The sequence below is a fragment of the Streptomyces sp. NPDC002838 genome (assembly GCF_040295365.1).
Lineage (GTDB): Bacteria > Actinomycetota > Actinomycetes > Streptomycetales > Streptomycetaceae > Streptomyces.
The window spans coordinates 1-57671 of record NZ_JBEOVF010000037.1 but is presented as its reverse complement, the minus strand read 5'-3'; the positions used below and the strand labels follow the sequence as shown (position 1 = coordinate 57671).

The window sequence follows — 57671 nt, the reverse complement described above, 5'->3', positions numbered from 1 at the left end:
GGGAGGCGCGCAGGAGCCGGCCCGGCCGCCCGCCACGGACCCGTTCGGCGGCGCGCGGCCCGACGGCAGTTATCTGCTCGCGTCCGCCCTGCGAGGCGCCCTGGCGTACGCCCCGCAGGGCGCGGAGCACACCCTCTTCAGCGGCGAGTTGCTGCGCCTGCTGCGGGAGGGCGACGCGGGCGGCCCGAAGTGGCTGACGCTGGGCAGCCTCTACCGCCTGCTCGACCAGCGGCTCCAGGGCAGCGCGGCGCGTCCCTACGGCGGCGGCACCGCGCGCATGGGGGAGCTGACCCTCGCCGTCAACCACCGGTACACCCCGGTGACGGCCGACGGCCCGACCGAGGCCGACGCCCCGGACACGGACGCCGTCTGTCCCTATCCCGGCATCCTCCCGTTCCTGCCCGAACAGCACCATCTCTTCTTCGGCCGGGAGGAGTTGACCGAAGAACTGCTCCAGCGGGTCGAGCAGGCGCGGCCCGGTGAGCCGGTGGTCCTGGTGGGGCCGTCGGGCGTCGGGAAGTCCTCGCTGCTGCGGGCGGGGCTGAGCGTGGCCGCGCCGCGGGCGGGGCTCGGGCCCGTGCGGATGGTGCCCGCGCCGGGTGAGCGGCCGTTCCGGGCGCTGGCCGGGGCGTGGGCGGCGGCGGTGGGCAGGGCGCCTGCCGACGTCGTACGGGACCTGGAGCAGGGGCGCTTCAGCCGCCCCACGCCCACGGCCGGGCGGGCGCCGCGCGTCCTCGTCGTCGACCAGCTCGAGGAGTACTTCACGCTCTGCTCGGACGACGCCGAAAGGGAGCGTTTCGCCGCCGCGCTCACCGCGGCGGGAGCAGACGACGCGGACGGCCCGCGGCTCGTCCTGGCCCTGCGCGCCGACTACTACGGCGACGCCCTGAGCGATCCCCGCCTGGCGCCCTTTGTGCGCAAGGGCCACTTCGCCGTGCCCGCGCTGAGCGACGTGGAGGTCGAGGCCGCGATCGTGGGCCCGGCCGAGTACGCGGGCCTGCGGTGGGAGGAAGGCGTACCGCAGCTCCTGCGGCGTGACGTGAACGAGGAGCGGCACACCGGAGGTGACGCCGCCGCGCTGCCCTTCCTGGCCTACGCCCTGCGGGAGATCTGGCTGCGACGGCGGGGGACGACGCTCACGTACGCCGGATACCGCGACGCCGGAGGCATACGGGACGCGGTGGCCCGGGCCGCCGACGAGATCTACGCCGGTCTCGACGAGACCGGCCGCAGGGACCTGCGGAGCCTGCTGCTCGCGATGGTCCATGTGGCCGACGGCGAGGGACGGCTGATGCGCCGCCGCGTGCCGCCGGAGGAACTGGCGGGCGGCGAGGAGCTGCTGCGCAGGCTCGCGGACGCCCGGCTGGTCGTCGTGGACGAGGAGGGCGGGGCACGGCTCGGCCACGACTCGCTGCTGCACGCGTGGCGGAGGCTGAGCGGATGGATCGACGAGGTACGTGACGACCTGCTCCGGCTGCGACGGCTGACCGCGGCGGCGGAGGGCTGGGACGAGGCCGGACGCGAGCCGAGCGGTCTCTACGAGGGCACGGCCCTTGAGGAGGCGAAGAAGCTCACGGCGGACCACGGCCAGGCGACTCGGGCGGCCCATGGGGCTCTGGTGACGCAGGTGGCCGAAGCGGCCCAGTCAGAAGCGGCCCGGGCGGCCCAGGTATCCCATGGGACTCCGGCGACCCAGGGTGCCAGGCCGACTCAGGGGGCCGAAGCAGCCGAAAGGGCCCAGGGGCCCCATGTAGTCCATGAGGCTCCGGCGGTGCAGGCGGTGCAGGCGGTACAGGCGGTCCACGTGGCCCAGGCGGCCCATATGGCTCAGGTGGCCCAGACAGCCTCGGGGACCGGGCCGGCGGTCGCGGCCGGGGTGCCCGTCCCCGGGGCAGTCGTCGCTGCCGGGGCGGCGGTCGTACGTGTTCCCGTCCGTCAGGTGGTACGGGATTTCGTCGCCGCGAGCGATCGGGCGCAGCGGCGCAGACGCTTCGTCACCCGGGCGTGGATCGCCGGGCTTTTGGCTTTGTTTCTGGTGGCCGCCTCGCTCTTCGGCTGGGCGTCCTACGAGAACCGGCAGGCGGCGAGCCGCGAAGCCAGCCTGATCGCCAGGGAGCTGGCCAACCAGGCCGACACCATGCGCGAACGCGACCCGCAGACCGCCCTCCGCCTCAGCCTGGCCGCGTACCGCACCGCCGCGACACCGGAGAGCCGCTCCAGCCTGTACACGGCGGCGACGACCATCGCGCCGATCCACCTCGTCCCGGCGAAGCCGCACCGAAAGCCGGTGCTCAACCTCGCCTACAGCCCCGACGGCGAGGTCCTGGCAGTCAGCCATCGGGGTGGCCGGGTCCAGCTGTGGGACATGTCCGAGCCGGCCGTTCCGGTGGAGGCGGGCCGGTTCACGCTGCGGAGCGGCTTCGGGGCCATCGCCTACCACCCGCGCTCGCGTCTGCTGGCCGCGCAGTCGGAGGACGAACTGACGCTGTGGGACACCGCGGACCCGAAGAACCCGAAGCGGCTGTCGCGGCTGCGCATCGACGGAGGCACGACGTTCACCCTGGCGTTCAGCGGGGATGGCAGGACGCTCGCGGCGGGCAGCAAGAAGGGACGGCTGCGGCTGTGGGACGTGAGCGACCCCGCGCACCCTTCACTGCGGGCGCAGCGGACGGTGGCGGAGGTGGAGCTGATCTCCCTGGCGTTCACCCGGGACGGGCGACACCTGATCACGGGCAACGGCAACGAAGAGCCGGGGAGCGGTAGCGCACAGGTGCGGCTGTGGGACGTGAGCGATCCGGGCCGGCCCGTGCTGCGGGACACGGAACGCGCCGACACGGTCATGGCGGTCGCGGCTCATCCCCGGCGCGACCTGGTCGTCGCGGTCGGCGGGGAGGGGAAGATCGCCTGGTGGGAGATGAAGGGCGGCCGGGAACTGCGTCGTGTGGTGGCGGAGGAGTACCGGGACTACTGGGGCGACGGCGGCGACGGTATTCCGTCGCTCGTCTTCAGCAGAGACGGCAGATTCCTTGCGGGAGCGGACAGGGAGCACGGCGTTCAGCGGTCCGGGATGCCCGCGAAGGTGTCGGATCTGGTGGACGGCGGCATGCTCGGCAATGACGTTCTGCCGTCGGGCGAACCGGCTCAGTCGGTCGCCTACAGCCCGGACGGCCGGTACCTGGCGGCCGGTGAGGTAGGCGGAGAGGTGCGGCTGTGGCCCGAGCGGCCCTGGGCGCCCATGATCGAGGGCAGCGTGCCCACCGGGTACGAGGCGGGTACCGGCTCGTTCAGCGCCGACGGCAGATTCGTCATCGCCAGGCATGGCAACGAGGAAGGCGAGGTCACGACACGGGTGTGGGACGTCAGCGACCTCCACAGACCGAAGGTCCGGTACACCCTGCCGAAGGGATGGGAGGCCAGGTACTTCCTGACCAGGCGCAAGACGCCGGTGCTCCTGGCGCACAACTGGACCGGAGGGCTGGGCCACACCTTCCAGCTCTGGGAGTTCGACTCCGACGGGCCGCCGAAGAAAGGCGGCAGCATCCCGCTCACCGCCGATGTCCCGCACGCCGTGGTGAGTCCCGACGGCCGTCTCCTCGCGGTGGGCTCGCGGGAAGAGCCCGCCATCGCCCTGTGGGACATCCGGGATCCGGCGAAACCCGTCCACCGGGGCACGGTCCCGGCACGGGCGAGCGGCGGCCTTTTCGATACGGGGAGCCTGTGGTTCGCCGGTTCGCAGACCTTGGCGACGGTGGAGGCGGGACAGGACATCAGGTTCTGGGACGTCTCCGACCCCGCCCGGCCCCGCAAGGGCGGGCAGATCGACTGGGCGGCGGCGATGGAGGGTGCGGCGTACGTGGACTCGTCCCAGCTGCTGATGACCGAGGAAGTGGGGGACATCACGCGGCTATGGGACCTCTCCCGGCCCGCACAGCCCGCCGAGGGCAAACCGCTCCCGGCCGCACCCGGCGGCTATCACCCCACGAGAAAAGGCGAGTTGGCGACGGCACTCAAGGACGGAACCGTCGAGTTCTGGGACGTCACCCACCCCTCCCGTCCCCGGAAGAAGCACGACGTCCTACGGCTCGACGGCGAGATCACGTCGATCGACACCACCGCCGACGGCCGCTACGCGGTGACGAGTGAGCCCCACCGCGTCTGGTCCGTCGGGCAGGACGGGCAATGGCGCACTCCCGAACTCGCCACCCTGGAGAACGCGGGCACCGTAACCGTGCCACCGGCAGCCTCACCGCAGGACCGCCGCTGGCTGGCCGTCACCGTCGACGACACACGGACCGCGCTGCCGGGGCCGCGGACCTTCGTACTCGACCTCGACACCGACCGCCTCTACGAGGACCTGTGTGACTCTCTCCCCCTGAGCGTCTCCGGAGACCAGTGGAAACGCATGTTCCCGCACCTGGCCTACCGCACGTCCTGCGGCTGACACGGGGGCGGGCAGGCCGACGAGGCGCGCAGGCAGAGGTGTACGGCCGTACTCAAGCGGGCGTCGATCGTGGCGCGTCCCTTCGGATCCGAGGAGTCCGCGGGCGGAGTGAGGGCGTAGGGGAGTGCCGTGGTGAGGACGGCCATGGTGGTGCTGTCCCGCTCCGCGCCCGCTGCGAGATGGGCCGTCACGTGGCCGCACAGCCAGGACCATGCCATCGCGTGCCACTCGGTGACCGGTCGCAGGATCGCGGCGTGCACCGTCTCCGGGGCGGTGCGGGCCATGGTCCCGACGACCGGGTGCTCTCGCACCAGACGCGCCGCACGCACCACGAAGCGCGCCTCGAGACACCGGGGTGGCAAGGGATCCGCCACCTCGCGGGCCAGGAACAGCAGTCGCTTCAGCTCCAGCCGCGTGGCCTCTCGGACCAGCGCCTCGCGGCTCGCCCAGTTGCGGTAGAGAAAGGGGCGGTTGGTAGCGGCGAGACGCGCGATCTGCGTCATTCCGGCCCGCCGAGGCCCGTACTGCGCCAGCGCCTCCAGGGTTGCCCGGTACACGGTGCCCGTCCCGGGCGGCGCCTTGGCGTTGAGGAATCCACTCATGCCGATCAGCGTCGCGCAGCGGCGGTGGGGATTCCGGGAAGTCCGTCGCAGATCACCCGGTGCGGGGGCGTTGTGGCAGAAAGATGTGACGGTTTTGGGGGAAGTGGCACATCTTTTGGGGTTAGGGGGCGTGGGGGAGGGCGAGGAAGGCGGCCCAGGCTTCGCCGGAGACGGTGAGGTGCGGGCCGTCGGGGTTCTTCTTGGAGTCGCGGATGTGGATGGCGTCCACGTCGGAGGCGGCTTCGAGGCATTCGCCGCCGGCGCTGCTGCTGTAGCTGGACTTGAACCACTGCAGATTGCTGGTCATTGGCGCTCTCCTGCCAACTGCTCGACGAGGCCCAGAGATTCGTGTGGGCCGAGGGCCTGTGAGCGGATCTTCGCATAACGCTGGGAGTATGTCGCCACCTTTCCAGGGTCGCTCACCAGGAGGCTTTCGTCCTGCGCCTCCAGGTAAACGAGGTGCTCGTGGTCGAGGATCTCCACAAGTGCCATGTCGCCGCGATCCCCGAAGTGCGCGCCGCTGAGACCGCAGTCCATCGGCAACACCTGGAAGGTGACGTTCCGGAGCCGGGCGCGCTCGGCGAGGTGCAGCATCTGCTCGTGCATGATTTCGCGGCTCCCGATGACTCGGCGCAGCGCGGACTCCTCGACGATCAACTCGATCAGTGCGGTGGGCTCGCGATCGAAGAGTGCTCGCCGGGCCAGTCGCGCCTCGACCAGTTCCTCCACGCGCTCGTCTTTGAGGGGCGGATACCCGCCACCGATCAGAGCACGAGCGTACGCCTCGGTTTGGAAGAGTCCGTGGACCACAAAGGTCGAGTACGACGACAACGTCAACGCCCGCTGCTCCAAGCGCATGTAGCCCTTGAACTGAGGCGGATACCTGTCCAGCCGAATCAACTCGCGCGCCCTCTCGAACACGCCCAATCCCGCCCCCAACGTCTCCTCCAACCGCACCAGCATCTGATCACTCGCCGGCTGCGCACACGTCTCCATCGCGCTCACCGCCGACCCGGTGTAGCCGATCTTCCGTCCCAACTCCTCCTGAGACAGCTGCTGTTGCTCACGCAGTGCCTTCGCCAGCGCGGCAACCAGATGTGCCGTTCCGTTCGCCTCGACCTTGTTCTCCGCCCGCGCCATCGCGGTCACCCCCGAACTCAACCGAACTCAACCGGTCACCAGTGATCCCTGCCGATTCCCGACCGTTGCCGATGGTCGACGCAGAGTTATGGATGGCGGTAGCTCCGCCTGCGGAAACTGGCCCCATGAACACGCAAAGTGACCTGAAGTGGATCCCCCTCACCGGCATCCAACTCCGCAAGGCAGGCGTTCAGTTCGACGCGGTCCGGGTGGACGGCGACGAGGGCCGCGCCCTCGCCGACCGCCTCGCCCACATGACCGGCGGCGCCCCCGGCCCGGTCGTCGAGGAGGCGACCGGACGTCGCGGGGTCTACTTCCTGGTCACGGTCGGCAGTACGGCCTACCGCTCCTGGCCACCCGGCGTCACCCGCCTCACCGCGGGCCCGCACCACATCTCGTACATCCCGGTCCCGGCCCTCAACGGCCTCACCTGGCCGCTGACTTGGCGTTACCGCCCCACGAGCCCGGACGACCGAGTCCACACGCTCCTGCTGCGAGCCGCCCTTCACTCGCCCGAGTGAAGAACGCGAACTTCCGCCTGGAAAACCCCGGTTCCGGCTTGCGCTCGTCGCTCTGCGTGCCCATAGAGTCACGCCAACAGAAACGCCCCCGCGGTGCGCCAACACCCGGGGGCTCGACAGCAGGAGCAAGCCCTCCCGATGCGCATTCATCGTACGACGCCCACGCGCGCCTTTTCCGTCTTCTCCAACGCTCTCCTCCGCGACCGGAGCATCTCCTGGTGCGCGGTCGGCGTACTGACGTACCTATTGAGCCTCCCGAACGAGGCCCGCGTCACCATCCGCACGCTCGCTGATCAGCGCAAGGAGGGGCGGGCCCGGATCGCCGCCGCCCTGCATGAGCTGGAGGAATCGCGGTATCTGCGGCGAGTGGTGCACAAGAGCCGGGAGACGGGCCAACTCTTCACGGTCTACGAGGTGTTCGACACTCCGTACGAGGACGAGCCACCCACGGGTGAATCGCAAGAAGCCCAGAACCTGGCCTCCGGCGAGTCGGAGGTCGCCCCGTCGGGCGATCTCCCTTCGGGAGAAAAGACCGGGGAACAAGAACCTCCCTCCCCGCCGCCCGAGCCCGCGCCCAGCGAGCGCACCGCGCTCGCCGCCAAGCTCCTCGGCTCGCTCGGCCGTACCGAGCCCCGGCTCACCCTCGGCGCCGCCGAGGCGTTGCGGCTCGCGCCGCTGGTGGAGGAGTGGTGGGAGGCGGGCGCCAGCAGCGCCCAGATCCGGGCGGCCCTGACCGACGGCCTGCCACGCCGCCTGTACTCGGCCGCCGCCATCGTCGAGAACCGCCTGCGCCGCAAGCGCCCGGCCGGGCCGAGCGCGACCGAACCGGTCACGACCGTCGAGGTCGAGCTCCGCAAGCCCGGCGCCTCCGCGTACCGCGAGGCCGCGCGGCGGGGCGGCGCGATCGCCCGTGCCCTGCTGAGGGGGCAGGCGGCGCCCGCGTAGGCCTGCACAGACTCCCGGCCGCACTCGCTCGCCGGGTCCTTCGAGAGAAACGGAGTGTCGATGACTGTCACACTCGAACGCCCTGAGGTGGTATACCACCGGTATACTGTGCTCATGGCTGACACCACGATCAAGGTCGACCCCGCTGTCCGAGACCGCCTTCAGGAGCTGGCCCGGGAGCGTGGGATCACCATGCGGGACCTCGTGGCGGAGCTGGCCGGGGCCACGCCCACCAAGGAAGAGCTGCGCAAGCGGTACGAGGAGACCAAGGCGTACGTCGAGGAACACTTCCTCGGCAGGCCGTACACGGAGGAGGACGAGAAGGCCGGCGAGAAGCTGTGGGCCGACCTGGAGGCCGGGCGCATCGGGGAGGTCCAGTGACGGAGAAGGAGCCGTATCCGCTGCCGCGTGCCGTCATCTTCGACGACACGGCCGCGCTGGCGCTCGGGGCGGGGAACAGCATGGCGTCCCGGCTCGTCGTCGAGGCGGAGAAGGACCCCGCCCTGCGGGTCTACATCCCCGCGCTCAGCCTCGCCGCCGCGGAGTGCGAGCGGGCAGGGGTCGCCGAGCACCTCGGCGCGCTGCCGTCCGTGAACATCGAAGGGCTCGACTTCGCGGCGGCGGCAGCCGTGGGCAAGCGTCTGCGGACGGCGGTCGCCGGGGACGAGCAGGGGGACGGCAAGGGGGAGGCCGACTGGAGCGGCGCCCACGTACTGCACCTGGCCCTGCCCACCGTCGAGTGGCCGCGCGGCCGACCTGTCCTGACCAGGACACCCACCCGGTACCGGGGCACCGGAATCCGTACGATCCGCATCGTCGAGCAGAGCTGACACGACTCGACATGGAGGGCGCCCACTCGGAGGGCGCCCTCCGCCGTCGGATGTCCCGTCAGCTGAAGATGATCATCGACCCCTGCGCCAGACTCCGCGTAGCCGCCGCGTGCAGCCCCAGCCACACATGCCGCTCGCGGGAGAAGGGGCTGGGGTCGTAGGGAGCGGGTACGGCAGGCTCCTCCAACTCCGTGGGGCCCTGCGGAGCATCCGGCGGCGCCGGGGGGTTGGCCGGGTCGATGCCGAGCGAGGGGGCCACGAACTCCAGTTCCCGCAACAGCGTCTGGGACGAGCCCAACGGGCCGCCGCCCGCGAGGAGTTCGTCGTTGGAGAGGGGGTGCGGGAAGTCGACGGGGACGTACGCGCCCGCGTGGTCGTAGTGCCAGACGAGATGCGACTGCTGGGCCGTCGCCTCGAACATCTCCAGCAACTGCTCGTAGTCGCCGCCCAGTTCGTCCACCGGCGTCACCGGCAGCCCGCACACCTGGAGCAGATAGGCACGGCGCAGGAAGTGCAGCGCGTCGTAGTCGAAGCCCGCCACCGGGGCGACCTCGCCGGACAGTCCCGGCATGTACTGGTACACCGGCACCGGCGGGAGCCCGGCCTCGGTGAGCGCCTTGTTGTACTGCGCGAGTTCCTCGGCGAACGGATTGTCCGGGGTGTGGCACAACACGTCCACAAGCGGCACCAGCCACAGGTCACAGGCCAAAAGTCAGCTCCTCGGATACTCGCGGCGCGCGGTCGTTGTCACACAGTGGTCAGGGCAGGGTAATCGGTACGGCGCGCAGTGCGCTGCGGTCGTGCACAGTGCGAGTGCGCTGCTGTCGTGCAGGTCCCATACCCGACCCCGCCCCGCTCACCCGGCGGCGAGCCCTTCGATCAGTGCCAGGGCATGGGCGTTGTACTCGGCCACGATCGACCGGGCGCTCGCGGTGTCGCGGCACGCGAGGGCGTCCACCAGCTCCGTGTACCCGGACCACAGCCGGCCGCGCAGCTCGGTCAGCCGACGCAGGTGCTGCACGGTGCACACCCAGGTCTGTACGCGCAGCCGCTGCAGGAAGTCGGCGAGGTAGGGATTGCCGAACAGGCTGCTCAGCTCGCGCCAGAAGCGCAGGTCGTAGCCGATCAGGACGGTGAGATCACCGGCGGCGGCCGCGCGCTGTGCCTCCTCGCCGCGTCGGCGCACTCCCGCGACGGCGGCGGCCGTGCGGGGGTCGTCGAGGTCCCGGTAGGCCTTGTGGCCGTGGTCCAGCGCCAGGAACATCCCCTCGGTGACCAGGCTGCGGGCCTCGAGCATGCCCCGGAAGTCCTCGACCGAGTACTCGTGTACACGGAAGCCCCGGTGCTGGTCGGCCTCCAGCAGCCCTTGCGCGGACAGATCGACCAGGGCCTCGCGCACGGGCGTCGCCGAGACCCCGTACTGCTCGGCGATCTCCTTCACCGTGAACTCCTGCCCCGGTTGCAGCCGCCCGGCCAGCACCTCGTCGCGAAGCGCGTCGGCGATCTGCTGGCGCAGGGTGCTGCGGGTCACAGCGGCGTTGCCGCTGGTGCCGGGCATGGTCGGGGCGTCTCCCTCGTCGCGATCGGGTGGCGTACACGTATATGTCTACGAGCACGCCACCTTACGCGTTCGAGTCGCCCCGGTACCTGCTACTTACGCCCGGCCGGTCCGGCGCAGCTCCGCCCGGGCATCGTGCCGCCTACTCCGTGTACTCGTCCGCCACGGACAGCGCCGCGTCCAGCGCCGCCAGGCCTTCCTTCAGCTCCGCCTCGCTCACGTTGCACGGCGGCACGACGTGGGTCCGGTTCATGTTGATGAACGGCCACAGCCCCTGCTTCTTGGCGGCCGCCCCGAAGGCGGCCATCGCGGCATTCGCCTCGCCGGCCGCGTTGTACGGCACCAGCGGCTCCCGCGTCTGCTGGTTCTTCACCAGTTCGACGGCCCAGAACATGCCGACGCCCCGCACCTCGCCCACCGAAGGATGCCGCTCGGCCAGCTCCCGCAGCGCCGGCTCGACGACGGAGGTGCCGAGGTTCGCCGCGTTCTCGACGACGCCCTCCTCGGCCATGACGTTGATCGTCGCGACGGCCGCCGCGCACGCCAGCGGATGCCCCGAGTACGTCAGCCCGCCCGGGTACGGCCGCTTGCCGAAGGTCTCCGCGATCGCCGGGGAGATGGCGACACCGCCGAGCGGCACGTACCCGGAGTTCACGCCCTTGGCGAAGGTCAGCAGGTCCGGTACGACGTCGAAGAGATCCGCCGCGAACCACTCACCGGTGCGTCCGAACCCGGCCATGACCTCGTCCAGGACGAAGACGATCCCGTACTTGTCGCAGATCTCGCGGACCCCGGCGAGGTAACCCGGCGGCGGGACCATGATCCCCGCCGTGCCCGGAATCGTCTCCAGGACGATCGCGGCGACCGTCCCCGGCCCCTCGAAGGCGATCGTCGTCTCGAGGTGCTCGAGGGCTCGCGCGCACTCCTGCTCCTCGGTCTCCGCGTAGAAGCGGGAGCGGTAGAGGAAGGGCGCCCAGAAGTGCACGACACCGGCCGCGGCACCGTCGGAGGCCCAGCGGCGGGGGTCACCGGTGAGGTTGATCGCCTGCTGCGTACCGCCGTGGTACGAGCGGTACGCCGACAGCACCTTCGGCCGTCCGGTGTGCAGCCGTGCCATCCGCACCGCGTGCTCCACGGCGTCGGCACCGCCGTTGGTGAAGAAGATCTTGTCCAGGTCGCCGGGCGTCCGCTCGGCGATCAGCCGCGCGGCCTCCGACCGGGCCTCGATCGCGAAGGCGGGCGCGAAGGTGGACAGGGTCGCGGCCTGCTCCTGTATCGCGGCGACGACCTTCGGGTGCTGGTAGCCGATGTTGGTGTAGACGAGCCCGCTGGTGAAGTCGAGGTACCGCTTGCCGTCGTAGTCCCAGAAGTACGACCCCTCCGCGCCGGCGACGGCGAGCGGGTCGATGAGCTCCTGCGCGGACCAGGAGTGGAAGACGTGCGCACGGTCCGCGGCCTTCACGGCGGCGCCGACCTCGGGGTTTGGCTGAGGGGTCATGCGCCCGAGCGTAAATGTCCGGGATGCGGACGCGGTATGGGCGTCCTGTCTGTGGACGGTGGGTTTCCGCGACAGGTTGTCGAAGGTTCGTTGCTTGACAGTGTACTGTCGAAATGACAGCATGTTGTCATCTAATCAAGTGGGAATGGCCCGAGGAGGCAGCCATGAACCGCAAGCCCGTGTATCTCGCCGTGTACGACACGCTCGCCGACTGGGAGACGGGGCACGCGACGGCGTATCTCGCCCGCGCCGGGTACGAGATCCGGACGGTCGGCCCGACCCGCGAACCGGTGACCTCCGTCGGCGGTCTGCGCATCCAGCCGGACCTGGCCCTGGACGACGTACGGCCGGAGGACAGCTCCCTGCTGATCCTCCCGGGCGCCGATCTGTGGGACACGAGTGACGACCTCGCCCCCTTCGCCCGCAAGGCCCGCGCCTTCCTGGACGTCGGCGTGCCCGTCGCCGCCATCTGCGGGGCCACCGCCGGGCTCGCGCGCGAGGGCCTGCTCGACGACCGGGACCACACCAGCGCGGTCTCCTTCTACCTGGCCGCGACGGGCTACGGAGGCGGCGAGCGGTACGTCGACGCGGACGCCGTGACCGACCGGGGCCTGATCACCGCCGGACCCACCGAACCCGTCGCCTTCGCCCGGGAGATCTTCGGGCTCCTCGGGGTGTACGAGGGTGAGGTGCTGGACGCCTGGTACCGGCTGTTCCACGACTCCGACGCCGAGGCGTACGCCGTACTGGAGAAGGCGGGGGCGCGGCAGTGAGCCGGGAACGACAGGACCTGTTCAGCCGCAGTGCGATCGGGGTCTTCCGGCTGAACGGCCAATTCCTGGCAGTGGCGGAGGAGTTGGCGCGCCCGGCGGGTCTGACCGCCGCCTGGTGGCAGGTGCTGGGCGCGGTGCTCGGCGAGCCGCTGCCCGTGTCCGGCATCGCCCGCGCCATGGGCATCACGCGGCAGAGCGTGCAGCGTATAGCCGACCTGCTGGTGGACAAGGGGCTCGCCGAGTACCGCCCCAACCCGGCCCACCGCCGCGCGAAGCTCCTGGCGCCGACGGAGCAGGGTCGGGCGGCGGTGTCCCGGATCAACCCCGGGCACGCGGCGTTCGCCGACCGGCTGGTGGAGGCGTACGGGGACGAGGCCGAACTGGCGGACGCCGTACGGGTCCTGGAACGGTTGTCGAAGGTGCTGGACGAGATGGGTCTGCCTGTTACGGAACCGATCGAGCCCGTTACGGAACCGTAGACGACGCCCAGCTCACGGCGCAGTGGGCCCGCACTATCCTCGGGCTGTTGCTGACGTGTGGGGGAAGGCGGCGCGGCCATGGAGAAACTGGGGCCGGGGGATCCGCAGCGCATCGGTTCGTACCGGCTGCTGGCGCGGCTCGGGGCCGGCGGGATGGGGCAGGTGTACGTGGCCCGGTCGGACCGGGGTCGTACGGTCGCCGTCAAGCTGGTGCGGGAGGAACTGGCCGCGCAGGACGAGTTCCGGGCGCGGTTCCGGCAGGAGGTGCGGGCCGCGCGGCGGGTCGGCGGGTACTGGACGGCGCCGGTGCTGGACGCGGACACGGAGGCGGCGGTGCCGTGGGTCGCCACGGGGTACGTCGCCGGGCCCAGCCTCCAGCAGGTCGTCGGCCACGACCACGGGGCGCTGCCGGAGCGCTCGGTACGCATCCTGGCGGCGGGGCTGGCCCACGCGCTGGGGGACATCCACGCGGCCGGGATCGTCCACCGGGACCTCAAGCCGTCCAACGTGCTGGTGACCATCGACGGCCCCCGGGTCATCGACTTCGGTATCGCGCGGGCGCTGGAGACGGTGACGGACGGCGGCCTCACCCGCACCGGCGCGCTCGTCGGTTCGCCCGGGTTCATGGCGCCGGAACAGGTGCGGGGCGACCGCATCACACCGGCCTGCGACATCTTCTGCCTCGGCTCGGTCCTCGCCTACGCCGCCACCGGCAAACTCCCCTTCGGCACGGCCAACAGCGGCGTCCACGCCCTGATGTTCCGCATCGCCCAGGAGGAACCGGACCTGGAGGGCGTCCCCGAGGGCATCGCCGACCTGGTACGCGCCTGCCTGAGGAAGGACCCGACGGCAAGACCGTCCCTGCACCACATCCTGGACCGCACGGGCGCGGAGGACACGGTGGCCGGGGGCCGCTCCCGGGACCCGTGGCTGCCGAGCGTGCTGGTGGCGCAGTTGGGGCGGCATGCGGTGCGGTTGCTGGATGCGGAGGATCCGGAGGGGGAGGGGGCCTCGGCGGCATCTGCGGAGGAGGGTGCGTCGGGGCCGCCGGACGATGGTGCCGTTCCTGCCGAAGGGCCGGACTCCGCCGGGCCGGGAAGCGGCCCCGGCTCCGCCGCACCACCCAGTGTCCCTGCCCCCGCCTCCGCCCCCTCGCCCGAACACGGTCCCGCCGACGACGACTCCACCCCGGCCGCTTCCCCGGGCCCGCCCGCCCCTGGCCGGCCCGGTGGCGGTACGCGGCTGGATCACCTGCCCACCCTCGTCACCGGGCCGGGCGGTCCGACGTCCCAGTCCGGCCCGGGCGCCCCGCCCGCACCCGGTGCCCCCGCTCACCCCGCGTACGGCTACCCCCAACAGCACCCGCAGCCCTCCGCGTACGGCCACCCGCAGCAGCCCGGCACCGCCGCCCCCTGGACGGCGACGCCCGGAACCTCCGGCGCCCCCTCGTCGTACGCCCCCCACGGCAGCCTCGGCTCCACCCCTCCTTACGGCCCTCCACCCCTCGGCCCGATCCCGCCCTACGGGCCCGCCGCCCCCCAGGAGCCACCCCACAGAAACGCCCGTTCCACCGCCCTGCTCGTCCTCATCGCCCTGGTCGTCGCGCTCGCCGCCGGTGGTTCGGTCTACGCGTTGATGAGCGGCGGCGGTGACAAGCAGGCCGGTGGCGACCCCTCCACCAGCGCCCCCGCGACCCCCGCACCGACCACAACCGAACCGGCCTCGCCCGCCTCCCCGACGCCCTCCGGGCCGACCACCTCAGCCCCGCCCGACGGCACGATCCCGGCCGCCTACCTGGGCACCTGGACCACCACGATCGACAACGCCGACGGCCGGCACACCCGCCGACTGACCCTCCGGCAGGGCGAGGTGGGCGACACGGTGCTCTCCCTGGTCGCCGACGGCCCCGTCACGGGCGGCACCTACCACTGCCTCTTCGAGGCCGACCTGGCCGAAGCCCCCAGCGCGAACAGCCCGTTGCGGATCGGCCCGTCCACCATGACGAACTGGCAGCCCCGCTCCTCCTGCGGACCGGGCGAGGCCACCGAGATCACCCTGCTCCCGGACGGCAGGCTCCAGCGCGTGAACACCACCACCAACGAGAAGCTGACGTACACCCGCCAGTGACGAACCATCCGCCCCCGCAACCTCGTTGAACGTCCGGCGAACTTCCTTCGACCAAACCGGAATACGCCCGCGCACCGCCGTACGGTGTGACCCCACGATCCGGCTCGGGGAGTTGCGGGGGCACCCAGGGTGGAATTGCTGAGCGCAGAGAACGTCGTGGCCGTGGGCACCGCGGTCCTCGGCATCATCGCGTCCGGCGTCATGGTCTGGTACGAACGCCGGACCCCGCGCCGCAAACGCATCGGCTACCGCGTCCAGATGGACAACCCGATAGGCGACGACGTCCGCATGGGCCGGGCCAACGTCCGCCTCGGCCTCTTCGACGAGGCCCCGGACATGTCGGACGCCACCCTCGTCCTGCTCCGCATCGAGAACGACGGCTCGCAGGGCATCGACCGCGACGACTACACCAGCCCCGAAGTCCACGGCCTCACCGCGGTCTTCACCGCCCGCGTCATCCGCGGCGTCTCGGTCACCCAGCCGTCCGACACCGACCACCTCATGGACCACTTCACCCCGTCCCGGGGCTTCGGCTACGACGGCAACACCCTGCGCATCCCCCGTGTCCCGCTCAACCCACGTGACCACTTCAAACTGCTCGTCCTGCTGTCCGGCGGCGACGTCGAGAGCGAGATCCGGCTGAGCGGCGGCATCCGCGACGGCGTGGTCCACATGAACCGCAGCGCGACCCCGGACGACAAGCCACCCCTGTTCAGCCGCGCCGCCCGGCTGATCACCATCATGCTCACGGTCTCCGTACTCACGCTCGCCACGCTCGTCGTCACCCGCGACGACGCCCGCCCCCCGATCGGCTGCGCGACCGGCGAGCTGACGCTCACCGGCTCGACGGCGTTCGCGCCCGTGCTGCGCGAGGTGGCGAAGAAGTACGAGGGGGACTGCGAGGGCGCGACCATCGAGGTGGATCCGCACGGGTCGACAGCGGGCGTACGGGAGTTGGCGGCGGCCGGCGCGCAGCAGGGGACGAAGGGCTCACCGCCGATCGTGGCCCTGTCCGACGGCCCCAAGCCGAGTGGCCTGCCGGAGCTGCGGGAGAACCGGGTCGCGGTGTCGGTCTTCGCGCTGGTGGTGAACGACGACATCGGTCTGACCAGCCTGTCGACGGAGGACGTACGACGGATCTACCGCGGCGAGGTCAAGAACTGGAGCGAGCTGAACGGGCCCGACCTCCCCGTTCACCTGGTCAGCCGGGACGCCAACTCGGGTACGAGACAGGTGTTTCAGCGAAGAGTGCTGGGCCGCGGCGAAATCGCGAACTCCTCCGTCGACTGCGTTCAGAAGGACGACCCGACGCTCGACGTCATCCGCTGTGAACTCGACTCCACCGACCAGGTCCTGACAACGGTCGCCGGCCTCCCCGGCGCGATCGGCTACAGCGAACTCAACGCCGCCGACGACGCCAAGGGCCTGCACCTTCTCCAGCTCGACGGCCACACCCCCTCCGTCGACGCCATCGAACACGGCACGAACCCCTACCCGTACCGCGAGATCGAGTACGCCTACACCTACGGCCGCCCCCCGGCCGACTCCCTGGCCTCCAGCTTCCTGACCTACCTCGCCCGCGGCAACGGCCAGGACATCATCCGCACCCACGGCCACATCCCGTGCTGGACGCCGGAAGGCCTGGAACTCTGCGCGGAGGATTAGGGGTTGGCCGGGACCGGGGTCGGCCGGGGCCCCCTTGCCCCCCGCTGTCGGGTCCACGACCATTCCTTCTGGGTCGACCGGCATCGGCAGCCACGGAGGACACATGAGTCCCAGCCCCACGAGAAGGACGGTCCTGACCGCGACGGCGGCGACCGGCGCGGCAGCGTCATTAGGCGCGGCGAGCTCGGCGGAGGCGGCCGTACCGCCCGGCAGCAGCCGCCGCCCGCCCGCCACCGCCCAACCCCCCACCCGCGAACTCCGCGCCCTACTCCGCGAGATCGACCCGGACCGCATCGAGGCGACGGTCCGCAAGCTCGTCTCCTTCGGTACCCGTCACACCCTCTCCGTCCAGGACGACCCGCACCGCGGCATCGGCGCCGCCCGCGACTGGCTCCTCGCCGAACTGCGCTCCTGCGCCGTCGCCTCCGGAGGCCGGATGACAGCGGAACTCCAGTCGTACGTCCAGGAACCGGCGCCCCGCATCCCGGCCCCGACCCGCATCACCAACGTCCTCGCGACCCTCCGCGGCTCGGTCACCCCGGAGCGCGTGTACGTCGTCTCCGGCCACTACGACTCCCGCGTCACGGACGTCATGGACGCCACGTCCGACGCACCGGGCGCGGACGACGACGCGTCCGGCGTGGCCGTCGTACTGGAACTGGCCCGGGTGATGGCGAAGCGCCGCCCGGCGTCGACGATCGTGTTCGCGGCGGTGGCGGGGGAGGAGCAGGGCCTGTACGGATCGGCGTACATGGCCCAGCGGTTGAAGGCGGACGGCACGGACGTCCAGGGCATGTTCACCAACGACATCATCGGCAGCCCGACGGCGGACGACGGCACGCGGGACCCGTACCGGATCCGCCTGTTCGCCGAGGGCGTCCCCTCCTCGGAAACCCCCGAACAGGCCGCGATCCGCCGCTCGGTCGGCGGCGAGAACGACTCCGCGACCCGCCAACTGGCCCGCTTCGTCCGGGACGTCGCGGACAACGACGCGACCGGTATGCACGTCCGTGTCATCTACCGCCGCGACCGTTACCGCCGCGGCGGCGACCACATCCCCTTCCTCGAACGCGGCTACCCCGCCGCCCGCTTCACCGAGCCCGCCGAGGACTTCGCCCACCAGCACCAGGACGTACGCGTCGACGAGACGGGCAAGCAGTACGGCGACCTGCCGGAGTTCTGCGACTACGACTACATCGCGCGCGTGGCCCGGGTGAACGCGGCGACCCTGTGGACCCTGGCCCAGGCCCCGGGCACACCGAAGGGCGCGAAGATCGTGACGTCCACCCTGACGAACTCCACCCAGCTGGTGTGGACCCGCGGCACGGAACCCGACCTGACCGGCTACGAGATCGTCTGGCGCGAGACGACGTCCCCGGAGTGGACCCACGTGATCGACACGGGAGACGTGACGACACACGAGGTCGACCTGTCCAAGGACAACGTGTTCTTCGGAGTGAGGGCGGTGAACAGGGCGGGCCTGCGAAGCCCGGTGGCGTTCCCGGCCCCTCAGGCTTGAGGGCCGCGCTTCTTCACAGGCGTGCGGGCTGCCCTTTTCAGCCCCACCCGCCCGAGTGCCGGCCAGGTGATTTCAGCCCGTCCGGCGTTTGAGGACGAGGCCCTACGGGCCGAAGCGGGGGTCTGGGGGCGCAGCCCCCAGGGACGGGAAGGGTAGGGGCGGAGGGGGCGAAAAAAGCCCGGTGCCCACACCCACGCCGCTCACCTCACCTCACCTCACCTCACCTCACCTCGGCTCCGGCGGCCGCTGCCGAGGCATGTTCGGCCGAGCCCCCGCCCCCGGCGGCATAGGAAACCGCCCCTGACCCGACCCCGCCTCCGAGCGCTGCCCCACCACTCCCGCCGACTGAATCCCCATCGGCGTCGCCCCCGTCCGAAACTCCACCATCCAGTCGGCAGTCTCCGCCCGCACCAGCTCGGTCACGTCCTCCGAAAACCTCCGCAGCACCCCCAGACACCGCTCGGCCGCCTCCCCGGCCGTCCCCTCCGCCGGCCCCAGCACCTCCCGCACACTCTCCGAGGCCCAGTCGAACTGCAACACCTGAAGCCGCCGCTGCACGGCCTGAGCCGTGGCCACGTCCCTTATCCACCCGGACGTCACCCCGAAGTACCGGTCCCCGGCCACACACGCCACCCCCAGCAGCAACGCCAGATACCCCCAGGGGGCGACCCCGCCGACGACCCCCGTCATGTCCAGCAGAGGCAACGCGGCCCCAGCCACCGCCCCACCCGCCGCACCCCCGCGCAGCACCCGCGCCCCGCGCCGCTTCCACACCCGGTCGGCCAGATACCACGCCGCGGTGTCCAGCGCCCACCGCTCCACCCACCGGTACAGCTCATCGAGCCGCACCGCGGGCTCACCCCAGTCGCCGAGCGGAAACGCCCGCCCGGTCAGATCGCCCGGCCGCAGCCCGGCCGCCCCCTCACCCCGCCCGTCCTGAGGCGGACCCTCGGGCTGCATCTCCGGCTGCTGACCCACCCGGCACTCCCTACCTGATCCGACCGATCACGTTGCTGACATGCCGGACCCTTCCTACCTCCCAATGGGTGGCGAAGGCGTAGCTTTCGTCTCTTTTCCGCCCGGAAGTGTCTCTTGATCAGGTATACGACTCACGGTCGACTCACTCGAAAGAGTGCTGGAGCGATGCCCACAAGGACCACGTAGTCTCGTGCTGAACGGCAAACCCGAACGGGAAACCCGTACAGACCAAGGAGAGCTGATCGTGATCCCCGGTGGTGGCCAGCCCAACATGCAGCAGCTGCTGCAGCAGGCCCAGAAGATGCAGCAGGACCTGGCGCAGGCGCAGGAAGAACTCGCCAGGACGGAGGTCGACGGCCAGGCGGGCGGCGGCCTGGTGAAGGCCACGGTCACCGGCGCCGGAGAGCTCCGCGCGCTGAAGATCGACCCGAAGGCGGTGGACCCGGAGGACACCGACACCCTCGCCGACCTGGTGGTCGCGGCGGTCCAGGCGGCCAACGAGAACGCGCAGGCCCTGCAGCAGCAGAAGCTCGGCCCGCTGGCCCAGGGCCTCGGCGGCGGCGGTATCCCCGGCCTTCCCTTCTAAGTCTCCGGCCTGCCTTTCTAAGAGGGGCTCCGGCCAACTACGGTACGTACCGAAGGAACCCCAGGAAGGACGGCAGTCCGGTGTACGAAGGCGTGGTCCAGGACCTCATCGACGAGCTGGGGCGGCTCCCCGGCGTCGGTCCCAAGAGCGCGCAGCGGATCGCCTTCCACATCCTGCAGGCGGAACCGACGGACGTACGGCGTCTCGCCCAGGCCCTGATGGAGGTGAAGGCGAAGGTCCGCTTCTGCGCGACCTGCGGCAACATCGCACAGGAAGAGCTGTGCAACATCTGCCGCGACACGCGCCGAGACCCCTCCGTCATCTGCGTGGTCGAGGAGCCGAAGGACGTAGTGGCCATCGAGCGCACCCGCGAATTCAGAGGCCGCTACCACGTCCTCGGCGGCGCGATCAGCCCGATCGAGGGCGTGGGGCCGGACGACCTGCGCATCCGAGAACTGCTGGCGCGCCTGGCGGACGGCACGGTCACGGAACTGATCCTGGCCACGGACCCGAATCTCGAGGGCGAGGCGACGGCCACGTACCTTGCCCGCATGATCAAGCCCATGGGCCTCAAGGTCACCCGCCTGGCCAGCGGCCTCCCGGTGGGTGGCGACCTGGAATACGCGGACGAGGTGACCCTCGGCCGCGCCTTCGAGGGGAGACGACTCCTAGATGTCTGACGCCACGCTGCACGCGACCACCCACGACCCGGGCGACTTCGCGGTCCAGATCGCGGACCAGGTAGAGAGCTTCCTGGTAGCGGTCACCGAGGTGGCGAAGGGCGACGAGCCGGAATCGGCGATCCCCTTCCTCCTCCTGGAGGTCTCCCAGCTCCTCCTGGCCGGCGGTCGTCTGGGCGCCCACGAGGACATCGTCCCCGACGAGCGCTACGAGCCCGACCTGGGCCCGGAACCGGACGTGGACGGACTCCGCGAGAACCTCGCCCGCCTCCTGGAGCCGGTCGACGTCTACTCGGAGGTCTTCGACCCCTACGAGCCCCGCAAGGCCCCGGTCCCGGCCCGCATCTCCGACGACCTGGCCGACGTCATCACCGACCTCCGCCACGGCATGGCCCACTACCGCGCGGGCCGCACCACGGAGGCCCTGTGGTGGTGGCAGTTCTCGTACTTCTCCAACTGGGGCTCGACGGCGTCGGCGACCCTGCGCGCGCTCCAGTCGGTCCTCGCCCATGTCCGCCTGAACCAGCCCCTGGAGGAACTGGACGGCCTGGACACGGACCAGGCGATGGGCGACGAGACGCTCGAATTCGAGGCCGGCAAGGTGATGGCGGAGGAGATCGCGGAGCCGCTGGGAATGCGAAAGGTCAAGTAACCACCAGCCGCGTCGTGTCCCAAGCGACACCTCGGCGTTGCCCTCCCGCTGCACGCCGCCCGTTACGGTGGCCGGGCTTTTGACAAGCCGAAACGGACAACGGACAAACAGGCAGCGGGGGCATCGGGTCGTGGAACGCACGCGAGGACGCGGACGGGACAGAGCCGTACGGACGACAGGACTGGCCGTGTCGTCGGTCGTGGCGGCGGCTCTGACCGCACTGCTCACGGCCTGCGGCCCGGAGGACAACGCCGACGCCGACGCCGGGGTACGGCCCGCCGAGAAGGCGTCCACGGCTGCCCGGCCCACCCCGACGCCGACACCGCCCCGGACGACGGAAAGCCCGACCCCCGCCCCGAGTCCCACACGGTCGACGCCCACGCCCACCCCACCGCCCCAGGCACCCCCGTCCCCCGCCCGGACGACCCGCCCCGCCGTTCCGACCACGATCAGCATGTTCGCCTCCACCCAAGGCGGCCGGATCACCCTCGAACGAGGCGGTCCGGCACAGGAGTTCACGGTCTCCGTACACAACGGCAACACCCGCGCGTACCCGCACCTCCGCGTGGCCCTCCAGATGGAGGTCATGACGGGCGAGGCAGCCTCCCCGGACACCAACGGCCTGATCCTGGAGCGCCGCGACCCGGCCACCGGCGCCTGGCAGCGCGCCGACCTCCGCGTGGCCAACGACGCCTACCCGCACCACCTCTACCCCAACGGCACACCCCTGGCCCGCGAGGCCTCCCGCGTCGACCGCTACCGCCTGCGCGCCCTCGGCGAGGGCCCTCTCGGCTCGACCCCGCTCCTGATCCGCCTCGTCGACACGAGCGCCCCCGAGAACGCGCCCGACAGCGAGGCCGTACCCCGCCGCACCTCGCTGATGGTCACCGTGACCTGAAGTCGACGTCCGGCCCGAAGCCGGTCACGCAGGGCTGCGCGGGAAGCTGTGCTCGGTAGCGAGCCGGAGAGGTGCACAAGGACGTGCGCCGGTCGGGGGTGGTCACCGTGTCGGGTACGCACAACAACAACCAGCCGCCTGTCGCCTGGCGTTACAGCGGCAACCAGATGAAACGCTGGCGTGCGAAGGCCGATGTCAGCCGCGAGAAGCTCGCCTCCGCCGCCAACCACTCCCCGGAGACCATCGCGTCCATGGAACGCGGCGTACGGATGCCGACGCCGCGCGTACTCGACGTGGCGGGCAAAACTGTGCGGGGTCTCGCTCGTCCCCGGGCTGTTGCAGACGAAGGGGTACGCGCGGACCCTCATCGACAACCGCCTCCGGCCCATGGACGAGGAGACGGTGGAGGAGCGGATCGCGGCCCGCATGGAGCGGCAGGCCATCCGAACAGGCTCGGAGCCCGAGGCTCAAGCTCCGGGCCGACCTGCGGAAACGTCGGAAGCCCACCGCCCCCCCCGCTCAGTTCCGGCACCCCGTTCGACGCCACCGAGAACGCGTTGACGACCACCCCGTAGAACATCGCGTTCGGCACGAACTCCCGTACCGTCCACCCCGCGTTGACCGCGTACAGGGACACGGGCGGCCCCCCGACCCCCGCCGCAGAGTTCATGAACCCGCCCACCGCGCCCGCCGCCACCGCGCCCCGCGTGCCGCGCAACGCCGGTATCCGGGCGCCGCGCATGACCAGCAGCACCGCCCCCGTCACCAGCCTGCCCATCACCAACAGCAATACGGGCTCGGTCAGTTGACGAGTGCCACGTCCCCGCCGGGGCCGTGCACGCCGCCGCCACGCACAGCGGCACCATCGCCGCCGGACGCACCCGCAGCCAGCCGCCCGCCAGACCCACGACGCTGATCGCCCCGGCGGCGCGGTTGGCGAGGACGACGCCGTCCGACGGGCCGAGGGGCAGGAGACCAGCGCCGGTACGGCTACCAGAGCGAAGCCCATGCCGGTGAGCCACTGCACGCAGGAGCCGAGCAGCACGATCGCCGGCAGCAGTAGCTCAACCACGCCCCCGAAGGAAACCGATCATGACCGCCGTCGGTATGGGCGTGGCGCAGCCGACAGATCACCGCATAGCGATCACTCTGCTACGGAAAGTGAATTGGCGGTGTCCTGTCTCCGCCCTGTACATCGATTGCACGGTCGCTAACCAGCGGAAAGCGAGTCTGGAGTCACTCCACACCGCAGAGAACGCGGAGGGAGAGACACCACCTCGCACACCGCGAACAGCAACCGCACAGGAGACAGCGATGACCCGTCGTTCCGTAAGCAAGCGCGCAGCCATCGTCACCGCCGCCGCCGTAGCCGCGATCGGCACCGTCGCCGTCGGTGTCAGCGCGGCCGGCCCGAAGGCTCCGGCGATGCCCACCACCAAGCAGGTCGCCACCGTGTTCGACGGCTGGAACGCCGCCCTGCAGACCGGTGACCCGGAGAAGGTGGCGGACCTGTACGCGAAGGACGCGGTCCTGCTGCCCACGCTCTCCAACAAGGTCCGCGGTGACAGAGCCGGAATAGTCGACTACTTCGAGCACTTCCTGGCGAACAAGCCGGTCGGCAAGAAGATCGAGTCGCACATCAACGTCCTCGACGGCGACTCCGCCATCGACGCCGGGGTCTACGAGTTCACGCTGACCGACCACGACACCGGCAAGAAGAACGTCGTCCAGGCCCGCTACACGTACGAGTACGAGAAGCGGGACGGCAAGTGGCTGATCGTCAACCACCACTCCTCGGCGATGCCGGAGAGCTGATCCTCAGCCCCCGGCCCCCCGCGGCGCGGCCCGCAGGGTGATCGTCACCTTCAGCCCGCCCCCGGGCGCGTCCCCGAGCGCCACGGTCCCGCCGTCGTCCGTCACCAGCTGCTTGACGACGGCGAGACCGAGCCCGGAGCCGGAGCGTCCGGTCAGGCCCTGGCCGCGCCAGAAGCGGTCGAAGGCGCGGGACTTCTCGGCATCCGACATGCCGGGTCCCTCGTCGAGAACCGACAGCACCCCCTCGTCGCCCCGCGACTCCATCCGGACCGTGATCGTGCCGCCGTCCGGTGACACCTCCAGGGCGTTCGAGAGCACGTTGTCCAGCACCTGGTCCAGGTGACCGGGGCTGGCCAGCACAAGCAGCCGGCCGTCGATACTCCCCCTGAGCGCGATGGTGACTCCGCGCTCGTCGGCGGCCGGCCTCCACACCGCCAGACGCTCGTCCACGATGTCCCGCAGCGACAGCGGCTCCGCGGCCGTCACCTTCGCCTCGGCCCGCGCCAGCACCAGCAGCCCGTTGACCAGCCGGCTCATCCGGACCACCTCGGCGGTCGCCTGCTCGACGTCCTCCCGTACGAACTCGTCGTCCATCCCGTCCGCGATGTTGTCCAGAGACAGCCGCAACGCCGTGAGAGGAGTCCGGAGCTGATGGGAGGCGTCCGCGACGAAGATGCGCTGCGAGGCGATCAGGGTGTCCAGGCGCTCGCCGGCCTGGTTGAGCGTGCGGGCCAGCGTCTGCGTCTCGGTCGGACCCGTCACCGCCGACCGCGCGGTCAGGTCGCCGTCGCTGAACTTGCTCGCCATCTCGTTGAGCTGGCGCAGGGGAGCGGTGATCCGGCGGGCGGCGAACGAGCCGATCGCGACCGCGGCGCCCAGCACGGCGACGGCCAGCCCGGCCCGGAAGCCCCAGATGGTCCACAGCCGGTTCGTGAGGTCCTTGGTCGAGTACTCGATCCGTACGGCGCCCACGACCGGGCCCTTGCCCGCACCCTCCGCCGTCGTCTGGCGGCCGGGAACCGTGATCACCAGGTGCCGGCCCCAGATGAAGTCGGAGCCCCAGTCGATCGCCTCGGGCTTGTTCTTCCGCAGGACGTCGCTCAGATCCGCGTCCCGGGCGGGTTCGGGCAGGTCCGGCTCGCAGCCCCAGGTGGCGTCGGTGACGGTCACCTGGACCTGGCCCGGGGTCTCCTCGCTGTACGCCTCGGCCATCTCGGTCAGGGCCTGGCAGGAGGCGGGGTTGCCGTTGCCCAGCAGCAGGCCCATGGTCTTGGCCTCGCGCAGGACGGATTCCCGGGTGTCGTCGCGCAGCTGCTTGGTGAGGGTGAAGGCCACCGGGACGGTGAACAGCGCGATGGCGATGGCGACGAGCAGGATGTAGCTGCGGATGAGCTGGCGGTTCATGGCGTGTCACTACCGCCGTCGGCGCCACCGTTGACGATCTCCAGCCGGAACCCGACCCCCCGCACCGCCTCGATCGTGATCGCGCCCTTCAGCTTCCGCCGCAGCGCCGCCACGTGCACGTCCAGCGTCTTGGTCGGCCCGAACCAGTTCGCGTCCCAGACCGCTTCCATGATCTGCTCGCGCGACATCAGCGCGCCGGGCTCCTCGGTGAGGAAGGCCAGCAGGTCGTACTCCTTGGGCGCCAGCGCGACCTCCTCGCCGTCCAGGCGGACGCGGGCGGCCTTGCGGTCGATGGCCAGACGGGAGCCGTACCGTTCGACGCCGTTCTCGGCGGCATTCGTACGGGGCTGCATGCGCCGCATCACCGCTCGTATCCGCGCGATGACCTCCCGTACGCCGAACGGCTTGGAGACGTAGTCGTCGGCGCCGAGCTCCAGGCCCACCACCCGGTCCGTCTCGTCGCTGCGCGCGCTGATCACGATGATCGGCACATCGCCGCGCTCGCGCAGTGCCTTGCAGACGTCGAGGCCGTCGGTGTCGGGCAGGCCGAGGTCGAGGAGTACGACGTCGTAGGGCTCCCTGTGGGCCAGCGCGGCCGCGCCCGTGGTGACCCACTCGACCTCGAAGCCGTAGCGGGTCAGGCCACGGCGAAGGGACTGGGCGACGGGCTCATCGTCTTCCACGAGAAGTACGTGCACAGGCCGAACCTTAGTGTTTGAAACTTGATTGACAGCTCTCGCCTCTGGACCGCCTGTGACGCGCGGCACTTTCGGAGTGCCGTGGGTGCGCCCCGGGCATGTGCAGTCCGAAGCACGAGCGACCGGACATCCCGCCGACCGGACATCGCAGACCGGGACATCTCACCATGCGGTATCCCGGAAGGGAATTTCGGGCGCTCGTTAAACTGAGCCGACACACACGGACTGAGCGAGGAGCGCACGTGGGCCTTGTCGTGCAGAAGTACGGAGGCTCCTCCGTAGCCGATGCCGAAGGCATCAAGCGCGTCGCCAAGCGGATCGTGGAAGCGAAGAAGAACGGCCACCAGGTGGTCGTCGTCGTTTCCGCGATGGGCGACACGACGGACGAGCTGATCGATCTCGCCGGGCAGGTATCTCCGATGCCGGCCGGGCGTGAGTTCGACATGCTGCTGACCGCCGGAGAGCGTATCTCCATGGCGCTGCTGGCCATGGCGATCAAAAACCTGGGTCACGAGGCCCAGTCCTTCACCGGCAGCCAGGCCGGCGTCATCACCGACTCGGTCCACAACAAGGCGCGGATCATCGACGTCACGCCGGGCCGGATCAGGACGGCGCTCGACGAGGGCAACATCGCCATCGTCGCCGGGTTCCAGGGCGTCAGCCAGGACAAGAAGGACATCACCACGCTCGGTCGCGGTGGTTCCGACACGACGGCCGTGGCGCTGGCCGCCGCGCTCGACGCCGAGGTGTGCGAGATCTACACGGACGTCGACGGTGTGTTCACCGCCGACCCGCGTGTGGTGAAGAAGGCCCGGAAGATCGACTGGATCTCGTTCGAGGACATGCTCGAACTGGCCAGCTCCGGGTCGAAGGTGCTGCTCCACCGCTGTGTGGAGTACGCCCGCCGGTACAACATCCCGATCCACGTCCGCTCCTCCTTCAGTGGGCTCCAGGGCACGTGGGTCAGCAGCGAGCCGATTGAGCAAGGGGAGCAGAAGGTGGAGCAGGCCATCATCTCCGGTGTCGCGCACGACACCTCGGAGGCCAAGATCACGGTCGTCGGCGTGCCCGACAAGCCGGGCGAGGCCGCCTCCATCTTCCGTACGATCGCCGATGCCGAGATCAACCTCGACATGGTCGTGCAGAACGTGTCCGCCGCCTCCACCGGGCTGACGGACATCTCCTTCACGCTGCCGAAGACCGAGGGCCGCAAGGCCATCGACGCGCTGGAGCGGAACAAGCACGGCATCGGCTTCGAATCGCTGCGCTACGACGACCAGATCGGGAAGATCTCGCTGGTCGGCGCGGGGATGAAGACCAACCCGGGTGTCACGGCCTCGTTCTTCGAGGCGCTGAGCGACGCGGGCGTGAACATCGAGCTGATCTCGACCTCCGAGATCCGCATCTCGGTCGTCACCCGTGCCGACGACGTGCCCGAGGCCGTCCGTGCCGTGCACACCGCCTTCGGGCTCGACTCCGACAGCGACGAGGCCGTCGTCTACGGAGGCACCGGCCGCTGATGGTCGACACGGAGCGGACCGGTCGGTCCGATCGGTCCTCCCCCACTCTCGGCTCCGCTCGAGCGGGGGGACCCCCAAGGCCGACGCTCGCGGTCGTGGGTGCGACCGGAGCCGTCGGCACGGTCATGCTCCAGATCCTGTCCCAGCACGCGGACATCTGGGGCGAGATCCGTCTGATCGCCTCACCGCGCTCGGCCGGCCGCAAGCTGGCCGTGCGCGGCGAGGAGGTCGAGGTCGTGGCCCTGTCGGAGGACGCCTTCGACGGGGTCGACGTCGCCATGTTCGACGTACCGGACGAGATCGCCGCGCACTGGGCGCCGATCGCCGCCGCCAAGGGCGCGGTGGTCGTGGACAACTCGGCCGCCTTCCGGATGGACCCGGACGTGCCCCTGGTCGTCCCCGAGGTCAATCCGCACGCGGCGCGGCTGCGTCCGCGCGGAATCATCGCCAACCCCAACTGCACGACCCTCTCCATGATCGTGGCGCTCGGCGCGCTGCACGCCGAGTTCGGGCTGCGTGAGCTGGTCGTCTCCTCCTACCAGGCGGTGAGCGGGGCCGGGCAGGCCGGGGTGGAGACGCTGCGGCAGCAGATGTCCCTCGTCGCCGGTACGGAACTGGGGACCAGCCCCGGTGACGTGCGGCGGGCCGTCGGGGACAACACCGGGCCGTTCCCGGAGCCGGTCGCGCTGAACGTCGTACCGTGGGCCGGATCCCTCAGGGAGGACGGCTGGTCGTCGGAGGAGATGAAGGTGCGGGACGAGTCCCGCAAGATCCTCGGACTGCCCAGGCTGCCGGTCGCGGTGACCTGTGTAAGGGTGCCGGTGATCACCACGCACTCACTCACCGTCCACGCCCGTTTCGAGGGCGAGGTCACCGTCGGTAAGGCGCGTGAGATCCTCGCCACAGCGCCCGGGGTCGTCCTCTTCGACGATCCCGAAGCCGGGGAGTTCCCCACGCCCGCCGACGTCGTGGGCACCGACCCGACGTGGGTCGGTCGGGTGCGGCGGGCCCTCGATGATCCAACCGCCCTTGAGCTGTTCGTATGCGGGGACAACCTGCGCAAGGGCTCCGCGCTCAACACCGCGCAGATCGCGGAACTGGTGGCGGCGGACTTCGAGTGACGCTGAGGCGGTTTCCGACGCTGAGTGTGGTGTGACACGTGCGGCTAGGGGTTACCACCGGAAAAGCCCTGGCCGAAAGCGCATACTTTTGTAGGATCTGTGTAAGACGTGTGATCCGGATGCTGGTCTGGACCACTTGGACCGAGCCGCCTCGGCATCCGAAGATTTGGCTCCCCGCCCTCCGCAACCGCGCGGAGGGCGGGGAGCGTCTTTGCGGACGCCCTTCGGGGGCGCGGGGACAGCTTCACGGGGCGTGGGGACGCCCTGATCATTCAGGACACAGGGGAAGAGCGGGTAGGGCATGAGGGCGTTCGACGCACTGTCAGTTGTGCTGCCTGACACAAGACGGTCGGTCGCGTACAACCCTGACGGGGGTAAGCGTGTCCAACTGGCGTGGCTGAGGTACTCGACTTCCCTGCGGCGAGGCGCGGCACGGCCCTACGGCCGCCCCGCCCGTCCCTACGACCCCGCATGCCCGGTACGTCCGGTGGCATGCCGGTGATCGCGCCCGTGCCCGCAGCGCGGCCCGCCCGCATACCGAATCAGCGCGACGGTGCCGACGACACGGTGGCGGCCGGAACCACCGTCGACCACCTCACCGAGACCTACCGCGCCCACTACCGCTCACTGCTGGGGCTCGCGGCGCTCCTCCTCGACGACACGGCCTCCTGCGAGGACGTCGTCCAGGAGGCGTTCATCCGCGTCCACTCCGCGCGCAAGCGGGTCCGTGACCCGGAGAAGACGCTCGCGTACCTGCGTCAGACGGTCGTCAACCTCTCCCGCTCGGCCCTGCGCCGCCGGATACTCGGCCTGAAGCTGCTGTCCAAGCCGATGCCCGACATGGCGAGCGCCGAGGAGGGTGCCTACGACCAGCTGGAGCGCGACTCCCTGATCAAGGCGATGAAGGGTCTGCAGCGCCGCCAGCGCGAGGTCCTGGTCCTGCGCTACTTCGCGGACATGACCGAGGCGCAGGTCGCCGAGACGCTCGGGATATCGCTGGGCTCCGTCAAGGCGTACGGCTCGCGGGGCATCGCGGCCCTGCGGGTCGCCATGGAGGAGCCTGCATGAGTGGTGAACAGGACGGGCGGGACGCGCGGCGTCATCTGCGCGTCCCCCGTGAGCCCTATGAATGGCGTGAGCCGACAGAGTCGTCGGGCAAGCAAACGCCGAAGCAATCGCACGCTGGGAACGGAACTGTGAACCACGGCCCCGACGACCAGAGCTCCACGGGGCTCGACTCGGACGAGCTGGCACTGCGCAGGCTGCTGCACCAGGCTGTCCAGGAGATCGAGCCGCGCGACGGCACGCTGGACCACCTGCGCAAGGCGGTGCCCGCCCGGCGGACCCGCAAGCGGCAGGCCGTCGTCGGCATGGCGGCCGCGGCCCTCTTCATCGGCACCGCAGTCCCGGCCCTCGTGCACGTCTCCAACTCCACCGGCACCAACGCCAACCCGTCCGTGGCCGGGCACTACTCGCAGGCACAGGGCGGCTCCGGGGAGGGCAAGGCCCCGGACGGCAGCGAGAGCAGCTCGGGCACCTCCTCGGGCAAGACCGAGGACAAGGGCAAGGGCGAGCAGAAGGAAGAGGACAAGGGCAAGGGCTCCGAGAGCGACAAGGGATCGAGTGCCGGCACGAACCCCTCCACGCCCAGTGTCACGGGCGTTCCGGTGTGTGCGGCCGCCCAGCTGAGCCCGGGCGAGTCGACCACCGACGTCCCCGACTCCGCCGGCACGGTCTACGGCACCTTCCGCTACACCAACACCTCCGCCTCCGACTGCACGGTCAGCGGCCCGGGCACGATCATGCCGACCCCGGCGGGCGCGGCGGACGCCACCAAGATCAGCACGGTCCGGCACACGTCCGGGGACGCGGCGGCCGGGCTGCCCGACCCGTCCCTCGAGGTCACCTCGCTGCTGCTGAAGCCGGGCTCCTCCTACGACGTGAAGTTCGCCTGGGTGCCCTCGGAGACCTGCCCCAAGACCGGCGGCGACACCACCGGCGGTGACACGGGCAACCCCACGCCCGACCCGACGCCCACGGCCAACCCCGACACGACCACGGGCACCTCCACCGGCGGCGACACCGGCACGTCCACCCAGCTGATGACGGCGGACGGCGGCACGGCGGACGGCAGCGTCACCATCACGAACACGGCGGAGTCCGGGGCACCGACGACGTCGCTGACGGTGTCGAATGCCTGTGCGGGGACGATTTACTGGACGGGTGTGCTGCCGACGTCGACGTCAGCCGCGTAGCCGGCGGGCAGTCGTGCGCGCGACCCGCCCGTCAGCACCAGCCCCGGCTCACTTGACGCCGGCGTCCACCGCGACGGGCTCCTCGTCCGGCACCAGGCCGAGCTCCGCATCCCGCACGAACTCCACCTCACGCCGCAGCAGCCGGAACCACATGAACACCACGAACCCGGCGAACACGAACCACTCCCCGGTATAACCGAGGTTCTGGAACGCCTTCAGGTCCAGCCCGGTGTCCGGGGGCGCGGCGGCCGGCACGGCCTTCATCCCGGAGTCGCCCTTGTCCAGCGTGACCCAGGCGTCGTACACGTCGTACGGCACGAGGTTCACCAGTGATGCCGCACTGATCGCCGCCGTCTGCCCCGCCGGCAGCCCGCCCTGCGCACTGACCCCGTTGTCCCCGGGCGTCTCGGACGCCTGCAGCGCCCCGGTGACGGTGACCTCGCCGCGCGGAGCGGCCGGCACCTTGGCCGGGTCGGGATCGCCGGGCAGCCAGCCCCGCACGACGGGCAGGGCCTTGCCCGCGTCGGTCCGCAGCATGGACAGGACGTAATAGCCCTCCCTGCCGTCCAGTTCCCGGTCCGGAACGAGCAGCTGCCGGTCGTAGCGCCCGATCGCGGTGGCCTGCCTGCCGGAGGTGGCCTTGTCCACGGGGAGCAGCTCGGCCAGTGGACGGGCGGCCTCCCGCTCGTTGGCCTCGGCCTGGGCACCCGCGTTGCGATGGCCCTCCACCCGCTCCTCGAACCGGCTCAGCTGCCACGACCCCATGAAGACGCAGAACGGGATGGCGAGCAGCACGAAGACGTTGATCCCCCACCAACGGGGCGTCAGCAGAAACCGGTACACGCCCTCCACGGTACGGGGCTCCTGTGGAGAGCCCGGCCGCGGGGTCAGCGCTCGACGAGGTGCTCCCGGCCCGCGGGCGGCTCGTACGGCTCCGGCCAGAAGTCGGTCATGGTGGATATACGGCCGCTGTCGTCTCCGGTGAAGAACGAGATGCCGTACATCTCCTCCCTGCCCACCGTGAAATGAATCCAGCTGACCACCTGCCCCGGCTCGGCGACGATCCGCTCGATCCGCAGATGCCAGTCACCCGGATACTCCCGGTTGAACTGTACGAACCGCTCACGCCCGCTGATCCGCTCCCGCGTCTGCGGCAGCGTGTACACAACGCCCTCAGCCAGCGTCCCCGCGAACGCGTCCCAGTCCCGGGCCTCCAAAGCGGCCCAGAAGGTCTCGACTGTCTTGCGCAGATCCGTCATGCCCACAAGTCTGCACTTCGCCACTGACAATCGGTCCTCGTCATCAGTCCTTGTAAGAGGATCGGAAGAGCCCGGTCGAAGTTGTCCACAGGCTGAGGAGGCGACCAGCGGATTGTCGGTCGGGGCAGGCAGTATGGGGCCATGATTGAGACCAACGGGTCCGCCGCGGCTGAGCGGAACGACGAGGAGACGCCGGACTGGGAGAAGCGCTTCCGGGCACCCCGGGTGTCCCTGCCCGACTGGGCGGAGGACGCCCCCGACCGGTCGCTGTTCGTATCGAACGCCACCGGCACATACGAGCTGTATGCCTGGGACCGTTCGACGGGCGAGCAACGCCAGGTCACCGACCGGCCGAACGGCACGACGGACGGCGTGCTCTCCCCGGACGGCCAGTGGGTGTGGTGGTTCGACGACAAGGACGGCGACGAGTTCGGTGTCTGGCGGCGACAGCCCTTCGGCGGTGGGCACGACGAGCTCGCCACGCCCGGGCTGGAGCCGTCGTATCCGGCGGGACTCGCCCTCGGCCGGGACGGTCGTACGGCGGTCGTGGGCCGCTCCACCGACGAGGACGGCACGACGGTCCACGTCTCCCGCCTCGGCGAGGATCCGGTGGAGATCTACCGTCACCGCGAGTCGGCCGGCGTCGGTGACCTCTCCCACGACGGCTCGCTGATCGCCATCGAGCACACCGAGCACGGCGACGCGATGCACTCGGCGCTGCGCGTCCTGCGCCCCGACGGCACGACGGTCGCCGAACTCGACGACACCAAGGAGGGCACGGAGGAACTGGGCCTGGAGGTGCTCGGCTTCGCGCCCGTCGACGGCGACAGCCGGCTCCTCATCGGGCATCAGCGGCGCGGCCGCTGGGAGCCCCTGGTGTGGGACGTGGCCTCCGGCGAGGAGACCGACCTCGCCCTGGAGCTGCCCGGCGATGTGAGTGCCGAGTGGTATCCGGACGGCAGCGGGCTGCTGATCGCGCACAGTTTCGAGGCCCGCAGCGAGCTCTTCCGGTACGACCTGGCCAACCGTGAGCTGGTCGAGGTCCCGACCCCCGCCGGCACGGTGTCCGGGGCGACGGCCCGCCCCGACGGCAGCGTGGAGTACCTGTGGTCCTCCGCCGCCGAGCCGTCCACCGTCCGCTCCACGACCGGCAGGGTCGTCCTCGACCCGCCCGGCATGAGGTCTCCGGGGTCCGTCCCCGTGGAGGACGTGTGGGTGGAGGGTCCCGGCGGCCGTATCCACGCCCTGGTCCAGAAGCCGGCGGGCGCGACCGGCCCGCTCCCGACGGTCTTCGACATCCACGGCGGTCCCACCTGGCACGACAGCGACTCCTTCGCGGCGGGCCCGGCGGCCTGGGTCGACCACGGGTACGCGGTCGTCCGCGTCAACTACCGCGGCTCCACGGGATACGGCCGCGCCTGGACGGACGCGCTCAAGCACCGGGTCGGTCTGATCGAGCTCGAGGACATCGCGGCGGTCCGGGAATGGGCGGTCGCCTCAGGACTGGCGGACCCCGCCCGCCTCATCCTCACCGGCGGTTCCTGGGGCGGCTACCTCACCCTCCTCGGCCTCGGCACCCAGCCGGACGCGTGGACCCTGGGCATCGCGGCGGTCCCGGTCGCCGACTACGTCACGGCGTACCACGACGAGATGGAAGCCCTGAAGGCCATGGACCGCACCCTGCTGGGCGGCACCCCGGAGGAGGTCCCCGAGCGCTTCGAGGCGTCCTCCCCCCTGACCTACGTCGACCAGGTCAAGGCCCCCGTCTACATCTCGGCCGGCGTCAACGACCCCCGCTGCCCCATCCGCCAGATCGACAACTACGTCAAGCGCCTGGAGACGAGAGGGGCGGTACACGAGGTCTACCGCTACGACGCGGGGCACGGTTCGCTGGTGGTGGACGAGCGGATCAAGCAGGTGAGACTGGAACTGGACTTCGCGGCGAGGCATTTGCCGAGCCGGCGCTGAGGCGAGGCCCGCTTCTGGCCGACCGAGTCGGGTGGTGGGCAGGCATAGGCCGGGGTTGTAGGGGCGGAGCCCCCTGGCGGGGTGGTAGGGGCGGAGCCCCTACGTCCCGGCCCGCTCCCGCCGAGCCCGCCTCCCCAGCAACTCCGCCAACCCCCTCCGCGTAGCCGCCAACACCACCCGATCCGCCCCCCGCAGCACATACGTATCCGGCAGATCCCACACCAGCCCAGAACCCCCCGCCGCCCGCACGTCCTCATACGCCTCTTCCACAGTCGCCTCCTCCCGCTGACCACCGGAGGCACCCGTGTCCAGCGCCAACACCCGCCAAGACCCCGCCCGAAACGCCTCCCCGACCGTCTTCCCCTCCAACTGCGGATGCCCGCCCACCTCCAGCGCCGCGAACAACAGGACCCGCCGCTCGACCGGAATCGCCCCCAGGATCTGCCGCCCCATCATCGCCCCGGCGAAGGCGGGCGCCGCCAGATACGACACACTGCGGCTCCGCGTGGAGGCACCCGGATTCGCCGTCCGCAACGTCCGGTACACCGCGGTCGCGAAGTCGTCGTCGTACAACCGAAGAACCACCCGCAGATCCGGCCGCACGGACCGCGCGTACAGCACGGCCTCCAGATTCGTCGTGTCCGCGCTCGTCACCGCGAGCAGAGTGCGCGCTCGGTTGATCTTGGCGGACTCCAGGACACCCTCCTGGGTGACGTCGCCGAGCACGACCGGCACCCGCAGCCGCCGTGCCAGGGCGATCCCGCGGGCCTCGGGGTCGGCCTCGACGCAGACCACGGGGATGTGCAGTTCGTGCAGCCGGGCCAGCACACGCGTGCCGATCTTGCCGAGTCCGAGCAGCACGACGTGGCCGCCGAGCCCGCGCGGCGGCTTGCGCAGCGCGGAGGCGCTCCGGAAGGTGCCGAGCGCCTCCAGCACCGCGGCCAGCAGTACCGGAAGGAGCAGCAACCCGACCAGACCGGAGAGGAGTTGGAGGATTTGTCGGCCGGCGGGGTCTCCGATCGCGGGGTCGTTGATGGCGAACAGATCGAGCAGCGTCAGGTAGGTCGCGTGCAGCGGATGGTCCCCGGTGACCAGCGACAACGCGACCGCGAGCGCGATCACACAGCCCGCGAGCCCGGCCAGCGACCACCGCAGCCGCCGCGAGAACAGCGAGGCGAACGACGGGACGACACCACGACCACGCCCTGCGGGAAGCGTCGGCCCGGAGTACGACACCTGCTCCAGGACGACGGTGCCGCGCCCGGTGGCGTCCCGAACCGTCGCCGCGTCCGGCAGCAGCAGCGGACCCTGCTCCCCGCCGGACTCGGAACCGTCCGCGCCGGCCGGGTCGTTGCCCGAGGCGGACAGCAGCGCCAGTGTGGCCAGCCCCGGATCGGCCGCGGCCCCGGGCCGTGGCGCCGGCCGTTCCACCGCGCGCAGCAGCAGCCCGTCGGTCTGGACGACCTTGCTGGTGCCGACGAGGGCGGAGGCGGCCAGTGCGGGGGCGGCCGTGTCGGCGTCGGACAGGACGGTCGTGGAGGCGTCGAACACGGCGGCGGGTCCCGTGATGCCGCCGGCCGCCAACGCCGCGGCCTGATCGAGGAGTTCCTCTATGTGCTGCCCCAACCGCCGGTTGTACAGCCGCAGGACGAGCCGCAGCCGGGGGTTGAGGCGGCGGGCGGTGAGGGCGGCGCGGATGTTGGTCTCGTCGTCGTCGTACACGAGCGCGAGCGCGGCGGCCCGGTCCACGCCCGCGTCGGCGAGGACGGACTCGGTCGGCTCGGCGGCCTCCACCACCCGCTCCGTACCGCCGGGCGGATCCGAAGTGCCATTGATCCCGGCCCGGTTGACGGCCGCGCTCATCACCCGGTCGAGCAGCGCGGACGCCGCCCGGGCCCGGCCCACCACCGGCAGCCGTACGGTGCGCTCGGAGGGCGGCACGACGAGCGTGACCTGCTCGCCGTACACACCGCGCAGTTCGGTGGCCAGCCGGTGCGCGAGTCCGTCGTCGCCGCACACCACCATGTGTACGGCCGTGTCACCCGGCGAACTCTGATGCGGAACGCTTGCCACGAGGGGAAAGACTGCCTTACCGAGACGGGTGGTTCCACCGTGCGATCGATCGGATGCCCGTCGGATTTGATCGCATGCCCGCCCCGTTTGAACGGCGACGCCCTTCCCGCCGTACTGAAGGGGAGGCGATCCAGCGAAACCAGCGCCCTGCCGCACCACCGGAGGTACCCCGCCCGTGGCCATCACCAAAGCAGCCCCGCAGGAGACGGGGGAGGACCCGGGCCGCTCGGGGCGGGAGGCGGAGGCGCGGCGGCTCAACTCCCCGCTCGTCCTGACCCTGGTGCTGATCCTGGGTGTGCTGGCGCAGGACCCGATCCGGGGGGCGCTCGGCGCGCCGGTGATGCAGAGCTGGATGACGGTGTTCGTCGCGGTCATGGTGCAGGCGCTGCCCTTCCTGGTACTGGGCGTGCTGCTGTCGGCGGCCATCGCGGTGTTCGTGCCGCCGTCGTTCTTCGCGCGGGCGCTGCCGAAGCGGCCCGCCCTGGCGGTGCCGGTGGCCGGGGCGGCGGGCGCGGTGCTGCCCGGCTGCGAGTGCGCGTCCGTGCCCGTGGCGGGGGCGCTGGTGCGGCGGGGCGTCACCCCGGCCGCGGCGCTCGCGTTCCTGCTCTCCGCGCCGGCGATCAACCCGATCGTGCTGACGGCGACGGCCGTCGCCTTCCCCGGCAACCCCGAGATGGTCCTCGCCCGTTTCGTCGCGAGCCTGCTGGTGGCGTGCGCGATGGGCTGGCTGTGGCAGCGGCTCGGCCGCGCCGACTGGCTGCGCCCGCCGGCCCGTGCGTCGTACGACGGTCAGGGCAGGGGGGCCGCCTTCTGGGGCTCGGTCCGGCATGACGTGATGCACGCGGGCGGCTTCCTGGTCGTCGGCGCGATGGCCGCCGCGACGCTGAAGGCGGTGGTGCCGGAGGGCTGGATGCGTACGGCGGCCGACCATCCGGTCGTATCGGTGCTGGCGCTGGCGATCCTGGCCGTGCTGCTGTCGATCTGCTCGGAGGCGGACGCGTTCGTGGCGGCGTCACTGTCGCAGTTCTCGCTGACCGCGCGGCTGGCCTTCCTGGTCGTGGGCCCGATGGTCGACCTGAAGCTGTTCGCGATGCAGGCGGGGACGTTCGGGCGCGGCTTCGCCGTGCGTTTCGCGCCCGCCACCTTCGTCCTCGCCGTCGCGGTGTCGGTGCTGACCGGGTCGGTGCTGCTGTGAACCGGCAGGCACAGGCGGCGGTGCTCTTCCTGCTCGGCGCGGCCCTGCTGCACGCGGGCCTCACCGACCTCTATCTGCGGTACGTCAAGGCCGGTCTGCGTCCCCTGGTGCTGGCCGCCGGTGTCGTACTGATCGCCACGGCGCTGGCGACGGCTTGGTACGAGTGGCGGAAGAAGAACCATGAGGACGAGCGAGGGGACGAGCATGGGGAGGGGCACTTCCACCGCGAACCCCGCGTCTCCTGGCTGCTCGTCCTGCCCCTCCTCGCGCTCATCCTGGTAGCCCCGCCGGCCCTCGGCTCCTACAGCGCCCTGCGCACCGGCACGGCCCTGCAACAGCCGTACGGCTACGCGGACCTGCCCGCCGACGGCCCGCTGCGTCTCAACCTGGTCGACTACGCCGGCCGCGCGGTCTACGACGACGGGCGGTCCCTGCGCGACCGGCAGATCAAGGTCACCGGCTTCGTGGCCCTGGACCGTGCCGGAACGCCGTACCTGGTCCGCATGGCCCTCAACTGCTGTGCCGCGGACGCCCAGCCGGTCAAGGTCGGTCTGAGCGGCCGCATCCCACCGGTCCTGCGACCGGACACCTGGCTGGAGGTCACCGGCACCTACACCGCCCGGACGGCCAAGGACCCGGTCAACAACGGCCCGATCCCGTTCCTCGAGGTCAGCAGCGCCGAACCGGTGCCGGCGCCCAAGGATCCGTACGACGAGACATGGAACAACTGACCGATATCTTACGGCCTCAACCGACCGTCAGGCCGGGGCTGTTGCACCGCGTTGACCGCTCCCTCAACTCCTGGCTCGTCTCACTCGTGCGACGTGCGGTCGAGGACGGTGGACGCCCGAGCCGGTGCCGTTCCAGGCGCCTGTGCGGAGTTGACTGCTGCCCGGCCGTCTCGTCCTCAGTCGTCTCCCTCGTCGTCCTCGTCGTCTCCCTGACGCGTGTCGGGGGCCTTTTCGCGCTGCTTCTCCTCCGCCTTCTCCTCCTTGGTGGGGGTGAGAGTGGCGGTGGGGAGCGACGGGCTGGGTGAGGATTCGGGGGCTGAAGGGGACGGAGGGGCAGGCGGTGTTGACGGGGTGGGGGAGGTCCCGGCGAGGGGCGCCCCGGACGGAGTGGCGCTCGGCGTCGTGGCCGAGGTCGCGGCCGGGCTCGTGGTGCCCGGCGTCTCGGTCGCGGGGCTCTCCGCCGAGCTGCGGCCCGGCGAGAACCACAGCATCCCGGCGAGCATGGCGGCCAGGAAGACGACCGCCGCGGCGGCCGTTCCCACCATTTTCGGGCGATGCGTGACGAAGCCGCGGATCCCCGGTCGGGCGGGGCGTCGGGAGGCGCGGGACCGGGACGTCCGCCCGGCGGTGGAGGGCAGTGCGTAGGTGGTGGCGGGTCCGGTGTCCGAAGCGAACCTGGAGGGGTCTCCCGGAAGCGACCCGGAAGGAACGCCCGGCCCGGATGCCGAGTACGCCGCCGTCCCTGTGCCCGCGCCTCTTTCAGGCTCCGGCGCCGGCAACGGCTCGGAGCGGCCCTGCCAGGCACCGCCGCCGAACCATTCCGCGACCTGCTGGGCGGCGGGGCGGTCCTCGGGCTGCTTGGCGAGGAGGCCGAGGAGGTAGTTCTCGAAGGCGGGCGGGAGCCCGGCGACGAGCTGCCGGGGCGGCACGGGGGAGGCGTCGAGGTGCTGGTGCAGGATCGCGACCGCGGTGTCGGCCTGGTACGGCGGCTTCCCGGTCAGCAGTTGGTAGAGCACGCAGCCCAGCGCGTACACGTCCGAGGCCGGACCTGCGGGCTGGCCCAGGGCGCGTTCGGGCGCGAGGTAGAGGCTGGTGCCGACGATCTGCCCGGTGGTGGTGAGCGCGCCGGACGGGTCGTCGACGAAGCGGGCGATCCCGAAGTCACCGATCTTCAGCGTGCCGTCGGCGTCCAGCAGCAGGTTGGCGGGCTTGATGTCGCGGTGCACGATGCCCTGCTGGTGCGCGGCGGAGAGCCCGGCGGCGGCCTGGGCCGCGATCCGGGCCACCTCCTCGACGGGGAGCGGGCCGACGGTGGTGAGACGGCGGGCGAGGCTGTCGCCCTCGACCAGCTCCATCACCAGGAAGAGCCGGCCGTCGTACTCGCCGAAGTCGTAAACACCCACGACATACGGGTGGTTGAGCCGACCCGCGGTCTGCGCCTCCAGCCGGAAGCGCGAGGCGGAAGTGGGGTCGGAGCCCTGGGGCAGGAGCAGCTTGACGGCCACCGTCCTGCCGAGCGTCTCGTCGAAACCCCGCCAGACCTCGCCCATCGCGCCGCGTCCGATGGGGTCGTGCAGCCGATACCGGCCCGCGATCAGCACCTGTGTTTCATCCTCATGCCGTATGCCATAAGACGATCGACCGCCGCAGGCGCAACACGCCACGGTGACGCGGGTGATGGTGGGGGGTGCCGCAGCCGGCCCAGCCTACCGGCGCGCGCCCGTCCGGCGCTCCCCCATGGGTGGATCAACGGCTCTACCAGGTGCGTGCGGCGCGCTGAAGGCGGTCGCGGACCCGGGCGACGTCCGGGTTGCCGTCGCTGCCGGGCCGCTGGACGAGGAACAGGGTGTTGACCGGCGGTTCCTCGGGCTCGTGGAGGAGGACCAGGCGGCCGGCGGCGAGCTCGTCCTCGCACAGGTAGCGTGGCAGCACGCTGTACCCGGCGCCTGCGGCGACGGCCGCGACGACCCCGCGCAGGTCCGGCACGGTGACCGCGGCCCGGGCGGTGAGCCGTTTGCCGAAGACGGTGCGCCAGTAGCGGCGGGCGATGGGCAGGTCCTCCGCGTACGTCACGAGGGGGACGTCACCGACCGCCGCGCACGGGCCCTCGGCGGCGAGCCGCTCCTCGATGCGCCGGGCCCAGACCGGCGAGGCGATCAGCACGAACTCCTCGTCCGTGAGCGTCACCGAGGCCAGCGCGCGGCCCCGGGTGCGCCGGGTGGAGATGACCAGGTCGTGACGACCGGCCCGCAGTTCCTCCAGGAGCGGGTCCGTCAGCCCTGGCGTGACGTGAAGCTGTACGCCCTCGGCGACGAGCGGGGCCAGCGAGGGCAGCGCCCGGGTGCACAGCAGCTCCGCGGGGCCCGCGAGGTGGACGGGGACGGTACGGCGGTCCGGTCCGGTGCCCTGGTCCTCCAGGGCGGCCAGCGCGTCGAGGGGCCCGGCGAGCCGCCCGGCCAGTTCGTGCGCGAGATGCGTGGGCTCCGCGCCCTGCGGGGACCGGGTGAACAGCTCGCGCCCGGTCTGCTGCTCCAGCGCGCGGATCTGGGTCGTCACGGTGGGCTGGGACAGCCTGAGCAGAGGGGCGGCGGCGGTGAAGGAGCCGGCGCGGTAGACGGCCAGGAAGGTGCGCAGCAGGTTCAGGTCGACGTGCGGGGGGATCTCCCCGCCACCGGATGGCCGTCTGTTCACGCCGGCCAGCATAGGCGGCCCGAGCGGCCCGAGCGGGCATAGGCATAGCTATGGCGGACATCGCTTCACCAATTGGCTTCTTTATGACGGGTGCGCCTACTGTCGAGAGCACCGCCCCGAGTGACCGCCCAAGCAAGGAGACAGACCATGGCGAAGATCCTTTTCGTGATGACCGGCGCCGGCCAGTGGACCCTGGCCGACGGCAGCACGCACCCCACCGGCTTCTGGGCCGACGAGGCCGTCGTCCCGTACGAGGCCTTCAAGGCCGCCGGGCACGAGGTCACCGTCGCCACCCCCGGCGGCGTGGTCCCGCCCGTCGACGAGGGCAGCCTCGACGCCGACGCCAACGGCGGGCCGGAGCAGGCCGCGCACGTCCGGCAGGTGGTGGAGACGGCCGCGGAGTTCCGGGCGCCGATCGCGCTGACCGACGTACGCCTCGACGCGTACGACGCGGTGTACGTCCCCGGCGGCCACGGTCCCATGGAGGACCTGGCCGTGAACGCCGACTCCGGCCGCATCCTCACGCGGGCGCTGGAAGGCGGCCTGCCGGTCGGCGTGGTCTGCCACGGCCCGGCCGCGCTGCTCGCGGCGGTCAAGGAGGACGGCTCCAACGCCTTCGCGGGCTACCGCGTCACCGCCTTCACCAACACCGAGGAGCAGCTCGCCGGCAACGCGGAGAAGGCGAAGTGGCTGCTCCAGGACCGGCTGACCGAGGCGGGCCTGAAGGTCGAGGCGGGCGAGCCGTGGGCGCCGCACATCGAGGTCGACCGCAACCTCGTCACCGGCCAGAACCCGGCGTCGTCGGGCCGGTTGGCGGCGGAGCTGCTGAAGAAGCTCGCGTAATCCGAAGTGCCGCGTATTGCTGCCGGGGGACCCTCCCCCTACGCTAAATCTGATGGACCGTCAGATAAGAGAGCAGTAGGGGGCAAGGCGTGGCCAGTACCGTCAGCAGTGCGGCAGATCTCCCCAGGGTCATCAGCGTGGACGACCACGTGATCGAACCCGCGCACCTCTTCGAGACGTGGCTTCCGGCCAAGTACCGGGACAAGGGGCCGAAGCCCTTCACCGCGGGCATCGGCGAACTCGCGTACGTCGGCGGGAAGTACCGGTTCACCACGGACCCGGAGGGTCAGATCACCGACTGGTGGGAGTACGAGGGCGAGATCTTCCCGTACAAGCGCATCATCGCGGCCGTCGGCTTCTCCCGGGACGAGATGACCCTCGACGGGATCACCCGGGAGCAGATGCGGCGGGGCTGCTGGGACCCCAAGGCCCGGCTGGAGGACATGGACCTCAACCACGTGGAGGCCTCGCTCTGCTTCCCGACGTTCCCCAGGTTCTGCGGGCAGACCTTCGCGGAGGCCAAGGACAAGGAGGTCGGCCTCGCGTGCGTGCGCGCCTACAACGACTGGATGGTCGAGGAGTGGTGCGGCGACAGCGGCGGCCGGCTCATTCCGCTGTGTCTCATCCCCCTGTGGGACGTCGACCTGGCCGTCGCGGAGATCCGGCGCAACGCGGCGCGGGGCGTACGGGCGGTGACCTTCAGCGAGATTCCGACGTACCTGGGGCTGCCGTCGATCCACTGCGGCTACTGGGACCCGTTCTTCGCGGCCTGCGAGGAGACCGGCACGGTCGTGAACATGCACATCGGGTCGTCGTCCCAGATGCCGGCGGCGTCACCCGACGCGCCCCCCGCCGTCCAGGCCTCGCTGAGCTTCAACAACGCCATGGCGTCGATGATGGACTTCCTCTTCTCCGGGGTCCTGGTGAAGTTCCCGCGACTGAAGCTCGCCTACAGCGAGGGGCAGATGGGCTGGATCCCGTACGCCCTGGAGCGCGCCGACGACGTGTGGGAGGAGCACCGGGCGTGGGGCGGCGTCAAGGATCTGATTCCGGAGCCGCCCTCGACGTACTACTACCGGCAGATCTTCTGCTGCTTCTTCCGCGACAAGCACGGCATCGAGGCGATCGAGACCGTGGGCGTGGACAACGCGACCTTCGAGACCGACTACCCGCACGTCGACTCGACGTGGCCGCACACGAAGCAGGTGGCCGCCGAACACGTGGGCGGCCTCTCCGAGGAGGTGGCCTACAAGCTGCTGCGCGGCAACGCCATCCGCATGCTGGAACTGCCGTTCGACTAGGGCCTGTCTGGAAAATTCCCGTCATCCGCCCGGAGGGCGGGCCCGGCGGCGTCCGGTGCGTGCGATCGCAAGGCGCCGGAGCCCTCCTCGATGGGGGAGGAGCCACGTGGGCGGTGCGGCAACGCGGCTGGGGGTCACTCCACGCCCTTGAGGCAGGGGAGTGCGTGCCAGGCGTCGCCGGGCAGGCGGGCATTCGTCAGACAGGCCCTAGGGCAGTACGGCGCCGGCCATTGCCTGAGGCTCAGCCGGCGCCCGGGTGGTGCCACCGCAAGGACGTCAGCGCCCGTGCCCTCGCCTCCACCACGGCCATCCTCGCCCGCCGCTCGGCCGCGTCCACGTGCGCGGCCTGGCCGGTGGCCTGGCCCTCCCACTTGCGGTAGAGGAGGCCGACCTCCGCCGAGAACCAGCCGCGGCTGACGGAGTTCAGCGCCAGCAGCAGACCCGTGTCCTCGGAGGCCGGCAGCGCCATCCAGCCGCCGAGGGCGACCAGCAGATCCCGTCGTACGCAGAGGGTCGCCGGGTGGACCTGCGCGCGGAAGTCGTTCGCCGTCCAGTGGTCTAGTACGGCTCCGCGCTCGATGGGACCGTGGTCGGGATCGCCGGCGAAGCCGACCGTCGAGCCGTCCGGCAGGTGGTCGAGGACGCGTGAGGTCGCCCACCCGAGCGTGCGGTCGCCCTCGAGGGCGGCCAGGTCCCGGGCCAGCGCGCCCGGCGTGAGCTGGTCGTCGGCGTCCAGGACCTTCACGTACTCGCCCTCGGCCTGCGCGAGCGCGATCGTCCGGGCGACGCCGGGGCCGCCGGGCCGGCCCTGCCGGAAGGTCACCCGGGTGTCGTCGGGGACGTGCGGGGCGACGGCGTCCGTCCGCCCGTCCTCCTGGATCACCCAGTGCCACTCCCAGCCGACCGGCAACTCCTGGGCGGACAGCGTCTTGTAGGCGTCCTGGAGGAACGGGGCCGAGGGGGCGTGGACGGCGGTGACGATGCAGATGCGCCGGGTCATGGCCGTACTCCCCTCTCCTTGAGGACGCGGACATACAAGGGCCCGACCGCTGGCGACGGGGGATGCACCAGCGATCGGGCTGTGGCCAAGACTAACAACGCCGCTGGTGCGACGGGAGCAGACTGCTCACGCGCACCGGCGACATGTGACCGGGATCACTGCCCCGTCACTCGCTGCCCGGTTGCTCATTGCCCGCTGCACGGAGGCTCGTACGAAAGACGCGGCAGGTACTCCTGCCATTTCTCCGGCGTCAGCACACCCCGGGTGGTCGAGCAGATGCGGTGAACGGCCGTGTCGACGTCCAGGTCCCACAGCCGGACCGTGTCGGTGCCGCTGGACACCCCGAGCATGTGGCTCTTGGGGCTGAACGACAGGAAGTTGCCCGTCTTGGCGTTCGGGCTCATCGACTGACCGATGGGCCCGGCCTCGGCCGGGTCGCCGACGTTCCACAGCCGGACCGTGTTGTCGTTGCCGCCGCTGGCCAGGGTGCGGCCGTCCTGGCTGAACGTCAGCGACACGACCGCCTCGGTGTGGCCGGTGAGCGGAGAGCCCAGCCGGCTCGCCTCGGCGGGGTCGGTGAGGTTCCACAGCCGGACCGTGTCGTCGTCGCTGCCGCTGGCCAGCGTGTCGCCGTCCGGGCTGTAGGCGAGCGCGTTGACGGGTCCGGAGTGCCCCTTGAGCGGCGCGCCGAGCCGGGCGACGCGACCCGGGTCGGTCACGTTCCACAGCCGGATGGTGCCGTCCGCGCTGCCGCTGGCCAGCGTATGGCCGTCCCGGCTGAAGACGAGGGAGTTGACGTAGCCGCGGTGGCCGGTGAGCGGCCGGCCGAGCCGGGTCACGTGGGAGGGGTCGCCGACGTTCCACAACTGGATGGTGCGGTCGTCGTAGGCGGTGGCCAGGGTGCGCCCGTCCGGGCTGTACGCGAGCGCGTCGGGGCCCATGAAACGGGACCGCAGGGCGAGGGGCGGCCCGTGAGGGACCGGCCGGGCCGGGTCGGCGACGTTCCACAGATGCACCGCCCGGTTCCCCGTCAGCACCGCGAGCGTGCGGCCGTCGGGGGAGAACACCATCGAACGGTCGCCGCCGTCCCCGAGCACGAACGGTCCGCTCAGCGACACGGGCCGGCCGGGTCGCTCCACGTTCCACAGCCGGATCCTTCCGTCGCGCGCGGCCGTGGCGAGCACCCGCCCGTCCGGGCGGAACGCTCCGCTGCGCCCGATCATGTCCGACGTCGGGATCGACCACAGGCGGACCTTGCTGTCGCCGCTGCCGGTGGCGAGGGTCCGTCCGTCCGGGCTGAAGCCCAGCGCGTACATCTCGCCGCTGCTGCCCGCGAGCGGCTCGCCGACCTGGGAGGGGTACGCCGGATCGCTGACGTTCCACAGGCTCGCCGTGCTGTCCGCGCTGGCGGCGGCGAGCGTGCTCCCGTCGGGGCTGAACGTCACGGACCAGATGGGCCCGGTATGGCCGGTGAGCGGCGGGCCGATCGGCGCCGCGCGCGCCGGGTCGGCCACGTCCCACAGCCGTACGGTGTCGTCCGCGCCGCCGCTGGCGAGGGTCCGGCCGTCGGGGCCGAACGCCACGGAGTGCACCAGGTCCGTGTGGCCGGTCAACGTACCGAGCGCCTTCGCCCGGCCCGGCTCGGCCACGTTCCACAGCCGGACCGTGTCGTCGTCGCCCCCGGTCGCCAGCGTCCGCCCGTCGGGGCTGAACGCCACCGAGCGTACGGCGGCGGTGTGGCCGGTCAGCGCACCGATCGCCTTCGGCCGGTCCGGGGCGGCCACGTCCCACAGCCGTACGGTCCGGTCCTCGCCGGCGGAGGCCAGCGTCCGTCCGTCCGGGCTGAACGCGACCAGGTAGATCGTGCCGTCGTGGCCGGTCAGGGGCGGCCCGAGCGGACGCGGGTGGCGGGGATCCCGTACGTCCCACAGCCGGACCGTGCCGTCGTCCGCGGCGCTGGCGAGGGTGCGCCCGTCCGGGCTGAACACTGCGCTGCTCACCCAGCTCGTGTGACCGGTCAGGGGCTTGCCCAGAGGCCGGGGGCGGGACGGGTCGCTCACGTCCCACAGGCGTACGGTCCGGTCGTAGCTGGCGGTGGCCAGGGTCTCGCCGTCCGGGCTGAACGAGGTGAGGTAGACGGCGCCGGTGTGGCCGCGCAGCGGCGTGGCCAGCGGGGCGTTGACGATCGAGATCAGCCGGCTGTTCGTGCCCTCGTCGCCGGGGCGCAGGCGGTGCGCCACCAGGTCGAGCTGGGCGGACAGCGACGGATCCGTGTACTGGACGCGATCGGCCTCGGCGACCACCTGCTCGAACACGGCGTCGTCCCGCTCCTGCCACGCCACCACCGCCGCGGCGACGGCCACCACCGACAGGACGACCAGCGCCGCCACCGCACCGCGGCTGATCCACACGGTCCGCCTGCGCAGCCGCACGGACGCGGCCAGGAACTCCACCGCGCTGCGGGTCAGGAAGGTGTCACCGGCGGTCTTCGCCCAGGTCTGGGCCTGTTCCAGCCGCGAGCCCCGGTAGAGCAGGGACGAGTCGCGGTTCGAGCCCTCCCAGGCCCGGCCGTCCTCCTCCAGCCGCTGGCGCAGCAGATGGTCGTTGCGGTCCTCGTCGATCCAGTCGCGCAGCCGCGGCCAGGCGTGCAGCAGCGCCTCGTGGGTGATCTCCACGGTGTCCGCGTCGAGCGTCACCAGCCGGGCCTGCACCAGCGCCTCGAGCGACTCCTCCGTCTTGCCCGGGTCCGTCGACTCCTCCGCCAGCCGGCGCCGCGTCCCCCGCCTGCGGGTGGCCTGCGTGTCCTCGCCCAGCCGGACCAGCCTGAGCAGGAGCAGCCGGGCTGCCGTACGGGCCGGCGGGTCGAGGCTGGACCAGGCCCGCTCGGCGGTCGCCGCCACCGCTCCCTGGATGCCGCCCGCCGCGCGGTAGCCGGCCAGCGTCAGCCGTCCGCCCTTCCGGCGCTGCCAGGTGGCGAGCAGCGCGTGGGAGAGCAGCGGCAGCACCCCGGCGTCGTGCGCCCCGCGTGGCCCGTCGGCGCTCACCTCCCGGACGATCAGCTCCGCCAGCCCCGGTTCGAGTTCCAGGCCTACGGCCTTTGCGGGGCCGGTGACCGCTTCGCGCAGTTCCGCGGTGGTGAGCGGGCCCAGCACCATGTGCCGGTGCTGCAGCGCGTCGGCCAGTTCGGGATAGCGGAGGCACTGCTCGTAGAAGTCGGCGCGTATGCCGAGGACCACGCGCACGGGGGGCGGTTCGCCGGGGGCGGCGGGGGTGCACGCGGCGTGCAGGAGCTGGACGAAGGTACGCCGGTCCGCCTCGTCGGAGCAGAGGGTGAACGCCTCCTCGAACTGGTCCACGATGAGGACCGGCCGGCCGGGGGAGGGGTTCTCGCGCGTCGCCCAGGCGGAGACGGCGTCCCGCACCGCGTCACCGGCGTCGGCCGCCCCCTCCTCCAGAGCGGAGACGGCGGGTTCGAGCTCGGGGATACGGCGGGTCAGCTCCTTGACCGGGTCGCCGCCCGGCACGAGCTGGAGCACCTCGCTCGGCGGGCCGTTCGCGTCGCTGCTCCCGTCGCTGTTCCGGTCGTCCAGGGCGCCGTCGCGCAGGGCGGGCACCAGGCCGGCGTTCAGCACGGAGGACTTTCCCGCTCCAGAGGCACCCACGAGCATGACCAGGCCCCCCGTCGGCTCCGCCGCGCGCAGCTGGGCGATGAGGGCGTCCGTGCTCCGCTCCCGGCCGAAGAACCAGCGGGCGTCCTGCTGGCGGTAGGACGCCAGTCCTCGGTACGGGCACACTCCAAGGGCGGCCGCGGACTGCTGCTGCTCCTCCTCCGCGGACGCCGCGGGCTGCTCGCCGCCGACCGGATCGGCCACCGCGCGCTCCCACAGACGCTGCCACTGCGCCAGGTCGTACAGACCCGTGGACACCGGCTCGGGCCGCGCGCGCCGCGCCAGGGGGATCAGGACGTGCAGGACGGCGGCGAGAGCGGCGAACTGCGCGGGGACGTTCTTGGCCCGCCGCCAGTCGCTGATCCGCTGGGCGGACACCCGCACGGGCCGCCCCCGCTCATCGACCCGCTGCAGCCGGACGACCGCTTCGGCGACCCGTTTGAGGGGAGGATTGCCGGCCTCGCTGTACAGCAGCGCGAGGCGTTCCGCGAAGGCCGTGCGTGCTCCTGAGCCGGAACTCAAGCCTCCACCCCTTACTTCACCAGTATTTGAACGTCCGGACCGGAAAACCCACTTTATACGGCTGACCTGCGGCGAAGGCTCTCTCCGGACACCGCAACCTCCTCCGTGTGCACGCCGACTGGCAGGATCTCGTAGCAGCAGCGACCCACTGGGAGCCGCCGGACGGCCCACCGGCGCAGCGCCCGGGGATCCCGCTCACGACGCCGCCTGCACCGTTCGGCACCGGTCCCCACGAGGGGAGGGACCGGCGCCGAACGAAGCGGCGGCGGCCCACTGGTTCCCGCTCGCGGACCTCATCCGTTCCCGCTGACTTCCTCGGCCGCGTTTGAGTAGCGTTACTCATGCCGAGCCCCGTGGGCACCCGACATCGTGATGACCGGCCCTCCGGCACACCGTCCGGAAGGGCGCCGACTCATCCGACTGATCGGAGAACACCGTGAGTTCCTCCCGTCGCAGCCGTGCCGTGCTCGCCCTGGCCGCGGACAACTGGCTGTCCCGCTGCTACCTGGCCGCGGTCGTCCTCGCAAGCGGTTTCACCCTCTACGACGACCTGTTCGTCACCCACGCCGACGCCTCCCTGGCCGGCGTTTGGCCGCTGTTCCTGACCGCTCCCCTGAGCCTGCTGTTCGTGGCGCTGCCCGAGTCACTGTCCACGGGTGCCCTCTTCTACGCGGAAATCGCGCTCGCCGCACTCGTGAACGCCGTCGCCCTGGGCGCGCTCGCCCGCACGATCCGCGGCAACCGCGGATCATCCGCGCACACGGCGCCCAGCGCCTGAGGCGGCCGTACCGCCCTCACGTGAGAGCGGCGACGAACTTCCCGAGCCGGGCGATGCCCTCGCGTAGGTCGTCGGTCGACGCCGCGTACGACAGCCGGACGTGCGTCTGGGCCGTATGCGCGCCGAAGTCCCTGCCCGGAGTGAGCGCGACGTGCGCCTCCTGGAGCGCGCGTTCGCAGAACTGCCAGGAGGTCAGGCCGGTCCGGCTGACGTCGAAGTACACGTAGAACGCGCCGTCCGGCGGGACGGGAACAGGCAGCCCGATCCGCGCCAGGCCGTCGAGGACGAGGGCGCGCCGCCGGCCGAACTCGACGCGGCGTGCCTCGCAGACCGCGAGGGACTCGGGGGTGAAGCAGGCGAGAGCGGCGTGCTGGGCGGGAGCGGAGGCGCAGAGGAAGTAGTTCTGGGCCAGGCGCTCCATCGCCGGTACGAGGGGCTCGGGGACGACACACCAGCCGAGCCGCCAGCCGGTCATCCCGAAGTACTTCGAGAAGCTGTTGACGACGACGGCGTCGGGGTCGAGCGAGAGGGCGCTGCGAGGGGGCCGGCCCTGGTCGTCGTGGTCGCTCAGGTCGAGGTAGATCTCGTCGACGATGCGCCAGGCGTCGCGCTCGCGCGCGAGGTCGCAGATCGCGGCCAGCTCGGCCGCCGGAACCGAGGTGCCGGTCGGGTTCGACGGAGTGGCGACCATGATCCCGCGCGTCCGGTCCGTCCAGTACGACCGCACGGAGGCCGCGTCCAGCTGATAGCGGCTCTCGGCACCGGCGGGGACGAGGGTGACGCGGGCACCGAAGCTCTCGACGATCTGCCGGTTGCAGGGATACGACGGGTCCGCGATGAGCACCTCGTCACCGGGGTCGACGAGGGCGGCGGTGCTCAGCACCAGGGCGGCGGAGGCCCCCGCGGTCACGACGACCCGAGCCGGATCGACCTCGACGCCGTGCCGGTCGAGGTAGAACCGGGCGATCGCCTCTCTCAGGGCGGGCAGCCCCAGCGCGGCCGTGTAGGTCATGGGCCGTCCGTCCATGACCTCGCGTATCGCCTCCAGGACGGCCGGGGGCGCGCCGAAGTCCGGTTCGCCGAGGTTGAGTCTGACGACGTGATGCCCCTTCGCCTCCATGGCGGCGGCGTGCTTGCCGAACTCCATCGCGTAGAACGGGGCGACGGCCTGGGCGCGTTGCGAGATCCTCATGGCGCGACCTCCGGCCGCGGGTCGCTCTGTCGGGAGTGTGGGTTCATGTCGCCTTCCTGGTCGCCGGTGGCCGCACAGCCTATGCGGGGAGACACCGGAGCCGCCCGACCGCCCGCAAGGACGGCACAACCTGTTCGCCCCGCCCCCAACTGTCCGTGCCATGTGGCAGGATTTTGCGGGTGACCAGCAGACCCGCCGAGGAGCAGCACCTGCGCGACCTCGCGCGGCTGCGCCGCGTCCGCGACCGGATCGACCGGGAGTACGCGCAGCCGCTGGACGTCGAGGCGCTCGCCCGCGGCGTGAACATGTCGGCCGGGCACCTCAGCCGCCAGTTCCGGCTCGCCTACGGCGAGTCGCCGTACGCCTATCTGATGACGCGGCGCATCGAGCGCGCGATGGCGCTGCTGCGGCGGGGCGACCTCAGCGTCACCGAGGTCTGCTTCGAGGTCGGCTGCTCGTCGCTGGGCACCTTCAGCACCCGCTTCACCGAGCTGGTCGGTGTGCCACCCAGCGTCTATCGCAGCGAGGCGGCGCGCGCGACGGCGGGGATCCCGTCGTGCGTGGCGAAACAGGTGACCAGACCGATCAGGAATCGAGAAGCGCGGGCCCCGAGTCGCGCCTAGCGTGAGGGCCATGGACATCACCATTCACGCGAGCTTCCTCCCGCACGACGACCCGGACGCCTCCCTGGCCTTCTACCGCGACACGCTCGGCTTCGAGGTCCGCAGCGACGTCGGACAGGGCAAGATGCGCTGGATCACGGTCGGTCCCCCTGGCCAGCCCGATACGTCCATCCTCCTGGCGCCGCCGGCCGCCGACCCCGGCATCACCGACGACGAGCGCCGCACCATCGCCGAGATGATGGCCAAGGGCACCTACGGCTGGATCCTGCTGGCCACCGCCGACCTCGACGGCACCTTCGAGCGGGTGCAGGCCGGCGACGCCGAGGTCGTCCAGGAGCCGACCAAGCAGCCGTACGGCATCCGCGACTGCGCCTTCCGCGATCCCGCGGGCAACCTGATCCGCATCCAGGAGCGTGCCTGAGCCGTCCGGCGGTCGCAGCGGGCACCGTCGATCAGAGCGGGCACCGTCGATCAGGTGGACAGCGGACCCGTGCCGCGACCGCGCCGACGAATTAGAACAAACGTGCTGCACGTACCGCGCGAAGCTGGTTGGATCGAGCCGGGCGACCCGATGGAGACCGCGCACGCGTCTCCGCCCGACAGATGGAGAGACGATGAGCATGGCCACGAGGACGGACACGCAGTCGCCTGCGTCGCACGTTGCCGACAGCCACGATCTGATCCGCGTGCACGGCGCGCGTGAGAACAACCTCAAGGACGTCAGCATCGAGATCCCGAAGCGCCGGCTGACGGTGTTCACCGGCGTCTCCGGCTCGGGCAAGAGCTCGCTGGTGTTCAACACGATCGCCGCGGAGTCGCAGCGGCTGATCAACGAGACCTACAGCGCCTTCGTGCAGGGCTTCATGCCGACACTGGCGCGGCCCGAGGTCGACGTCCTCGACGGGCTGACGACAGCGATCATCGTCGACCAGCAGCGTATGGGTGCCGACCCGCGCTCCACGGTCGGCACCGCCACCGACGCCAACGCGATGCTGCGCATCCTCTTCAGCCGGCTCGGCAAGCCGCACATCGGCCCGCCCAGCGCGTACTCCTTCAACACCGCCTCGGTCCGGGCGAGCGGCGCGATCACCGTCGAGCGCGGCGCCAAGACCAAGGCCCAGAAGGCGACCTACGAGCGCACCGGCGGCATGTGCAACCGCTGCGAGGGCCGGGGCAAGGTGTCCGACATCGACCTGACCCAGCTCTACGACGACTCCAAGTCGCTGTCGGAGGGCGCGTTCACCATCCCCGGCTGGAAGTCGGACAGCCAGTGGACCGTGCAGCTCTACGCCCAGTCCGGCTTCGTCGACCCGGACAAGCCGATCCGCCAGTACACCAAGAAGGAGATGCAGGCCTTCCTCTACGGGGAGCCGGTCAAGATCAAGGTCAACGGCATCAACCTCACCTACGAGGGGCTGATCCCGAAGATCCAGAAGTCGTTCCTGTCCAAGGACAAGGAGGCGATGCAGCCGCACATCCGGGCGTTCGTGGAGCGGGCGGTCACCTTCACCACCTGCCCCGAGTGCGACGGCACCCGGCTCAGCGAGGGGGCCCGGTCGTCGAAGATCGGGAAGGTCTCCATCGCCGACGCCTGCGCGATGGAGATCCGTGACCTGGCGGAATGGGTCCGCGGTCTCGACGAGCCGTCGGTGGCGCCGCTGCTCACCGCGCTGCAGCAGACGCTCGACTCGTTCGTGGAGATCGGCCTCGGCTACCTCGCGCTCGACCGGCCTGCGAGCACGCTGTCGGGCGGCGAGGCACAGCGCGTCAAGATGATCCGCCACCTCGGCTCCTCGCTCACCGACACCACCTACGTCTTCGACGAGCCCACCATCGGCCTGCACCCCCACGACATCCAGCGGATGAACGACCTGCTGCTGCGGCTGCGGGACAAGGGCAACACGGTGCTCGTCGTGGAGCACAAGCCGGAGACGATCGTGATCGCCGACCACGTCGTCGACCTCGGCCCCGGCGCCGGTACGGCGGGCGGCACCGTCTGCTTCGAGGGCACCGTGGAGGGACTGAGGGCGAGCGGCACCGTCACCGGCCGCCATTTCGACGACCGGGCCGCCCTCAAGGAGACGGTGCGCAAGCCCACCGGCGCACTGGAGATCCGGGGCGCGACGACGCACAACCTGCGGGGGGTCGACGTCGACATCCCGCTCGGGGTGCTCTGCGTGGTCACCGGCGTCGCCGGCTCCGGAAAGAGCTCGCTGATACACGGATCGCTGGCCAACGGTTCAGGGGCCGCCGAGGCGGGTGTCGTCTCGGTCGACCAGGCGCCCATCCGCGGCTCGCGCAGGAGCAACCCGGCGACGTACACCGGACTGCTCGACCCGATCCGCAAGGCGTTCGCGAAGGCCAACGGCGTGAAGCCGGCGCTGTTCAGCGCCAACTCCGAGGGCGCTTGCCCCACCTGCAACGGCGCCGGCGTCATCTACACCGACCTGGCGATGATGGCCGGCGTCGCCACCCCCTGCGAGGACTGCGAGGGCAAGCGGTTCCAGGCGTCCGTACTGGACTATCACCTCGGCGGCCGCGACATCAGCGAGGTGCTCGCGATGTCGGTGACCGAGGCCGAGGAGTTCTTCGCCGCCGGCGAGGCACGCACGCCGGCCGCCCACGCCATCCTCGACCGGCTCGCCGACGTCGGGCTCGGCTACCTCACCCTCGGCCAGCCGCTCACCACGCTGTCCGGCGGCGAGCGGCAGCGGCTCAAGCTGGCCACCCACATGGCCGCGAAGGGCGGCGACCGCCAAGTCTTCGTACTCGACGAGCCGACCACCGGCCTCCACCTCGCCGACGTCGAGCAGCTGCTCGGCCTGCTCGACCGGCTCGTCGACTCCGGCAAGTCGGTCATCGTCATCGAGCACCACCAGGCGGTCATGGCGCACGCCGACTGGATCATCGACCTCGGCCCCGGCGCCGGCCACGACGGCGGCCGGATCGTTTTCGAGGGCGCACCCGCCGACCTCGTCACCGCCGGCTCCACCCTCACCGGCGAACACCTCGCGGCCTACGTCGGCAGCTGACCGGGGCTCTCGTGGGACACGCCTACCCGGCGGAGCCGGCGTAGGCGATGTTCGGCCGGGGCGGCCTGGCCATGCCGGCGCCGAGGAAGTAGTCGACGTGGTGGGACTGCATGTACCCCTTGAACGTCATGGCGTTCCGGTAGGCCGGGTTGTGCGCGAGCGTGTACAGCCGGGTGTTCGTCGGCTGGTTCGTGGTGAAGATGATCAGCTCGTTGTGGGACGCGTTGGTGTACACGGCCTCCTCACGCCAGTCGCCGAGGATGTCGCCGACGAGGGTGGGCCCGCCCTGTGCGGCCGTGACGGCGCCGTAGTTCCAGGTGCTGACGAGCCGGGGGAGGCTGCCGCTCGACGTCGGGTTCTGCGGGTCCCACTTCTCGATCTTGCCGCTGTTGAGCAGCTCCATGGTGAGATCGCCGTCCCACCACAGGCCCAGCTGCGGCCACGGACGCAGTGACGCGTTCGGTTCGGTGAGCCTGTTGGCGGGCGCGTTGTACAGGCCCGAGAAGGACCAGACCTCCATGCCCGGGAAGCGCGGGTCGACGTCGCCCGCCATGCCGCGTCCGACGTCGGCGGGGCCGCCGTTGTGCTTCCAGATGACGGAGCCGTTCGACGCGTCGTAGTAGTACTCGAGCAGTCCGCTCGGGTTGTCCTGCTGCACGCCGTAGCCCTCCAGGCCCGGACGGCCGGGGTCCATGTCCGCGATGTGGAAACGGTCGCCGTGGACGATGCCCTGGGGTGCCATCGAGTAGCGCAGGGAGCCGTCGCCGTTCAGCACGAACCCGATCTCGGCGACCTCGTCCGTCCCGTCACCGTTGACGTCGATGGCGCGGGTGTTGTGCCCGTCGGGCGCGTTCTGGCTGCCGCGCGACCACGTCCACTCCTGCCTCAGCGCGCTGCCGGTGAACCTCCAGGCGCCCATCATCAGGTTGAAGGCCCCGTCGTCGCGCCGGTTCTTCATGTAGGCGACCAGGCTCGGCGTGGTGCCGTTGAGATACGCCACTCCGAGACGTGCGGCCATCGGACCGTCGCCCAGGTAAGTGGTCGGTACGGCGGACCAGTTGCGGAGCGCTCCGGTCCGGCCGTCGAGTACGGCCATGAACTGACGCGCGTCGTTCTCGTGCGTCCAGGTCGTCCCGTCGCCGAACCTGACGCCGTCGGCGATCTTCAGGGCGACCTCCGCGCGGCCGTCGCTGTCGAAGTCGTAGACCGTGACGCCGTCCCAGTGGCCCAGGTCGATCGCGGACGACCCCGGTTCGATGTTGTCCTGGTTCTGACTGTTCGGCCCCAGGTCGACCTCCCAGAGGAACTGCCCGCGGCTGCTGTAGGCCTCGAGCTTCTGGGGGGAGGTCTGCCGGTCCAGTACGTAGTCGTACTCGCCGTCGCCGTCGAGGTCGCCGACCCAGACGAACTTCACCGGACCGCCGGAGCGCAACGGCACGCGGACCACGGGTTCCTGGGCGTGGTTGGCCGTCAGGGTGAAGGCCCCGCTGGGCGTCTGCTCCTGTCCGCCGACGACCGGGGCCACGCGGTAGCTGTTGGACCGCGTCAGGTCGGCCGTGGAGTCGACGTAGTTGGTCCCGCCCGTCAGGACACCGGAGTTGAGCTTGACGTACGCGCCGCCGCCGGTGGACCGGTAGACGTTGAAGCCGATGCCCTCCGGGTCGAGTCCCAGCAGCCGCCAGGAGACCAGGACCTGGGTGGTGCTGGAGCGGACCGCCACGACCCCGCGGCCGAGGTTCTCCATCACGCGGGCGGCCTGAATCGTCGGATCGCCGGCCGCCGCGGCCTCGGGTGAAACGGGGTTCGCGGGGCCCGCGGCCAAAGTGGCGCAGACGGCCAGGGCCGCCGAGACGGTGAGGGGCACCCGATGGGCGGCCCGCCAGCGTAACTTCATGTACATGACAGCCTCCTGGAACGGCTCATGGTGGGGGTGTGAGTGCGCCGGTGCCCGCCCTCGGCCCAGGCCGGAAACCTCGAAGAGTTAAACCGTTTACACACTCGGGATGGAAGCACCGTGATGGGTACGCGTCAAGGTAGCCGGACCGTGCGAGGACCATCCTGTTGACGCGCCTGATCGTATGCGCGACCCTCGAGCGGAAACGCTTCCATACAGGTGCCGGACGCAGGAGGCCCGATGCCTCGCCGGACCACGCCCGACGACGGGCACCCCCGCCTCGCGACGATCCGCGACGTGGCCCGACACGCCGGCGTCTCGGTCGCCACCGTCTCCCGGATCCTGTCCGGCACCTACCCCAGCGCCCCCTCCACGCGCGCCAAGGTCATGCGCGCCGTACGCGAGCTCGACTACGTGGCGAACGCCCATGCCAGAGGACTGGCGGGAGTGCGTCCCAAGAGCGTGGCCATCGTCGTCAACTCGGTGATCTCACCGCACTACGCCCATGTCGCGCAGGGCGTGCAGGAGGAGGCCGCGCGGGAGGGCAGGCTGTGCATCGTCGGCACGACCGGCGGCGACCCCGAGCGGGAGCTGGCCACCATCGCGCTGATGCGCCAGGAACAGGCCGAAGCGGTGATCCTCGTCGGCAACATCGTCGCCGACGACGCCTACCGCGAGCGCATGGCGAACTACGCCCGCGCGCTCGCCCGGGCCGGCTCGCAGCTCGTGCTGTGCGGCCGCCCACCGCTGGGCCCCGAGGTGCCGGCCATAGTGGTCGAGTACGACAACACCGCCGGCGCCCACGCCATCACCAGCCACCTGCTCGCGGCGGGCCACCGACGCATCCTGTTCCTGGGACGCCGCACCGGATACACCACCCCCGACAGCCGGATCGCCGGCTACCGCGCGGCACTGGCCACGCACCACGTCCCGCACGACCCCGGGCTCGAGCTCGACGGCACGATGGAGCGCGGCGAGGGCCACCGCATGATGCGTGAACGGCTCGACAGGGGCCCACGAGACTTCACCGCCGTCTTCGCCGGCAACGACCTCATCGCCGCCGGCGCACGCGACGCGCTGCGCGAACGCGGGCTGCGCATCCCCGACGACGTCTCGCTGGTCGGCTTCGACGACCTTCCCCCGGCCGCGGACATCGACCTGACGACCGTTCAGGTCCCGCACGAGGAGCTGGGCCGCACGGCCGTGCGGCTGGCGCTGGGCGGCGAGACGCCGGGTGCCGCCCAGCATGTCCTGCTGGGCACCCGTGTCGTCGTACGGGACTCGGTTCGCCGCCGACCGGGAGCGTGCCGGCCTCGTCCCGGAGCCTGAGGCCGGCAGGGCCTCGGCCGGCTCAGTCCTCGGTGAACTCCTTCTTGGCGCAGACCTCGCCGGGACCGTTCCAGCACAGCTTCATCAGATACTTGGCGGCATAGGGGACGACGTTGTAGTCGAAGTAGCCGCATCCGGAGTCGCCACCGTCCGCCTTCGTCTCCTTCAACTGCCACCCGGCCACGTACATGTAGAGCTTGCCGGTGACACCGTGTCCGTCGGCCCGCGTATCGCATACACGGAAGGTGTCGGGGTCCGGGTCGAGGTGGGTCATGGTGCCGATGGTGTTCCCACTGCGGGTCAGCCGCAGCGTGGTGTCGGCGGCACTGGCGGTACCCGTCGCGCTGACGACGAGGGCGACGGCTCCTGCCACCGCGAGGGCGCCACGAGCGACCAGATACTTCCGCATCGCATCTCCTGGTGATGTGTTCATGATCCTGGGCGGACAACTCTAGATCTTCACCAGGGCCTGCACGCCCAAGGGGTCGGCGCGCCTTCACTGCACCTGCAGCCGTCCGCCGCGGACCACCGAGCTCTCGGCGTCGACGCCGTACAGCGGCGAACGCTCGTCCGCGACGGCGAATGCGATGCCTGAAGCCGCACAGACGCGCGAACGTCCGGCTACCCCCGGCGTCGGGAGTTCCATCTCATGACGGCTTTGAGGCACACACTCACGCGGAGAGAAGTGCCGCCATGAGGAAGGTGGAGATGACAAATACCCACTGGGACCGCAAGCAGAACCAGGGCCGGTCTGGTGGAATGCACGGTCCACGGAGTACAGGGCGTCGTGCGTTATCGGATGGGGCGGTGACGGGAGCGCTGGGACCAGCGCACGGCGGTGAGGCCCAGTGCGGTCACGAGGACCAG

General features: G+C 71.1%; 49 protein-coding genes and 2 pseudogenes (1 of these 51 running past the window's edge). 31 read left to right on the top strand and 20 right to left on the bottom strand.

Annotation, left to right across the window (positions count from 1 at the left end; genetic code table 11):
- Window positions 1–4441, top strand: the 3' portion of a protein-coding gene (locus ABT063_RS35865) for a caspase, EACC1-associated type (RefSeq protein ID WP_351064347.1). The gene continues 422 nt to the left of window position 1, outside the view; 4441 of the gene's 4863 nt are visible here — the last part of the coding sequence; its start codon lies beyond the left edge, outside the window; it ends in the stop codon at window positions 4439–4441.
- Here the strand turns inward: ABT063_RS35865 and ABT063_RS35860 are convergent.
- From ABT063_RS35860 to ABT063_RS35850, 3 genes are all read right to left on the bottom strand, one after another.
- Complete coding sequence (locus ABT063_RS35860; protein WP_351064345.1) at window positions 4420–5043, bottom strand: TetR/AcrR family transcriptional regulator; 624 nt, start codon at window positions 5041–5043, stop codon at window positions 4420–4422. The two genes, ABT063_RS35865 and ABT063_RS35860, sit on opposite strands and share 22 nt — an antisense overlap.
- A gap of 121 nt (window positions 5044–5164) precedes the next feature.
- A complete protein-coding gene (locus tag ABT063_RS35855) occupies window positions 5165–5350 on the bottom strand; it encodes a DUF397 domain-containing protein (RefSeq protein WP_351064344.1) in 186 nt (61 codons plus the stop codon).
- Window positions 5347–6183, bottom strand: coding sequence for a helix-turn-helix domain-containing protein (locus ABT063_RS35850; RefSeq protein ID WP_351064430.1), 837 nt, complete (start codon window positions 6181–6183; stop codon window positions 5347–5349). Before ABT063_RS35850 ends, ABT063_RS35855 begins: the two co-directional genes overlap by 4 nt.
- Window positions 6184–6308: 125 nt before the next feature.
- Between ABT063_RS35850 and ABT063_RS35845 the strand changes: the two genes are divergently transcribed.
- The 4 genes from ABT063_RS35845 to ABT063_RS35830 all read left to right on the top strand — a co-directional run bounded on the left by ABT063_RS35845 (window position 6309) and on the right by ABT063_RS35830 (window position 8479).
- On the top strand, window positions 6309–6704 hold the full coding sequence (locus ABT063_RS35845; protein WP_351064342.1) for a hypothetical protein: 396 nt from the start codon (window positions 6309–6311) through the stop codon (window positions 6702–6704).
- 138 nt (window positions 6705–6842) lie between these two features.
- Window positions 6843–7649, top strand: a complete 807-nt coding sequence (locus ABT063_RS35840) for a hypothetical protein (protein WP_351064341.1) — start codon at window positions 6843–6845, stop codon at window positions 7647–7649.
- A gap of 114 nt (window positions 7650–7763) precedes the next feature.
- The gene (locus tag ABT063_RS35835; protein ID WP_351064339.1) at window positions 7764–8030 is read left to right on the top strand and encodes a cupin domain-containing protein; all 267 of its coding nucleotides are present in this window, start codon (window positions 7764–7766) and stop codon (window positions 8028–8030) included.
- Window positions 8027–8479: a PIN domain-containing protein gene (locus ABT063_RS35830; RefSeq protein ID WP_351064337.1), complete on the top strand. Its 453-nt coding sequence runs from the start codon at window positions 8027–8029 to the stop codon at window positions 8477–8479. The genes ABT063_RS35835 and ABT063_RS35830 overlap by 4 nt, the downstream gene beginning before the upstream one ends.
- A 58-nt stretch (window positions 8480–8537) precedes the next feature.
- On the opposite strand, the gene ABT063_RS35825 is transcribed toward ABT063_RS35830, so the two are convergent.
- From ABT063_RS35825 to ABT063_RS35815, 3 genes are all read right to left on the bottom strand, one after another.
- Window positions 8538–9188 carry a putative DNA-mimic protein gene (locus tag ABT063_RS35825; RefSeq protein ID WP_351064335.1) on the bottom strand — a complete coding sequence of 217 codons (651 nt, stop codon included), beginning with the start codon at window positions 9186–9188 and terminating at the stop codon, window positions 8538–8540.
- Between the two features lie 147 nt (window positions 9189–9335).
- Complete coding sequence (locus ABT063_RS35820; protein WP_351064334.1) at window positions 9336–10037, bottom strand: GntR family transcriptional regulator; 702 nt, start codon at window positions 10035–10037, stop codon at window positions 9336–9338.
- Between the two features lie 142 nt (window positions 10038–10179).
- Window positions 10180–11535, bottom strand: coding sequence for an aspartate aminotransferase family protein (locus tag ABT063_RS35815; protein WP_351064332.1), 1356 nt, complete (start codon window positions 11533–11535; stop codon window positions 10180–10182).
- Between the two features lie 164 nt (window positions 11536–11699).
- On the opposite strand from ABT063_RS35815, the gene ABT063_RS35810 reads away from it, so the two are divergent.
- From ABT063_RS35810 to ABT063_RS35790, 5 genes are all read left to right on the top strand, one after another.
- Window positions 11700–12308, top strand: a complete 609-nt coding sequence (locus tag ABT063_RS35810; protein ID WP_351064330.1) for a type 1 glutamine amidotransferase family protein — start codon at window positions 11700–11702, stop codon at window positions 12306–12308.
- On the top strand, window positions 12305–12787 hold the full coding sequence (locus ABT063_RS35805) for a MarR family winged helix-turn-helix transcriptional regulator (RefSeq protein WP_351064328.1): 483 nt from the start codon (window positions 12305–12307) through the stop codon (window positions 12785–12787). The genes ABT063_RS35810 and ABT063_RS35805 overlap by 4 nt, the downstream gene beginning before the upstream one ends.
- A gap of 78 nt (window positions 12788–12865) precedes the next feature.
- On the top strand, window positions 12866–14914 hold the full coding sequence (locus ABT063_RS35800; RefSeq protein WP_351064327.1) for a serine/threonine-protein kinase: 2049 nt from the start codon (window positions 12866–12868) through the stop codon (window positions 14912–14914).
- Window positions 14915–15043: 129 nt separating this feature from the next.
- Window positions 15044–16579 carry a substrate-binding domain-containing protein gene (locus tag ABT063_RS35795; protein WP_351064325.1) on the top strand — a complete coding sequence of 512 codons (1536 nt, stop codon included), beginning with the start codon at window positions 15044–15046 and terminating at the stop codon, window positions 16577–16579.
- Between the two features lie 103 nt (window positions 16580–16682).
- Window positions 16683–18098: a M20/M25/M40 family metallo-hydrolase gene (locus tag ABT063_RS35790; protein WP_351064323.1), complete on the top strand. Its 1416-nt coding sequence runs from the start codon at window positions 16683–16685 to the stop codon at window positions 18096–18098.
- A gap of 225 nt (window positions 18099–18323) precedes the next feature.
- Here ABT063_RS35790 and ABT063_RS35785 read toward each other — a convergent pair whose 3' ends face one another.
- Window positions 18324–19058 carry an SLATT domain-containing protein gene (locus ABT063_RS35785; RefSeq protein ID WP_502990947.1) on the bottom strand — a complete coding sequence of 245 codons (735 nt, stop codon included), beginning with the start codon at window positions 19056–19058 and terminating at the stop codon, window positions 18324–18326.
- A 262-nt stretch (window positions 19059–19320) separates the two neighbouring features.
- On the opposite strand from ABT063_RS35785, the gene ABT063_RS35780 reads away from it, so the two are divergent.
- The 6 genes and pseudogenes from ABT063_RS35780 to ABT063_RS35755 all read left to right on the top strand — a co-directional run bounded on the left by ABT063_RS35780 (window position 19321) and on the right by ABT063_RS35755 (window position 22453).
- A complete protein-coding gene (locus ABT063_RS35780) occupies window positions 19321–19662 on the top strand; it encodes a YbaB/EbfC family nucleoid-associated protein (protein WP_095751362.1) in 342 nt (113 codons plus the stop codon).
- Between the two features lie 80 nt (window positions 19663–19742).
- Window positions 19743–20342 (top strand): recombination mediator RecR, encoded by a 600-nt coding sequence (gene recR, locus ABT063_RS35775; protein ID WP_009309432.1) that lies wholly within the window; start codon window positions 19743–19745, stop codon window positions 20340–20342.
- On the top strand, window positions 20335–20994 hold the full coding sequence (locus ABT063_RS35770) for a DUF5063 domain-containing protein (RefSeq protein ID WP_351064320.1): 660 nt from the start codon (window positions 20335–20337) through the stop codon (window positions 20992–20994). The genes recR and ABT063_RS35770 overlap by 8 nt, the downstream gene beginning before the upstream one ends.
- 130 nt (window positions 20995–21124) lie before the next feature.
- A complete protein-coding gene (locus ABT063_RS35765) occupies window positions 21125–21892 on the top strand; it encodes a hypothetical protein (RefSeq protein ID WP_351064319.1) in 768 nt (255 codons plus the stop codon).
- Between the two features lie 167 nt (window positions 21893–22059).
- Window positions 22060–22125, top strand: a pseudogene (locus ABT063_RS35760) (hypothetical protein); the annotation flags it as partial.
- 103 nt (window positions 22126–22228) lie between these two features.
- Window positions 22229–22453 carry a Scr1 family TA system antitoxin-like transcriptional regulator gene (locus tag ABT063_RS35755; protein ID WP_351064429.1) on the top strand — a complete coding sequence of 75 codons (225 nt, stop codon included), beginning with the start codon at window positions 22229–22231 and terminating at the stop codon, window positions 22451–22453.
- Here ABT063_RS35755 and ABT063_RS35750 read toward each other — a convergent pair.
- Window positions 22410–22901: pseudogene (locus tag ABT063_RS35750) on the bottom strand (TSUP family transporter); the annotation flags it as partial. The gene ABT063_RS35755 and the pseudogene ABT063_RS35750 overlap by 44 nt on opposite strands.
- Before the next feature lie 305 nt (window positions 22902–23206).
- On the opposite strand from ABT063_RS35750, the gene ABT063_RS35745 reads away from it, so the two are divergent.
- A complete protein-coding gene (locus ABT063_RS35745; RefSeq protein WP_351064317.1) occupies window positions 23207–23707 on the top strand; it encodes an SgcJ/EcaC family oxidoreductase in 501 nt (166 codons plus the stop codon).
- Between the two features lie 3 nt (window positions 23708–23710).
- On the opposite strand, the gene ABT063_RS35740 is transcribed toward ABT063_RS35745, so the two are convergent.
- Together ABT063_RS35740 and ABT063_RS35735 are read right to left on the bottom strand one after the other, a co-directional pair.
- Window positions 23711–25111, bottom strand: a complete 1401-nt coding sequence (locus tag ABT063_RS35740; protein WP_351064316.1) for a HAMP domain-containing sensor histidine kinase — start codon at window positions 25109–25111, stop codon at window positions 23711–23713.
- Window positions 25108–25809, bottom strand: coding sequence for a response regulator transcription factor (locus tag ABT063_RS35735; RefSeq protein ID WP_351064315.1), 702 nt, complete (start codon window positions 25807–25809; stop codon window positions 25108–25110). Before ABT063_RS35735 ends, ABT063_RS35740 begins: the two co-directional genes overlap by 4 nt.
- 242 nt (window positions 25810–26051) lie before the next feature.
- On the opposite strand from ABT063_RS35735, the gene ABT063_RS35730 reads away from it, so the two are divergent.
- The 4 genes from ABT063_RS35730 (at window position 26052) to ABT063_RS35715 (ending at window position 30705) form a co-directional block, all read left to right on the top strand.
- Complete coding sequence (locus tag ABT063_RS35730) at window positions 26052–27329, top strand: aspartate kinase (protein WP_351064313.1); 1278 nt, start codon at window positions 26052–26054, stop codon at window positions 27327–27329.
- Entirely contained in the window at window positions 27329–28450 is a 1122-nt protein-coding gene (locus ABT063_RS35725) for an aspartate-semialdehyde dehydrogenase (protein ID WP_502990946.1), read from the top strand. Before ABT063_RS35730 ends, ABT063_RS35725 begins: the two co-directional genes overlap by 1 nt.
- A 492-nt stretch (window positions 28451–28942) precedes the next feature.
- Window positions 28943–29518 (top strand): SigE family RNA polymerase sigma factor, encoded by a 576-nt coding sequence (locus ABT063_RS35720; RefSeq protein ID WP_351064309.1) that lies wholly within the window; start codon window positions 28943–28945, stop codon window positions 29516–29518.
- Window positions 29519–29646: 128 nt separating this feature from the next.
- A complete protein-coding gene (locus tag ABT063_RS35715; protein WP_351064307.1) occupies window positions 29647–30705 on the top strand; it encodes a hypothetical protein in 1059 nt (352 codons plus the stop codon).
- A 48-nt stretch (window positions 30706–30753) separates the two neighbouring features.
- On the opposite strand, the gene ABT063_RS35710 is transcribed toward ABT063_RS35715, so the two are convergent.
- The gene (locus tag ABT063_RS35710; protein ID WP_351064305.1) at window positions 30754–31548 is read right to left on the bottom strand and encodes an SURF1 family protein; all 795 of its coding nucleotides are present in this window, start codon (window positions 31546–31548) and stop codon (window positions 30754–30756) included.
- Between the two features lie 44 nt (window positions 31549–31592).
- Window positions 31593–31964, bottom strand: a complete 372-nt coding sequence (locus tag ABT063_RS35705; protein WP_351064303.1) for a nuclear transport factor 2 family protein — start codon at window positions 31962–31964, stop codon at window positions 31593–31595.
- Between the two features lie 141 nt (window positions 31965–32105).
- On the opposite strand from ABT063_RS35705, the gene ABT063_RS35700 reads away from it, so the two are divergent.
- On the top strand, window positions 32106–33932 hold the full coding sequence (locus tag ABT063_RS35700) for a S9 family peptidase (RefSeq protein WP_351064301.1): 1827 nt from the start codon (window positions 32106–32108) through the stop codon (window positions 33930–33932).
- A 99-nt stretch (window positions 33933–34031) separates the two neighbouring features.
- Here the strand turns inward: ABT063_RS35700 and ABT063_RS35695 are convergent, their stop codons facing one another.
- On the bottom strand, window positions 34032–35957 hold the full coding sequence (locus ABT063_RS35695) for an NAD-binding protein (RefSeq protein ID WP_351064427.1): 1926 nt from the start codon (window positions 35955–35957) through the stop codon (window positions 34032–34034).
- 223 nt (window positions 35958–36180) lie between these two features.
- Here ABT063_RS35695 and ABT063_RS35690 point away from each other — a divergent pair, with 223 nt between their 5' ends.
- Both ABT063_RS35690 and ABT063_RS35685 read left to right on the top strand, forming a co-directional pair.
- Complete coding sequence (locus tag ABT063_RS35690; protein WP_351064300.1) at window positions 36181–37200, top strand: permease; 1020 nt, start codon at window positions 36181–36183, stop codon at window positions 37198–37200.
- Window positions 37197–37931, top strand: a complete 735-nt coding sequence (locus tag ABT063_RS35685) for a TIGR03943 family putative permease subunit (RefSeq protein WP_351064299.1) — start codon at window positions 37197–37199, stop codon at window positions 37929–37931. The genes ABT063_RS35690 and ABT063_RS35685 overlap by 4 nt, the downstream gene beginning before the upstream one ends.
- Window positions 37932–38107: 176 nt before the next feature.
- On the opposite strand, the gene ABT063_RS35680 is transcribed toward ABT063_RS35685, so the two are convergent.
- Together ABT063_RS35680 and ABT063_RS35675 are read right to left on the bottom strand one after the other, a co-directional pair.
- The gene (locus tag ABT063_RS35680; protein ID WP_351064297.1) at window positions 38108–39532 is read right to left on the bottom strand and encodes a serine/threonine-protein kinase; all 1425 of its coding nucleotides are present in this window, start codon (window positions 39530–39532) and stop codon (window positions 38108–38110) included.
- A 154-nt stretch (window positions 39533–39686) separates the two neighbouring features.
- The gene (locus tag ABT063_RS35675) at window positions 39687–40634 is read right to left on the bottom strand and encodes a LysR family transcriptional regulator (RefSeq protein WP_502990945.1); all 948 of its coding nucleotides are present in this window, start codon (window positions 40632–40634) and stop codon (window positions 39687–39689) included.
- Between the two features lie 135 nt (window positions 40635–40769).
- Between ABT063_RS35675 and ABT063_RS35670 the strand changes: the two genes are divergently transcribed.
- Window positions 40770–41465 carry a type 1 glutamine amidotransferase domain-containing protein gene (locus tag ABT063_RS35670; RefSeq protein ID WP_351064295.1) on the top strand — a complete coding sequence of 232 codons (696 nt, stop codon included), beginning with the start codon at window positions 40770–40772 and terminating at the stop codon, window positions 41463–41465.
- A gap of 89 nt (window positions 41466–41554) precedes the next feature.
- The gene (locus ABT063_RS35665; protein ID WP_351064293.1) at window positions 41555–42766 is read left to right on the top strand and encodes an amidohydrolase family protein; all 1212 of its coding nucleotides are present in this window, start codon (window positions 41555–41557) and stop codon (window positions 42764–42766) included.
- Between the two features lie 241 nt (window positions 42767–43007).
- On the opposite strand, the gene ABT063_RS35660 is transcribed toward ABT063_RS35665, so the two are convergent.
- Complete coding sequence (locus ABT063_RS35660; RefSeq protein ID WP_351064291.1) at window positions 43008–43766, bottom strand: glycosyltransferase family 2 protein; 759 nt, start codon at window positions 43764–43766, stop codon at window positions 43008–43010.
- Window positions 43767–43951: 185 nt separating this feature from the next.
- Window positions 43952–47956 (bottom strand): nSTAND1 domain-containing NTPase, encoded by a 4005-nt coding sequence (locus ABT063_RS35655; protein WP_351064290.1) that lies wholly within the window; start codon window positions 47954–47956, stop codon window positions 43952–43954.
- A 436-nt stretch (window positions 47957–48392) separates the two neighbouring features.
- Between ABT063_RS35655 and ABT063_RS35650 the strand changes: the two genes are divergently transcribed.
- Window positions 48393–48734 (top strand): SCO4225 family membrane protein, encoded by a 342-nt coding sequence (locus ABT063_RS35650; RefSeq protein ID WP_351064288.1) that lies wholly within the window; start codon window positions 48393–48395, stop codon window positions 48732–48734.
- Between the two features lie 16 nt (window positions 48735–48750).
- On the opposite strand, the gene ABT063_RS35645 is transcribed toward ABT063_RS35650, so the two are convergent.
- On the bottom strand, window positions 48751–49926 hold the full coding sequence (locus tag ABT063_RS35645; RefSeq protein WP_351064286.1) for a pyridoxal phosphate-dependent aminotransferase: 1176 nt from the start codon (window positions 49924–49926) through the stop codon (window positions 48751–48753).
- Window positions 49927–50105: 179 nt separating this feature from the next.
- Between ABT063_RS35645 and ABT063_RS35640 the strand changes: the two genes are divergently transcribed.
- The 3 genes from ABT063_RS35640 (at window position 50106) to ABT063_RS35630 (ending at window position 53581) form a co-directional block, all read left to right on the top strand.
- Window positions 50106–50549 carry a helix-turn-helix transcriptional regulator gene (locus ABT063_RS35640; RefSeq protein WP_351064284.1) on the top strand — a complete coding sequence of 148 codons (444 nt, stop codon included), beginning with the start codon at window positions 50106–50108 and terminating at the stop codon, window positions 50547–50549.
- Between the two features lie 10 nt (window positions 50550–50559).
- Window positions 50560–50970 carry a VOC family protein gene (locus ABT063_RS35635; RefSeq protein WP_351064283.1) on the top strand — a complete coding sequence of 137 codons (411 nt, stop codon included), beginning with the start codon at window positions 50560–50562 and terminating at the stop codon, window positions 50968–50970.
- 193 nt (window positions 50971–51163) lie between these two features.
- Window positions 51164–53581, top strand: coding sequence for an ATP-binding cassette domain-containing protein (locus tag ABT063_RS35630; RefSeq protein WP_351064281.1), 2418 nt, complete (start codon window positions 51164–51166; stop codon window positions 53579–53581).
- A gap of 22 nt (window positions 53582–53603) precedes the next feature.
- On the opposite strand, the gene ABT063_RS35625 is transcribed toward ABT063_RS35630, so the two are convergent.
- Window positions 53604–55481, bottom strand: coding sequence for a rhamnogalacturonan lyase family protein (locus ABT063_RS35625; protein ID WP_351064279.1), 1878 nt, complete (start codon window positions 55479–55481; stop codon window positions 53604–53606).
- 234 nt (window positions 55482–55715) lie between these two features.
- Here ABT063_RS35625 and ABT063_RS35620 point away from each other — a divergent pair, with 234 nt between their 5' ends.
- On the top strand, window positions 55716–56804 hold the full coding sequence (locus ABT063_RS35620) for a LacI family DNA-binding transcriptional regulator (protein ID WP_351064278.1): 1089 nt from the start codon (window positions 55716–55718) through the stop codon (window positions 56802–56804).
- A gap of 22 nt (window positions 56805–56826) precedes the next feature.
- Here the strand turns inward: ABT063_RS35620 and ABT063_RS35615 are convergent, their stop codons facing one another.
- The gene (locus ABT063_RS35615; protein WP_351064276.1) at window positions 56827–57213 is read right to left on the bottom strand and encodes a hypothetical protein; all 387 of its coding nucleotides are present in this window, start codon (window positions 57211–57213) and stop codon (window positions 56827–56829) included.
- Window positions 57214–57671: the final 458 nt, after the last annotated feature.

Excerpts from the sequence above, each read along its gene's own strand:
- ABT063_RS35615 (WP_351064276.1), bottom strand. The coding sequence starts at position 57,213 with ATGCGGAAGTATCTGGTCGCTCGTGGCGCCCTCGCGGTGGCAGGAGCC.
- ABT063_RS35630 (WP_351064281.1), top strand. The coding sequence starts at position 51,164 with ATGAGCATGGCCACGAGGACGGACACGCAGTCGCCTGCGTCGCACGTT.
- ABT063_RS35785 (WP_502990947.1), bottom strand. The coding sequence starts at position 19,058 with ATGCAGCCCGAGGGTCCGCCTCAGGACGGGCGGGGTGAGGGGGCGGCC.
- ABT063_RS35770 (WP_351064320.1), top strand. The coding sequence starts at position 20,335 with ATGTCTGACGCCACGCTGCACGCGACCACCCACGACCCGGGCGACTTC.
- ABT063_RS35840 (WP_351064341.1), top strand. The coding sequence starts at position 6,843 with ATGCGCATTCATCGTACGACGCCCACGCGCGCCTTTTCCGTCTTCTCC.
- ABT063_RS35725 (WP_502990946.1), top strand. The coding sequence starts at position 27,329 with ATGGTCGACACGGAGCGGACCGGTCGGTCCGATCGGTCCTCCCCCACT.
- ABT063_RS35800 (WP_351064327.1), top strand. The coding sequence starts at position 12,866 with ATGGAGAAACTGGGGCCGGGGGATCCGCAGCGCATCGGTTCGTACCGG.
- ABT063_RS35815 (WP_351064332.1), bottom strand. The coding sequence starts at position 11,535 with ATGACCCCTCAGCCAAACCCCGAGGTCGGCGCCGCCGTGAAGGCCGCG.
- ABT063_RS35635 (WP_351064283.1), top strand. The coding sequence starts at position 50,560 with ATGGACATCACCATTCACGCGAGCTTCCTCCCGCACGACGACCCGGAC.
- ABT063_RS35820 (WP_351064334.1), bottom strand. The coding sequence starts at position 10,037 with ATGCCCGGCACCAGCGGCAACGCCGCTGTGACCCGCAGCACCCTGCGC.
- ABT063_RS35670 (WP_351064295.1), top strand. The coding sequence starts at position 40,770 with ATGGCGAAGATCCTTTTCGTGATGACCGGCGCCGGCCAGTGGACCCTG.
- ABT063_RS35660 (WP_351064291.1), bottom strand. The coding sequence starts at position 43,766 with ATGACCCGGCGCATCTGCATCGTCACCGCCGTCCACGCCCCCTCGGCC.
- ABT063_RS35740 (WP_351064316.1), bottom strand. The coding sequence starts at position 25,111 with ATGAACCGCCAGCTCATCCGCAGCTACATCCTGCTCGTCGCCATCGCC.
- ABT063_RS35720 (WP_351064309.1), top strand. The coding sequence starts at position 28,943 with ATGCCGGTGATCGCGCCCGTGCCCGCAGCGCGGCCCGCCCGCATACCG.
- ABT063_RS35835 (WP_351064339.1), top strand. The coding sequence starts at position 7,764 with ATGGCTGACACCACGATCAAGGTCGACCCCGCTGTCCGAGACCGCCTT.
- ABT063_RS35860 (WP_351064345.1), bottom strand. The coding sequence starts at position 5,043 with ATGAGTGGATTCCTCAACGCCAAGGCGCCGCCCGGGACGGGCACCGTG.
- ABT063_RS35705 (WP_351064303.1), bottom strand. The coding sequence starts at position 31,964 with ATGACGGATCTGCGCAAGACAGTCGAGACCTTCTGGGCCGCTTTGGAG.
- ABT063_RS35695 (WP_351064427.1), bottom strand. The coding sequence starts at position 35,957 with ATGGTGGTGTGCGGCGACGACGGACTCGCGCACCGGCTGGCCACCGAA.
- ABT063_RS35620 (WP_351064278.1), top strand. The coding sequence starts at position 55,716 with ATGCCTCGCCGGACCACGCCCGACGACGGGCACCCCCGCCTCGCGACG.
- ABT063_RS35745 (WP_351064317.1), top strand. The coding sequence starts at position 23,207 with ATGACCCGTCGTTCCGTAAGCAAGCGCGCAGCCATCGTCACCGCCGCC.
- ABT063_RS35850 (WP_351064430.1), bottom strand. The coding sequence starts at position 6,183 with ATGGCGCGGGCGGAGAACAAGGTCGAGGCGAACGGAACGGCACATCTG.
- ABT063_RS35625 (WP_351064279.1), bottom strand. The coding sequence starts at position 55,481 with ATGTACATGAAGTTACGCTGGCGGGCCGCCCATCGGGTGCCCCTCACC.
- ABT063_RS35675 (WP_502990945.1), bottom strand. The coding sequence starts at position 40,634 with ATGCTGGCCGGCGTGAACAGACGGCCATCCGGTGGCGGGGAGATCCCC.
- ABT063_RS35790 (WP_351064323.1), top strand. The coding sequence starts at position 16,683 with ATGAGTCCCAGCCCCACGAGAAGGACGGTCCTGACCGCGACGGCGGCG.
- ABT063_RS35645 (WP_351064286.1), bottom strand. The coding sequence starts at position 49,926 with ATGAGGATCTCGCAACGCGCCCAGGCCGTCGCCCCGTTCTACGCGATG.
- ABT063_RS35810 (WP_351064330.1), top strand. The coding sequence starts at position 11,700 with ATGAACCGCAAGCCCGTGTATCTCGCCGTGTACGACACGCTCGCCGAC.
- ABT063_RS35700 (WP_351064301.1), top strand. The coding sequence starts at position 32,106 with ATGATTGAGACCAACGGGTCCGCCGCGGCTGAGCGGAACGACGAGGAG.
- ABT063_RS35845 (WP_351064342.1), top strand. The coding sequence starts at position 6,309 with ATGAACACGCAAAGTGACCTGAAGTGGATCCCCCTCACCGGCATCCAA.
- ABT063_RS35855 (WP_351064344.1), bottom strand. The coding sequence starts at position 5,350 with ATGACCAGCAATCTGCAGTGGTTCAAGTCCAGCTACAGCAGCAGCGCC.